The organism is Neobacillus drentensis (genome assembly GCF_021560175.1).
Lineage (GTDB): Bacteria > Bacillota > Bacilli > Bacillales > Cytobacillaceae > Neobacillus > Neobacillus drentensis_A.
Genome location: NZ_CP091110.1, coordinates 4277574 through 4332443 on the forward strand (window position 1 = coordinate 4277574; position 54870 = coordinate 4332443).

Consider the following 54870-nt stretch of genomic DNA (forward strand, 5'->3'; position numbering starts at 1 on the left):
CTGTTTAGCTGAACCTCTTTCGTCAGTAAGACGGTCTTTTAACGTGTATAGATCATCTAATGATTGGCCCGAAGAAGATTGGTTAACGAGAAACGCCTTAGCTAATGGTTTTTGGTCGATGCTTTTTGCTGGTTTTTCTACTGAATTTTCTACTAATCCACTTGATTTTAAAATCCAATCAATCGCATTAGTAACATACGTTCCACTTCCACCCGAAAAGCCTTGAATGGTGTTGTCAATAACTCTAGGTGAACCGAAATTTTTAAATGAACCTTGACCACCTGTTAACTTATTAATACCCTTGCCAGCTAGTTTAGCCACTTCTGATGTATTAATATCATATTGATCTGGGTAATTTAGGTTCTCTTCTCTTTTAGGAATAATCGGCCCTTGTCTAAAGAAAGAGTAATTCGCCATCCCTTCGATCATCGGTGCAATACCTGTCAACATAACTGGGATAGAAGCTTGAGAAAGTCCTTGTTTGAGAAATCCATCAAAAGCGTTTTTATCGTGTTTAAATGCAAAATCGATAGCTCTTTCAAAGGTGTTAGAGAAAGCGAAAGCTAAGTCAAACGGTTTGGGAACACGGGCAATTTGATTAGTACCCGGAATAGGCAATAACCAAAAAGTATCCTTTAACCATTGAGGGGCATCGTCAATAATTCCTTTTTGTTTCTCATTAGCGAATTGACTTTGTGCATACTTTGCCGCAAGTGTAGGAAGTGTGACCGCTACAACCGCTTTTCCTGAAAATTTAGCCGGATTCTGTTTAAATGCCCTCAATAGCTTACTTTTACCCTGGATATTCGCATTCAAAAAGGCTACAACTTTATTAGCTTCACGAATACTAGTTCCAGCACGGCCAAAGTCCATAATATCTCTTGCTCTGTATGCCGCTTCTTGTGGACTTGCCCCTGAACGTGTAGCAGCTCTAAACTCTCCGACTTTCGTGGCTGTTTCACTCGTATCTGCTAACTTTCTAAGAATATTTACGGGATTCTTATAACGTTTTAACAATGAAGTATATGTCTTTGGATCCAAAACATCAACATAGTTAGCATTTACTTCGGTTAAGGCTTTCTTTAATGTTTCTTGGTGAAGTTTTCGGTCCATTGATACGATATTACCATAACCGCCATTTTCTTTAATGAATTGTTTGTAAAGATCCCCGGCTGTTTTAAATTCCTTATTCCCTATTTTGACAGTTCTACCTTTCCAAATAGATTGCCACAATCCCACAGGAAAATCAACCAAAGGATTAAAACCTGACTCTGATACTACAAAGGCATTCGGTACGTCACGCATTGGGTTTCTTAAGCTAAATTCAGGTGTTAACGTAGCTCCGGCCCGTAATAAAGAAGCTGGTTTTTGAAGTATCTTTATCAGTGTATTCGATGATTCTTTGTCTAAATTCATCAAAGTTTTATACACTTCGGGAGGTACTTCGTATTTAACCTTTTTACCTTCTTCCATGACACTAACTACATTTAATCGGCTTGTATCGTCTTTGTTGTCTAGCTTGCGAATAAACGCACCATCTGTGTCTTTTTCAGCCAGTTTTCCAATTTGTGAAGCGACTCTGTTTCTATCCACTGTATTAGTAGCTTTGAAAATGTTTTTAACGACGCTTTCCAATGGATCGATAACCTGACGATTAGAACCTTCAAGTTTTTTAATCGGGCTTGAAGCATTGGCCAAGGCTTTGCTGATTCCATTTGAAAAATCGATTTTATCATCATCAAAGGAACGGAACAAAGAAACATAGTTAGGCCATTTTTCTTTCATCCCTTGTAATTGTGCATCGCTAATAATGCCGCCCTGTTTAAGTGTATCTAAGACATTGTTATTAACGGTTAGCAGTTTCTTTCTTGCCGCTTCCATTTGAGGTGAGCCAAGTTGTGAAATTGTATCTTCAATCTCCGCATTGGTAAAGCCTGAATTGATCCCCTTTGCGTTAACATCCTTCGCATGGACAGCTAAAGCGTAATCGCCTAAGTCCTTTGAATCAATTCCGTGCGCTTGTAAATCTTTGAAAAGTGGCTGCAATTCTTCCTGAACAAGCAAATGTGCTTTTTCTGGACTTCCCTTAAACAATCTCGCTTGCTTATATAAACTATTCTCCGCACTATCGACTTTTCCTGTTATGTTTTTTTCTAAATGTTCTAAAGGTGCCATATCATCAACAAATTGCGTGCGAAGATTAGATAAGAAATTAGACTTTTCTTTCACTGGTTCCCGGTTTACTTTGCCACGGAAAGAGCTAAGATCCCCGCTCGTTTGCCTTTGGGAGTCTAACAATTCTCTCGCTACCGGGGCAAGATTCGGTTCTTTCTCTGAACCGCTTGTAATGGGTTCATAGTCTCTGCCTGCTTTTAGTGTACCAGGGGAGATGTTTTCACTTTTTTTTAATGCTGCCGCCCTATCTTCTTGTAATCCATCTAAGATTGGCTTAAAGACCGCTTCCTGTTCGGGATTCTGCTGCATTAAAGCTGTAATTTCATTAATTTGGTCGTCAATCGCTTGAACCTCTTCCGGCTGCCATGCTGGGAGACTTCCTAATTCATCTTGAAAGCCCTCTTTTACATGTTGCTCAGCCAATTGCATTAATTCTTGGTTGTTTGGTTTTCGTCCATATTGTTTATAAAAATCTTGGTACCATTGAGGATTACGACTAACACTAAATGAGCCGTTCACTTCTCTAAAGTTCCCTAACCCTGTTCCTGTTGTACCATAATCTACACCTTTACCCATAGAGTTTTTAAGATATTCATATTGCGCTTGAACGGCATTTTGAAACTCTTGACTCATTGGGGCAGCGTTTAACTCGCTTGGTGCTGTTGGTAATTGTACAGGATTAATTGATAATGGACTTTGTTCGGCTTGCCTAAAGTTATTTAATCCCGGTTGTAGCGTGGAAGCAGGATTATTTCTTAATTGCAAGTCATTTAGTAAGTTGCCATACAGTTTATTAGAGTTATGTTCAATCGATGGTAAAGGTTTGGGTATCATATCGGTTCTTGCAGCATTAGAAACTGTGTTTAATACTTCGCCCGATGTTGGCACCATTCTTCTCATAGCTGTTTCAGAAGCTAATTGAAGGCCCTTAGTCGCTCCTTTTGCCACTCCTGGACCAACAAGGTTAAGAGGATCTAAAGCAATCTCTGAACCCATTCCAGGTAATTCTGTGCCTACTTGCGTTGCGACTTTCTCTTTTACTGGCTTAGGCAAGAAAGGAGTAATAAGCTTTGTCGGACCTGCAGCCATCGCAATTTTACCAATTGAATTAGCAATCTTTTTATCTTTTGAATCGGTTGTAGGATCAAAACCTAATGATTTATTTAATTCTGTGCCGGATGTGTCTTTCTTTCCGGTAAAGCCATCTTTCGCACCTTGCCAAAAAGAGCCGCCTTCTATTTTTTCTTTAATTCCAGTACGAACGGCATCACCTGGACGATCAATGATTTCAAGAGCTTTTCCTAATCCATTAGGTTTCCCGTCACCATCGGTATCTTTTCCTGTGACGAAGTTTTTCAAGTCGGACCATACAGAATCTTTATTCTTAGTTGTTTTCTTTTTTGCACCAGCAAGAGGAATAATCGAAGTGGGATTCATATAGTCATATTCTTTAGTGTTTTGATTATTTTTCTTGCTCTTTTGGTTATATTCCCTTTTAGAACGTGAATCCCCTTTAGTGCCTGCGTTATACATAGCATCGATAAATTCATCAACGGTATATCCTTGACTTTTAATATATTCTTGCTTTTGGGGATCGTTTCGTATCTCTTCTTCCGTCCGATACATGCCTTTTTTACGCAATTCATCAGAGTTTGTTGGGTCATTCCAAAAAGAAACTGCATCGGAATAGGTTTTCTTAGATGATTTCTTTTTTTGTTCACTTACATAATCATCATAAGAAGCTTTAGCAATTTTTGCTTGAGCCTTTAGCTGCCCCATCTTACGAGCATTAGCAAGCCCCGATTCATAAGAACCGGAGCCAAATCTACTCTCAAATATGCTTTTATACTTATTTTCATCAAAGGCCATCTTTGCACCGCCTTAATAAAGTAAAAAGAAGCAGATTAACTGCTCCTTTCGTCAATTTTATTTAATTTTGCTTTTTCACCACGATATTTAATTGCCGCTTCGTTATATGCTTCTGCAGCTTCTTCTTCGGTGTTAAATATCCCTAGATACATATTAACCTTATTCACCCTAATGTGACATTGCCAATCGTCATATTTAGACCGATAAGAGACGCCTACATATTTTGATTTTCCATTTTTGTTCCGTCTGTCAGGGAATCTTTTACTCTCCCATTCAGGATCAAAAGGAACATCATTTAAAACTGCAAATTCACCATGATAACTTTTTGCTTTTTCATTATAAGCTATCGCTGCAGCTTCCTCTGTTTCATAATACCCTAAGTTTGTTCTCACTCCATCTATTCTAATAGATGATAACCAGGCACTTGTTTTTTTAATCCAACATACACCCTTATATATCGATGATGTTTCTTTACCTGTTTTTCTTTTATTAAATTGATTCTGTCTAGGTGTCGCTATTCTTAGATTGCTTTTTTGATTATCTAACTTATCCCCGTTTATATGGTCCACTATCATTCCATCAGGAGCGTTCATTATTTCTCTATGAAGATACATGGTGCCTTTTTCTCCATTCCGATATACATGACCTTTACCATTGGAATAGTATTTGTAGTTACCATACTTTTCGAAGTCTTCATCATCCACAACTGTTATACTGCCGTCATAAAGTTTTATTTCTTTCAACTTTATCATCTCCTTATATACAGTATAACAGATATTTGGAATAAAAACCAGTGAAAACTAGAAGATATTTAGAACAAACTTACTAAGCAATGATACTCCTGTTAACAACGGTAAAAGGTACCAATGGTTCTTATTCCAGAAGTTCAATGCGTTTTGAGGACTGCCGTAGCGATCCTTCACATATTGATACATCATGATTAATTGGTTAACCGGGTCATTATAATCTAAGCCTGTTTTCTTTTCGTAATTGTTTCTAGTGGATGTTAAGAATTGCCCGTAACCATAAGCCGTACTGGTTGGATTTTTTGCATATGGATTATAAGATGATTCCCTTCGCACAATCTCACTCAAAAGAGGTGCCCATTCTGCCGGGACACCTCTTTTTATAGCTGTTTGCATATGAGTTTGGAATGATGCCGGGCCGCTTACTTTTGCTGTTCCGCCACCTGTTGTGGTGGCATTACCCCCCGTGTAGGCATTCACCTCTGCTTGTGATTGTGCTGTTGATGCTGCTGTACTGTATTGAAGTTCGTACATTCTCCAAGCTGCATCTTCACCGTACTGTTGTTTAGCCCATTCAAGTTGGGCTTTTTCAGCTGCGCTCATGTTGTTATAGGTGTATTCTCTCCAAGCTTTTTCTTGTGCATTGTTCTTTGCATCTAACAAAGCTTGGGAGCGTTGCGCTTCAATTTGAGCTAAGGCCGCTTGTTGTTTCGCTGGATTGTTCACATCATTGATTTGGTCATTGATGTTTCGGATCGCTGATTGTTCTTGCAAATTCAAGGCATTTATAGCGCCTTGTCTGTCTGAATTGGCAGAAGCTTGAGCTGTGACGTTCTCCCCGGAAGCATTTAACCCATTAGCCGCCATTAATTCTCGCAACTTCTGAACATTTTGAGCCGCTACCACATCTGCTTGATTCCTTTGTCCCTGATAAGAAACGGCAGTATCTTTTTTCTGACCATTTAACTTAGCTACTGCTGCTTGTTGATCTGCTTTCATTTGTGCCAATGTAGCTGTTTTTTGTTGGTCATAAACCTTATTTGTATTAGCTGTTAATTGGGTAAGATAATTATTCGTTAATGTTGATAAATTAGGCGAAGCTGTTGTTGTTGGCTTCGTCGTTGTCGTTGTAGGCTTTGTGTTATAGCTGGTTGTTGGTGTTGTCACATATCTGCTTGAAACAACTCTCGAACTAGGCTTAACTGTTGTTGTCGCTGGCTTTTTTGGCTTTTTTGCTGCTACTTTCGCAGGAGCCGGCTTATATGCCGGCATGGAAGGTGGGATATACTTCTCACCGTTACTTCCTAATAACACCATAAGAATCCCTCCTTTGGTTTTTGATTACTTCCATCTTCCAATGGCTAATAAACTCTTATAAACAGTCGTTGCGCCAAGTGTAGTAGGATTGGTGCCTAATACACCTTGCTCTACAGAACAGCTCGTAATGGATGGCTTATACGCTTTATGTTGTTCAATTCCGGCTGTTGGAATATCGCCCGAACAGTGAACAGAAATAATAGAGCCAGTAACAAAACTGTAAGGGAAATTCCAGGTAGTGGCTGTGAAATAATACGTTGAGCCTGCAACACTCACAGTACTCCACGGGATATCATTCGCTAAAAACGTCACATTAAACCATTGAATGAGTGTTCCGTCTGCAAGCTTGACATAACTTCCGTTTTCGTTCGACCCCGTTGTAGCTGTTAGATCTCCAAGTTTAGTTCCTATACTTGCAAGGATCGTCTGTATGTCGGTGCCATTAACTCCGGTAACAGTTGACACCCCAATGTTTTTTGCTCCGCTATCGCCTGCTGTTGTCTTTTTAAGGGCATCAATCAAAGCATTAAAACTGTTTCTTAACTCTTCCGGTGCTGCATCGAATTGAGCTTTCAAGGCTGATGGAGTTAAGGACGGTTTATCCGCTAAATCGGACACCCTTTTACTAAAACTATCTAATTTTTCAAATGCCATTTAGATCCCCTCGCTATCGTATAAAATTGAGAATTTGGTATTTAAGGACTAAAGATAATACCGTTAAACTCTCATTCATTTGGTCATTTGCAACCGATAATTGAAAATGAGTAACTCTTTTTGCTTTCAACTTCTTTTTTAATTCCTTTGGAAACGGGGAAAACTGGAATGTAAAGTTATTGAAATCTACATTTCCAAAGTCGAACAAGTTAAAAATCACAAAGCTTTCATCATAGGCCTGGGTATATAAAGAAAAGTCGGCAAAGTCGATGGAATTAAAATCAAATACTTTGGTCCTGACATCCCTTCCTCCGCCTTGACTTTTGTCTGTTTCATAGGAGAAACGAACGCTTGTGGCCCCGGCTGGTTTTAAGCCAATATACAGACTATCCACCGTTTTGTAGTGTTCTTCGGTTCCAAAGGTTAACGGTTTAGATTTCCAATAAGCATTAATAGCCGCTCCATCATCGTTATAAGAATTGCCAGTTTCATTTTCTTTATGGAATCGGTACACTAGCCCATCCTTTGAACTGCCGAAATATAAAAAGCCATCCTTCTCTAAGAAGCATGACGACGGAATATTATCGTAAATGTACCATTTGCCGTATGGTGTAATGTCTGTCTTTTGAGCATAATCCAGAATATAAACCATACCATTCATGGCTAACCAATATTTTTTATCATAATCTATCGAAACGGCCTGATCTAAGCCGGATTCAAGTAATAATTTTCTGTCCACGGTCAAGGAAATATGTGTGACGTTCCTTTCATCCCGTATATTGGAAGCAGTAAGCATGTAAACCCCATCTTTAGAAAGGAATACAGGGTTGTTCTCGATGATTTGGATACTTTGGGTAGCAATCGTTCCCACTTCATCGTTAATCGGCTTAGAAGGGAAACTGACGGTTCCTGTATCACTGGATGAATAGGTGATTTGATGAATACCGCCTTCCCGATGGACGACTAAATAATCATATTGTTTCGAGAACCCCCGAACTCGTTCAGGGTATTTATAGAATCCATTCTCCGGCCAGTAGGAAGGATCATATAAACCACTTCTAAACGCATATTCCGGCATGTTGGGATTACCTGATAGGAAGATTCTTGTATCATTGGCACCGCCAAAAGCCACGGAAAATGTACAATTCTTTATCTTTTCGGGAAAGCCGGATACAGTTTTCCCTGCTTGGATAATGACGTTATTTGTTCCTTTTGCTGGTGCTGTCGTAAAGGTAACTTTTCCATTTAGTCGGTCTACGGTAAAGCCTGAACCTTCTGCCATTATGGAAGTGCCGATGGTTGCTGTAACAGGTGTAGAATCCAGATTGTTTAAAGACAATTTATAGACTGTTGCTGTACCATCACCACTAAAGCTATCTTTAAAAAGATTGCCTATTAAGTTGAAATCCTCATAGGCTGTACCACCGCCAGCCGGATCTTTAGACATTTGAATGGTCGGAACATAGGCCGTGTGCGTTCTTACTTGAATACCGTCATATACCAGGAAGTTAGCACCATCTAAAATGTAACAGGTGTAATTCATGCTAAAGAAGTGTACGTTTGCATCTGCTAACCCTGTATAAACCAGTACAGGTTGATTGTTTCCCGATTGTTTGTATAGCTTTGTCGTGTGAGCGATTAGAAACTCTGTTGTGCTATTTGATTTTTTATACTCATAAATGCCATTAATCTTACCAGGGCCTAACGTATCTGAATACACTCTCTCGTACCCTGTACGTTTATTAAGTGATCCTCGCTCGTCTATGTTCATATTGAGCATATCAGGGCTTTGGTGATCGTCTATTTGGGTAGATGTGCCGGATACATCAATTCCCCGGAATGGTTCTAATCGCAAAAGAGAAGGTGTGACAGCGTTAAAACTCATTTGCGCCATGTAAACCCTCCTTTCTTCGTCTTTTGTTCCAATCGTTCATTAAGTTACTGTAATAGTTTTAACTACACCAGCACTATTTTTAAACTTTAATGCGTTGTCAGCACTATCAATAAATAAAGAATTGTTTCCAACATTAGCACCGTCAATAACACCCGGATAAACAGAACCATCAATTCTCGGAACATTTAACAACCTACTATGAATCGCTTTTCCGAAGTTAGGATTCAAAATTACAATGCTTGAACCGCTATTGGTTGTAGTAGAAGTAAGCGAATAAGTAGTTGATGCGTTAGGCGAACTATCTTGACAGTTGGAAAGTAAAATTTTATTTGAATTTTGAATATCCATAAATGATGGATAAAACGTGCTAGCCCCTGTATTATTGGCATGAGAGCGAAAACTCATTACATCAATCCCGGTTGCATTGAGAATTAAAATTCCTTCTCTAACATTACTTTCCGCACCGCATGAATAAAGTCCAACTTGATTAGCATTTTGTAAAACATACCCATAAAGATTGTTATAGTCTGATGCACAAGAGTGTAAACTACAATAAGTACCTTCAATGTTATATCCATATTGAGTACAATAGTTCGCATAACAGTTATATAAACTAACGGATGTACTAGCAGTACCAATGAAAAACCCTGTTCCTGCACCGGTTACCAAAACATTTTTCCAAAATGATGTGATAAGACTCGAAACAACCCCAATACCATAACCCGTTGTTTTTGTATTAAGGATAATATTCTCTATATTAATCCTACGACAATAACCAACCATTTGAATATCGTTTCCGCTGCCTGTAGTAGTGCCATACATATAAAAATCTTTTAAGGTTATATCACTAGCACCATTCATGTAGAAACATGAGTCTGTTCCGGTAATGGCTTTAAAATCTAAAATAGTAGGGTATCCATTTGTTGGGTTTTTACCTACACCTAAAACAGTTATTCCATCATATAGGGTAATCGTTGAAGTAAAAACATAACGCTTATTACCCGGAAAAAAGATGATACCACCAGTGTTTTTAATCGAATCGAAAATAGCTTGAACATTTGCCATATTTTCCGGTTGTCCGTTCCCATTTAACGCAGCTAGTGGGGCTGGTGGATATAACACATTGATAAAATGACCATTCATTCGATTAGAAATTTGTGTCACATTTATATTTGTTGTGTTTAAATCTGTTTGACTCGCCTTATCCGCCAAAGACAAATCAACTGCATCTAAACGATCCTGCAAGGAAGGTAATCCCCCACGGGCGTTATCTATTTCAATATTGAGCGAATCGACCGCCTTTTGATTAGCCATTTCGTTATTTCCATCTGGGCCGCCAATAATCAATTTTCCTGTGTCTTCTGTCCATTTCACTTGTCCGTTTTCCAGTAAATCCACTCGTTCTTCTGGACCTCTAGGAAGTTTTAACCCCATTAAAACTCACCACCATCAAAGTCGATTTCGTTAAAATCAATGTCTTTATTTGTGTTTGTCGTTGTTGTAGTGGTTTGTTCACTCGCTACAATGCCATAGACATCTTGAATCTTGGTAATAACCGCCTTTTTCCTTCGTTTTAGCTCGTCATAACGGTTATTGAAATAAGCTGCTCTGTTTTGGTCCTCATTCAGAAGTAAATGAGCCGCTAGTCCATACGGTAAGACGGTTAATCCCGTGCGATCATCCACCAATAACACGCTTGTTTTGTCGGTAATCACCGCAGGAGCAACCGAAGCTGGCAATATTTCCGCTTGTAAGAGCGTTAGAATAGGCCATGATTTCTGTTTATATTCATCGGGATAGCCTGTATAGGTTCCATCCTCACTTTCTTCATCCATGAGATTCATGGCTGTAGCAAATACGTCTTGGGCTGTAATCATCCGATCACCTCCATAAAAAATAGGACCGTTCCCGGCCCTGTTAGATATTAATTGCTTGTGACATTAAATCATGGCATTTAGCACTCGGATGTGTACCGTCTACCGTTGGGATATAGAATACCTGATAAGTAGAAGTGGCATCCGGTGTTACTGTCCAGTTAGCGCTCATGTTTAAAGTGGTTGCGTTGGTATGCCATGAAACGGTCCTTTGCTGTCCTGCGCCTGTTCCACCTGTAATTTTAACAATCGCATTATTAGATAAAACATTAGCCGTAATAACAGAGGATAAGTTTGTATCTGTGATACTTCCAGCCGCTGCGCTTTGCACCGTTCCGCTGAAAAGAGGATTTGAAAACTCGATCCATTTCCCATTATTCTCTACCATAGCAGCCGAATCCAGCACTTTCAGCAGATCTCCACCGCTTTGAGCTACCGCACCATTCGATGATGTATCTCTTAACCACGCATTAATTGCAAGCCTTACATTTTCCTGGGCTGAAATGGTTTGGTTGGCTAATGTCAACCAGTTATCAGTTGATGTTGTTCTTGGTGTGAGGGTTGTTTGGTAAACATCCAATCCTTTAGCAGCGAAATACTTCCAGATTTTCAGCAAATTCGCTTGTGTGGCCGCTATGGTCGAACCGCCTAAAACATCGTTAATGCCATAATCACAAATAACCCCCGTGTGATTCTTAATTAATGGTGTTCTTAAGTGTAAATATTGCAGAAATGAAGTTGTTGTTTCTCCACCTAACGCAATTTTGGTATACCCGATCTTGTCGTTAAATAACCTTCTTGCCACAAATCCGCTGTTTCCGGTTAATTGTGGAATGTCTCCACTTCCATCCATAATGCTATCCCCGGCTAAAATATAGGATTTTAGACTATTTTTCACTTTTCCGTATACCGTAGTAGGTGTGTAGGCCGATTGTGAACCGCCTGAAATGTTCGCCACGGTTCCACTGTCTGTTAAGTCTGCCCCGGTTGAAAAACCTTCAATAAAGCTCCCAATCTGCTGCAATGAAATCGTTGTTGGCAAATATCCGCTTGCTCCGGCATCGGCATAGGTTCTTACACACACTGTATCACTAGGAGAAATGAGACAGCCGATAGGATCACTATGTACCGCTCCCCCTCCTTCAATGGTTACATTACGCTTTGCATTGAAAAATACAGGTATTAAAGTACCGTTGATTTCAAGCGAAGCCTTAACTGTTATAGAGTTGGTATTGGCAGCAAGTGTATTTCCATTCAATCGATACAGGTTTGTAAAGACTAATATCAAGTCTTGACAATCGTATTTAGGGAATATCCGCACTCTTGATGTGGTGGTTTGATTCGTGTTGCTTCTTCCTGTTGACCCTTGAGATACGCTTAAATCTCTGAAGCCAATGGGAGAAATAACCCCTTGCTTGACTACATTAGTGAGTATGTCAGGATCTTGGTAAGAAATTTCGGTACCTTTTTCTTTCGCCCTCACTTCAAAGGTATGTGTTCCTGTTGTCGCTTGAAGAGTAAACGAGCTAACATCTTGATTGACTGTCACGCTCTGCCCTGGTGTCAATGTTCCAGACTGTGAACCAATCGTATAGGTGAGGTTTGCGTTACCTTGGTTCCTCAAATAAACCTGTTCTTGCACTTTCGGGAAGGTTACTGTTTTTAAAGCAGTCGTAACAGCATCCGAATAATTAGTGACAACATCCCAATCAGTTTTCCCCATGATTATCCCCCTTTCATAAAAAAAGAGGGAAGCAAAGCATGAGCCCCACTTCCCCTTCCAATTACTTCTCTTTAAATCCTTGTGAACGGAAGGCCTCTGCTTGAATGTCATCACGGGCAATTAGCTCATGTTGTACACCTTCAACCTCGATCACAAATACTTTCGGATACTCTTTTACTTCTTCTTTCTTGGCCATGCTATTTCACCTCATTAAGCGATTTTATGAACATAGATTGCATTTGCTTTGTTGTTTAGTACGAACGCATCGTAACGCAGACGACCTTCTACTAACCAGCCATTGATGCCAGGAGGGTTGTCGTGTGTTTTGTAGTCCTGCAACTTCTTCGGTGCTACTGTAGCGATCTGATGAGTTAACAAGAAAGCTGTGTTAGCAGGAAGATACGTGGACGGAATTTTAACAATCTTCACACCATCGATTTCCCCAACTTGGCCTTTGATTAACATATTTTGAGCGATTTCAGTCGCTTTTGTGAAAGTAGGATCTAGTTTGATAAAGTTATAGAAAGCTGGTGTAACGAAAGCTACACGGCCAGCAACCGGAACTTTTTTCTCGTCTAATACTGCGCCAGCATCTAGGAACTTAGCGTAAGCATTAGAAGCTGTGATTGCTACTGTAGCTGTGTTTCCTGCTGCAATACCAGCTGCTGACATAGCCGCTAAACGGTAGATGTCGATTTCCGGTGTGATCACTTCATCGATTTGACGAGCAAGCGCCTTGCCTGCTTCCATAACCATTTGTGTATCTTGGTTGTTTTTGCGATCAATAGTGAAAGTGAATGAACGGTCACGACTTAACACCATTGTTTGTGTCGTGTTGTCAAGTTCTGCCGCTGTACCATAACGAGAGTTACCTGTAGTGGTATAGTTGCCCATTGGTGCTGTAGCAACACTGTAAACAGTTACAGAGTTTACTCCATCCCAATCGTAGTTCTGATTAATAACGGATTCTGTGAAAGATTGTAATTTAAAGCGCTCGTCTACTTTAGAGCTGTATTTGGATGCTAAGTTTACTGCCATGGTTTATCACTCCTATTTTTTAAATGGAATCAAACCCTGCTAAGAATGGATCTTCGCTCGCTATCTCGTTGCCGCCATGCGCTGTTACACTGCCGACAGGAGCTTTTGAAGCGTTCGCCTTATTCTGTTTGAGGGCTGTTAATTGACTTCGTAATTGTTGGTTTTCGTGTGACATGTACGCAAATTTCAATGGTACTCCTTGATTGACAGCTTCCCATACATTGTCGGGAATCTGATCGTTTGCTGGTACATATTCACGACCATTCGCTTGACGGAAGTAATCGAAGAACTCGGCAAAATCTGCGTTTTTCTTCTCTTCTTCGGCTTTAGCTTTCTGTTCCGCTTCATACTGTTCACGGAATTTCTTATTCTCGAGCATTTCTTGGGCTAGTTCTTCACTAATGCTTTGTGATACTAATTCATCTATTCTTGCTTGTTCTTTTTGTTGTCTCACGGCTTCGATGTACTCATCAGGAGTCATGCCGTAGTCTTTGGCTATGTCTTCGATAAAACTTAATCTTGGGTCCGTTTCAAGAGCCTGCAGTTTCTCTTGAACCTTGTCATAGTTCATTCCTTTTTGAGCCAGTTCTCTAGCACGGTCTGCATCCAGTTCCATTTCTTCGCTGTTGTATTTGATTTTCAACTTGAAGTTTGGATCAGGTACCCCGGTTTCTTCAACTTCTGGCTCTTCAAATGTTTCTTGTGGTTCGAATGTCTCTACTTCGGTTTGTTCGGTCGGTGTGGTATCCTCTACCGTTTCCACCTCTGTTGGCATTTCGAATCCTTCTGGTAAAATCATATCTTCATTCATTTGTTATTCTCCTTCCGTGTATGGTTGCACGTTGAGCAGTTTAATGTCTTGCTTAGGACAAAATAAAAACACCTACATCATTGGAGGTGTTTGTTGTGGCTGTTGTGATTGTTGTTGAAGCTGCGCTAATATCTGTTGCTGGACCTCTGGTGGGGCCGCATAGAATTTTTGCTGTTCTTCTGGTGTTAATTGAGCTATTGCCATTTGTGGATCTGCTGCCATTTGTTCTTGTTGGGCCATTTGCTCTTTAATTTTGCTGATTAATTCCTGTTTTTGTGGGATGTATTCATCTGGCACACGCTCTAAGTAGTCGATGAAATCTATTTTTTCTCTATCTAGCAAGCTATCAAGCGTTTGTAAGCTCGCAATCTCTGACCAGTAAGAGCTTTCGCCCACATCAGCCCGAACATTGAGCCATTGGCTTTTAAATTTCTTGAAATCGTATGTCACAAGCTGTTTCTGTCCACTAATATCCACGACTAGAGGCCGTTCACCGTAGTAAGTACCCATCATGTCAAACAAGATTCTTCCAATATCCTCTATCCATTCATATAAATTGGCCTTTGGATTTTCGAGAGGAATAGCACTCGACTTCTGGACCGCAATAATAGCTGATGTATTCTTTGGATTCTCGATTGCACCCATGGCAACGTCACTAATACCCATGGTTTCCTTGGTATATTGCATGGCTAATTCGATGGATTGGATAATCTGATTGCTCATGTTACTTGGGTTGAGATATCCGGCTATGTTTGAGATGTTTGCGCCTGGATCTAATCCGCTTACTCCAATAGCTGAACCAATTTCGTTATCCCATATATCGATAATATCAGCGTTATAGACCGCTTTAGGAAAGGATGTCATCATTAGATGATACATAATCATAGCAAAGCTTCTGTTAATGTAAATTTGATTCGGCAATAAGCCTGTAGCAAGCGCCCTGCCGTGATAGGTGTTCTTTTGTCGCTCCCAGTTGCCCCATGCTACCGGGTAATATTGCAGCCCTGTGTCAATGTCCTTGTAGATATAGGCATTTTCTACACTCTTGGAAGCTGTGATGGTATAGCTTTCTTCTACAGTAGGATTGCCAAACTGACCCTGCGACTGTTTCTTAATCTTCTTTTTGCGATAGACAATGATATATTGTGCTTTGCCGTATTCATCGGCATCCACTTCAAGCTTTCCGTTATCGCTTGCTTGCTCGTTGTAGTTCTTATCAGCTTGAATGGAGTTAATCTCTTGCTCATTCTGCTTGCGAAGTTTCGCTTCTTCCTGTAGGTTCTTCACCATGTCACGGCCTGCAATAATCACATAAGGTTGAGCATCCATTTTGGGATTGTTGGCATTACCTAGAAAGACATTGGTTCCGTCAACTAGTTCTAAGGCTATTTCTCCCTCAATCGGGTACATGCTGCCGTATGGCTTTTGGTGGATATCCCAATAGAGATGAGCGCAATAATCGCCCGTGTTGGCTCCATCGGTGAGCGCATCTTTAATAAGAAAATCCATCTTAAACTTCTCAAACAGATTGCTTACCATTGAGTTAGCAATATCGGCTGGTGTTGGTTCATCCTCTACCTGTTTATCGCCATTATCCGCATTGAGCAACGGTTCAAAGTGTAGCTTTGTCTTTGAACTGATTAATTGAGCCACCATAAACTGTACTACTCGCTTAATAATATTGAATACAGGCTTAGGCATGTTGTCTGCATCCAGGTTTCTCCACTGATTACCAGCGTAAAACTCTAAATTCGCATCCACGGTATCGTAATAACTTGGAACTAAGTTGTTGTTATATTTTTTTCCCGATTCAAACAATTTCCAATCGGGAGTCTTCTCATTACCATTCAAAGATGTCACCTCCAACAAAAAAGACCCCCGTTTAGGAGGTCTTCCAGTATTCTTCTTCTGCTTTTCGTCTTGCATTTGCCGCTTCTTCAAGAGTTAAGAAACAACCAAGGTGTATATGTTTACCATTCACAGCAATTCTCGCTTGGTATTTATTCAATTTCTTATTGAAGTAGACACCACTCACACCAGTTTTATTTGTTTTATATACCCTTGTGTTTCTAGATTGAACTTCTTTTGTAGCCCATCGACAATTAGAAGGTTCGTAATTACCATTTACATCAATTCTATCAATAGAATGTTTATCTGTTGGTCTTTCTCCCATATCCTCAAGAAACTTTTCAAAGGAGGTTCGCCAATTATCACAAACTTTTATATTACGTCCTCCGTAATCGGGAAAGGACTTATCATTTATATTTTCACATCTTGATATCATATGAACCCATATTTCATATTCACGTGTTCTTTTGCCTATCCTATCGTTACCGTGTTTTAACAATCGCTCAGCCGCCACTTCTTTATGTAAACAACCGCATGATTGAGTCTTTCCAGATGTTAAGTTAAAACTCACGATAGTTTTTTCGTTCCCACAATCACATTGACAATCCCAATATACTTTGTAGCGTTTGTCAGTGTGTGAAAATCTAATAACCGTCAACCTTCCAAACCTTTGACCTGTTAAGTCGATTCGTTTTGTCATATATAACACTCTCCACAGTGTATTCTCCAATATAACGAGGTGGGAAGTGAATTGGAGTTTTCACGTTCGGGAGCTACCCTATCCCACTACTTAATTATACCACAAATGGTTAGAATTTTCCTGTTGTGTATCCAATTATCAAGAAGATTGTAGCGAAAATAACGGCTAAGAAGACCTTGTATGAATTGCTATACAATTATTGCACCTTCTTCCGCTGTAAGGCTTTGTCTACATCATAGTTCATCATGTTCATAAAGCCTTTACGCATTTCTTTTGCCTTGCGTACCTCTTCAAGATCAGGAGGTTTGCTTGTTTGTTTGTTGCCTTGTTTGTATCCGATAAAATAAAAGGATAAAAGCGCAATAAAAAAGACTACCGCTGTCAGTAGCCCGTAAATGAATTCCATATAATCACCACTTTGTAAAATGTGATACTTTCGGCTTGCCGCCTGTCATTTGTTTAACCGCTTTAGCGTGTTTCTCGGCTGTCGTTAAGTTATTTGGATCGTGTTCCGGTGGTATCTCTGCATTATGATAAATGAATCGATTTAAAGCTTGTGACATAGCATCTACCTGGTCGTCATGTTTTCCATTCGGGAAGCTGGCTGCTTCTTCTACGAAATCATGTACCCATTCGGCTTGTCGTGGTAAGAATACATTACCAGCTTCAATGTAAGGAGATACCGCATTTACCCTCGCTACCTTGCCGCCTTGAGGATTCACTTTAATAAATCCACCTATCTCTCTGTTTAACATGGAGATAATAGCCGGACCATTTGCTTTATCCTCTACATACTTCCCAGCTATGCCAGGATGTTTCTTTAGCATGTTTCGGATGGCTTGCAACGTTGCCGGGAAGTTGAGTCTTGCTTTTAAGTTGTCAATCAAATAGATGTCAGCCTTTGTCTTGCCCCATACTTGAATGGCTACAAAGTCGTTGTCTGCTTCATCTTTAAAGGCAGCATCCACGGATAGGATTCTCTTCTGCATAGTCGGCAGTACATCATAGTATTGCCACCAATCACGCTTAAGAATGTTACCCTCTTGGCTTGTTGGTCTGCCCTGGTAAAGAGCATTGAAGCTGGAAGGATATTTTTTTCTCTCTGCTATGAATGAATAGCCGTATCTTTCGGGCCATAATGGTTCCCCTGGGCTTCTACCCATAATGTCGTTTTCTTCTGCTTCTAATGGAAAGTTGTATACTTGCCAGTTTAACGGCTCACCATATTCTCTATTGAGTAAACGGCCTTGTAAATCATCTTCATGCCATCTTGTCAGTATGAGAATCACAATGGCCCCAGGATGCAAACGAGTAGAAAAAGAGTCTATCCATTCATCCCATATCTTTCCCCTGTGCGTTTCGCTGTTCGCTTCTTCCCTGTTCTTGATTGGATCATCTATAATCATTAAGTCCGCACCTTGACCCGTGATACCAGCTAACACACCTCGGCTAATCATGCCGCCTATGTTGTTATCCAATGCCCATTCGTCATGTGCTGAACTGTCTTTTGCTATTTCAATGTTGAATAACTCTTTGCCGTATTGCCTTATCTTCTCTTTGTTCTTCTTCCCAAACTTCCGGGCAAAGGTATCATTATATGATATCTCGATTACTCGGTCCTCTGTAAATTGACCAAGATAATAAGAGGGCAACGTTTCTGTTATGGTCATGGACTTACTATGTCGGGGAGGCATGTTTAGAGCAATATACTGATTTTCGGTAGGAATAAGCCCTTCCCTCATTTGTTTCTTCTTATCTATTGCCTGTTGAATCACTCCGGCAATAAATTCAGTGTGAGGAGCTGTCTTATATCTTCCTTCATGTGTATAAACTACATAATCAATATAGCTTTTACGGGCCAATTCCCTTTTAATATCATTCAGCCTTAGAGAGGATAGATTCAATTTGCTTCAACTCCTCGACTGAAAGCTTGCTTAGGTCATGGCTTGTTTTGAATGGTTTATCATCTTTATTGCCTATATCTAATTTATCGTTAAATAAACCTAAATGACGGCCTATATCATTCAGAGCTTTCATTTTGTCGTGTAATTTAAATTTTAGAGCACCATCTTTTAAACTAACTTCACTAATTACAGCTCCATCAACAGTTTCGCTATCCTTTAACGTAACAACATGAGCATAGTCAATTATTCTTTCGCCTTTGTCGTTATATCCTACAGTTGTTAAGCTTGTTTCAAACGACAAATAATCTTTTATATCTGCAAATCCAACCTTCGCTAACTCTTGCAATACTCTATCTTGAGTAATTTCCGTTCTCTTTGACCGTTCGTCCATAGCTTTCTGGATAGCTTCTGCAATGTGAGGTTTTGTTAGGTTCTCATACCCTATTTCTTTGGCGGTAGCTTCACTATATCCAGCACGAATAGCCGCTTGAGTGGAGTTCAAGTCTATTAGGTACTCTTTTATAAACGCTTGTTGTTTTGCTGTTAGCTTCACTTCATTCACCTTCCCCCTTTATTGCTTTTCTATATACAAACGACTTGCATCGTTTACATTCTTTAACGCAGGTAAAGCCTAAGATAGAAACTTTCTTGTTTTCCCATTTATGCCCGAACAATCGGCATATTGGATACATCAATACGTTTCTATTCTCATATATATAAGCTCTGTAAGCCATACCCTTTCCCTCATTTCCTCTCCACAAGATACCGTAATACCTCATGGACAATTAATGATAAGCAACAGCCCCCACCTTTGGCCTTTTAAGGTTGCTTAATTTACCCGCCCGAAGGCACGCCAAAAGAAAAAGACGATACCGCATCCCCCAACGCAGTACCGCCTTAATGTGTGTGATAAAAATAGATGTAGCTTATACTTACTAAGGCTCTAGCTAAGCCTGGGAATACTAACAAAAATCGTGTCAGGGTATTTTCCGATACCCTATAAATCCATTCTAAACTAATTATTTTAAATACTCAAAAAGTGTTACATGTGTGTAAAGTGTGTAATGTGTTCCTTCGCTATTTTCTCGTATAGCGTCATTACCTATTTTTGAATGACAAGATAATTAGCATTGAAATAAACCATAATGCTGTAACAATTGCCACTAATAAAAGTAGTGGGTAACTTACTATCCTCCATACTTTTTGCCAAAATGTATCAGCAGTAAATCCTTCAAACTTTAATAAACTAACGATTATATCCAACCAACTTATTCCCATTATCTCGTCCTTTCTTAATACGTTATATATTTCAATTATTCACTAATCTTATTTACAATGTTATCCCTCAACAGATGTACCTGTTTCCGGCTGATCCGTAAATGGTGCGCTATGGCTGATATATCCATCCCATCTAACAAACAATCCAGCACAACTTTTTCTTTCTCATCCGTAATTTTGTCCATCTTCTCATTAATGAAGTTTACTTTATTGATGTATTCCACTAGCCTTTCAGACTTCTTAGAGCGCCTGATAACTTCATTTTCAATCGCTTTCCCTACAATACCCACCGCATGTGGTAAAGTCGCTTCTATGCCATATACAGCCGTTCCACGAAAGTCTGTTTTCATAAGCTCTTTGTCAATCCTTTGTATTTCTCGAAGCATCCAGAAGTAATCTTTCAAGATGCCGTATATCTGAAACTTGTTATAGGTCATTTATCTATACCCCCATAAATTCATTTCTCCAGGAGTCTAATTCCTTTTGTTGATCTTCAATGGTTTTGATAAGCCACTTTACATCTTCCAGTAAGGCACCGCTTAAAGGTTGTGTTTGCTCGAGAGCCTGTTTTATTAACGCTAACCGTTCATTATTCATCGAATACCACTCCTACTTGATCCGTCTTCAATATCAATCTTGATCTGGTATTTCAAAGCATTGATTTCCTCTTTTGTACTTTCAAACGCATTGGACCATCTTTTCATATCACCATAGGCATCGGCTTCTTCTACCCTTAAATAAACAACTGCTAACTCTGCTTCGGCTGCCTTATTCTTTTCTGCTTTGATGTAAGCTTCTGCATGTAGCCGTTTCCTTGCTGCGTAAAGCATTTTGTACTTACCAGAAAACTCTGCCGCTAACTTGCCGATTAATACAAGTTGTTTAGAGAGTATTTCAATTCGCTGAACTCTGCTTTCTTCTGGAATAGCCTTTAGTTGTTTATTGTATTTGATTAGTTCCTGTAAATAATCGTCTGTCCAATCCTTTTTAGGTTCATTCGTCATACTGTCCACGCCCGTCCTTAAATCCTTTTTCGTACTGTCTCGCTGAAAATATCGCACAGGTGCTAAATCCAATCATTCCGCTAATTAGACAAGCAACTATTATCATTTATTCACCTTCTCAACCTCAATAATGTTCTCGTACATTGAGAAAAAAGGAACCCTTAACCCATACGTTTTAATCTTATAAGTTTTATTGACTTTGATTTGAGAGTACATATCTGATGAGTTGAATTTAAATCTTAACAAAGAATCTGTATCTTTAAATACTCTTGTTGTGCCTTCTTTATCCTCTGTAAATATTAAGTACTTCGACTCTTCTTTAGTGTTTTTTACAGTTTTATCTGTTACTTTGACCGTATATTCATGGGTGTTTGTTTGTAAAAAGATTCCCCAATCAAGCAATAGAACAAAGATACTGACAAACCCAATTATTTGCTTCATTTCTTCATCAACTCCATGAATTTATCTAAAGTCATGCACACCAACCATTGTTTGTTGTCTGTTCTCAACGCTACTGCATCCGGCTTTTCTCTTTCATCCTCTATCCATTCGTACAGCTGTTTAAAGCCACTTTTCCGCCTCTTTACTTCCCATTCCATACCTAAACCTATTACATCATTTCGATATCCTTCTTGCGCCCCTGACAACGGCACACGATGACCACCTATTAACTTAGCAAACTCTCTTTCGGCTCTCTGCCCTTTGTCTCTACTCGCTTTACCGCCCATTGGTTTTTACCTCGTATATTTTAAGTAGTTCTTCATAGGTTAACGATTGAAGATAGTCAAAAGAATAATTGGTTGTCATTTCTAACAAGGCTCTTAGTTCGTCACTTGTCATCACGGTTCACGCTTCTTTCTTTGTCAAAGCCCTCTGGATATCGTTTCATTAGCTTAGTCACGTTCATTTCTGCGATCTGCTGCAAGGTGAATCCAGCTAAGTGTGATAAGTTAGAGATATACCACAAGCAATCCCCTAACTCTTTGGCTAGTTCGTGACGATTCATTTCGTGGCCGTGAAAGATTCCCTTTTTGATGTGATCGGCAACCTCTCCGGCTTCACCATTTAGCCCTAAAGCGTAATTAGCGAACGCTTGTACTTGCCCTAAATCTTCGTTATGTGTTCGTAATGCGTGTTGTTGGTAATCGTTTAAATTCATTGAATCCCTCTCCTATTTATACCGCCAATCATGGACGATACACTTTTTATATTGATTCCGGTTTCTTCTGCTATGGACCAGGTATCCCACCCGAAGTTGTACAGCTCCATTATTTTCGGTTTGCTCTGTTCCCTTTGGCGAAGCTCCCTCAATGCTGCGTTTAGGTAACATTGAGGTGCTTCTTCATGTAAAAGTATGGTCATTAGTTGTTTTTTACTGGCTTGTTCCCACTGCATCAGAAAGGTAAATCATCATCCTGAATATTAATCGCTCCATAACCATTAAAAGGATCTTCTGTTACCCTTGTTTGTGGCTGTGGTGCTGGCTTATCCTGCTTCTTGCTGCCGATAAAAGTAATGTTGTCTACTACTACATCAAAAGTGTAGATTCTCTTTCCGTCTTTTTCATAGCTGCCTATTTGAATACGGCCCTCAATCCCTACTTGATCCCCTTTGGTTAAGTGGTTCGCCATCAGTTCGGCTGTTTTTTGGAAGGCAACAAGGTTAATAAAATCCGCTTCATCCTTTTTAAACTTACGATTAACCGCAATACTGTTTTTATAAATGGCTGTTCCTGACTCGCTATATTTTAAATCTCCTTCTTTTGTTAAACGTCCGATAAGTGTTGTTATATTCATTTGATTACCTCCTAATTTAGATACCACAGAACCCTTCATATTCATTGAAAAAATCATCGATGGTTATTTGATCTTCTTGCAAATCAACTTCTCTTAAAGGCTTCCTGGACTTGTGTAAGAATAACTGATCTTTATATTTCAAGCCGCTTCTGATTTTTTCATCAAGAATACATGCTTTTTCAAATTCTTCCGGTTCTTCTTTCTTAATTTCTAGCCAGTACATGTTGTCGTGGAAAGGGCAAATTACACATGATGATTTTTTAGGAGTAAACCCTAATACTCTTTCCACATAAGCGATACAGTTAGAACGGTCCATATCTAATACTTCTACAAATGGATGTTCTGCCACTGTATATTTAGGGTTGAAAATTGGCTTTACTCTTTGGATTTCATCAACCGTTATCCCTTTCCACATATGGACCACTTCTTGTACTCGCTGTCTTGGCTTATACCCTAACAGCTCTCTGACTTTTCTATTGACGACTTGGATCTTATAGTCATTAGTACACTGTCTTTTCCCAATGCCATCTAAGTACTCTTTTCCTGTTCCATCTGTTGTGTGATAAGGCAGGCTTGCCACTCGTTCCCCTGTCTCTGTAGCTCTCATAACATCGTTATAAATATTTCGTTCTTTCGCTATGATAATTTCCCTACCATACTTCTCTTTGATGTAATTATTTAGCTTTTCTACTTGCCAATGGACCCATTTAGGCTCGTTGCCTGTATCTGAAAAGATGATGTAATCGGGAATTACTTTATTAATCATTCCTTCTAAGGACATTAGAGTTAAGGCTAATGATTGTGTTCCTCCACCCATACTTAGTACGTGTATGTGTTTTTTGCCATCCTCGTACTCTTGTTTAATCATCATGTTCCCCTTTCTGTTCTCATGCTGTTTGACATACAATATATATTGGATCTCTTTATGCTTTTTCTTCTTTTTTCATAAATCGTTCAAATGCTTCATCTGTTGTATTTGGGATTAATCCTTCTTTGAACAATGTATATTTATCGGCCCAGAACCATTTTCCATAAAGAGCTTCTCGATCTTCTCTTAATTGGTCCGCATAACTTTTTAATTTGTGTGCCAATCCATGACACCTACTACATAAAGGTGCTAAGTTTCTCCATTGACCGCTTCCCATCTGCGATCTAAAAACGATGTGATGGGCTTCTATTGGAGTATAGCCGCAATTCAGGCAATAGCCCCCAAACTCTTTTATCATGCGTTTATAGGCCTCTTCTGTGATCCTGGTGCGCTCTTTCTTAGTCGGGATGATTCTGCCCCGGTACAGATTAGGATTTTTCTTTTTCTTAGGCCGCTTCTCTTTATACTTTGGTCGATCCTTCGGCCTAGATGTTGGTTTTGGTGCCGGATTCCAGCCTAAATCCATATAGAAAGCAACTCCCTCATAGCTTTATTTTCACGTTCATAAAGCGCAAGAGTCTTTCCAAGGTCCTCAACTCGTTTTTTTAAATTCTCATTATCGTAAGAGCTTTGATATTGCTTATTCGCTAAGATGTTATATTCTTTTTGAAGCTGATTATATTTAACTTCTAAACTATCACCTGTCGGAATACGCTCAATCTCAAATCCCATTACTTTCCACTCCTAGCATCCTCATATTTTTTAAGCAACTTTTCTATAACCTCTATTGACGGTTTCGGGTTTAGCTGCTGCATTAATTCCGCTAAATTTGTTTTGTACTGGCGATATTGCTCGTCATAGATTACTTTTTCACCCATTGGATTCCAGCTCCTTTAGCTTCTTTAAGTAAAATTCCGCTTTCTCTAGGCTCTTGACTCCGCCTTTTTTGTCGTAACGATCCACATACTTGATAATGTTGATACGGTAAAATCCTTTTAACTCTTCCTTGCTGTAATGCAGCTTGGAAAACCCGATTACATCAATACCGCCCTTGTGATAATGACTAGGCTTGTTTATTTCATCTTCAAATTCTAATACTGGCAATTCCCATTCGTCCGTTGTCATTATTTCACCTCTAAGATTTTTATCTCGTTTTCCATTTCCGCTAATCTGCCGTACTTATAGCCTTCAATCAATACATGCTTTTCATGGTCAGATAACTTTCTATTCCATTGTGTTTCCATTTCTAAAATGATTTCGTTGTAAAAAATCCGATCATATTCAAATGGTGTTCTTACCATATGCACCATCCCTTTCTAGGCTTTATCTTTCCGTTCATTACTCGGTCCAATGATAAGAGCAAACAAGAAAATTCCGTCCGTTCTAAGGTTTCCGCTATCTCACTTAAAGGAATATCCCTATCCCATAACTCCTCAAATTCCCTTACTTCTCTAAGACTCCAAATAAATTCCGCATCTTCAACCTCTTCCAATGCCACATAAATGTATTTCCTGCGATATTTTAACAGCCGTTTTTCCGTGATCCGAATGTCTTTTTCTTCGACTTCATCCAAGATTCCAACCATATCTTTTATTCACCCAATCTATATAAAGCTTGAATTCCCGTTCTTCCGCTTCTCTCATGGCTTGTGAGTCTTCACAGGAGCAAGGATTAACCCTTACCCCTATAGACTCTTCTGTGTAATAGACACCTGTTCCAGCGCATTTAGGACACATTTTATATCCTCCGTTTGACGTACTTTGTTCGTATTATCCATTAACACTTTTCAAATAAAAATTTAAAGATTTAGGCGAGTATAAAACTTTAAGCAACTTATCGTTTTTATCGTAAACCTCGATATGTTCTTCAAAATCTAACATTTTTAAATTATTTTTATGACAAAGTTCTAAATTCTCTTGGTTAATTTTAAAAATTTCCACTTGCTTTTTCAGCCATTCATTGCCCATAATAAAACTCCCTTTATTGCGTAATATCAGTAAATATGACTGTTATCTTATAGGGTAAATCCTCCACATTCTCGCTACAGGGTCATAGATAGCAAAGCGATCATCCTGTACAATCAAGGTCTTCTTTGCCATCTGCTGCCCCTCATAGCTCCCATTACCTTAAACCCAGCAAAAATGATTACTACATATAGAGTAGGATTAGCACAACGAATAAAGGTGTAAAGGTAGGGATGTTTGAAAGCCCACGACAATAAGATTAAACTTTCTCTTTCGCTTCCAGTAAACCAATTCACCTGTACCACTCCTTAAGTAATCCTTTTGTTTTTTCGGTAATCATCCGTAAACAAGTCTATAAACCTTGTATTCTCATATAGCCTTGAGAAAGTACGTTGTCCGACAACATCACCTAAAGTCGCATCATCTAAGTTTGTGGTCCATATATTTTTAAGCCCCATACGAGCATCTATAATTTCGTTCCATGTTCTGACTGACCAACTAACATCATTTAGCTTTGTGGTTTCGACTCCCATATCATCAATAACCAATAAGTCTAATTGCTTCATTTCATCAAAGAGCCGTTCGGTAGATCCCGTGTTGTAAGTAGCCTTAATCTTGTTGAATAACTCTACAGCTGGGATATATCCTACTTTGAAGCCCCTTGCCTTTAAGGTCCTGGCAATCGCTTTAGAAAGATGTGTTTTTCCTGTTCCCGGATTGCCCATAATCAAAAGATTGTATTCTTTTAGCGAATTTTGGCTAAATAATTGTGTGTATGCAATTGCATTATCTTTCGCCTTTTGTGTTATACTGTTGGTAACATTATAATTTTTAAATCCTGAATTATCTTTGTCGTTCATGTACCACCAATTAGATATGAGTTGGCCGACTCTTTTTTCTTCTAATTCAATGGTTACTTGGCGACTTAATTCTTCTGTTCCGCAGCTGTTACAAATCGTAGCAGCTGTTATTTGTTTTTTCTCTCCGTCTAACTCATATTGCCAGCCGTCTATTGTTTTTTCTTTACACTGGCTACATTCAAATTTCATTAATTGGACACTTTGCGCTATGTCCTTTAATTCTGGATGCATTCGGAATAAAATGTTTTTCATGCGATCAGGTCCGAATAATCCTCCTAATGTCTTCCCTATAGCTAAAATGGTAATTCCTCCTCCCATAAACTCATTCTTTCTTGTTCTTCTGTTGTTAAAGGTTTAATAACTTCTTGTCTCTTTTTACTTTCCTCGCCCTGGTTGAAAATTGATTTCTTTTGTTCTTTAGAGTTTTTACGTTCCCAAGCAAGTATAGTAAGGTAATCATTTTTGTAACTCACACCTTTAGAGCCTTTATACAGATTCAGATTTACAATACGTTCATTTGCCCCTGTCTCTCCGAATTGTTCAACAAGTTTTTCATATTCTTCTTGAGCCATAGAAACATAATCAGCGTATTTATTTTTATTTACTTTAATTTCTTTTTCTTTCTTTTCCTTTACTTTCTTTTCCTTTCCTTGCATACCATCTGCATTACTTGTGCTATGCATTTGCATAACATTTGTATCTTTTTCTTGTTTTGACCATCTTTTTTCAGCTGCTTTTTTACGTTTTTGAGATATTTCCTCTCTCATGGCCATTCTTCGTAACAAGGAATTACTCCAAAACTTCACACCATCAGTATCGAATAACTCAAATTCTTCAATACAATCATGCACAAACTTTTCAGCTGCATCCCTTGTGCAATGCATTTGCATAGCTAGAGCATTAAATGTGTATTTACCTTGCTTATCAAGTGCATAGTCTGATTGTTCCCTAAGCATTTCAACCAGTATCCAATACCATCCATAACCTTCGGCACCATAGACCGACATTAAAGCTGAAATTTTTGGATCTTGACGAGCGTTAGCATCGTGAGAAAAGTAGTACGCTTCTTTGCTCATGTTATCCCTTCTTTACAAAGTCAATCGCACGCCCAATAATTTCGTAAGCTGCTTCGTTTTCTGTAGATTGATAAACTTCATATAAAGAATCAAGTAAAGCTTTCTTTTCTAAATCACTTTTGTATTCGTTAATAAATAACCCGTTTTCAGTAGCAAGCATTTCAACCGGTGTTCCAGCTTTCCAGCCATTCACCTTTCTAACCTCTGCTGGAATAACTACCCGGCCTAAATCATCAATGTGTCTTACAATCCCTAATGCTTTCATTTTGTTTCCTCCTTTTTAGATGTAAAATCTCCTAAAATCACCGCAAATGCTGAAGCTGCCAAACAAAGAAAACAAGTAGCCAATAGATTCATATACTCCTACTCCTTTTCTGCAATTAATTCTTCTACTCTACAATTCAATTTTTCGCACAGAATCCCAATGGTATCGAAATACAAAGATTTTTTCTTTCCGGTTAGGATCTGTCGGATAGTTGTACGAGATAAGCCAGTTAATTCGTGTAATTCTTCAATTCTACGAATATTGTTTCTAGCCATCATTTCCAAAAGCTTTACCTCTATTTCCAAAATTTCACCTCCCTTACCTATATTATACACTCAATTGTGGTACAAGTAAACACAATTGTGTTTAAAGATTCGAATAAATGTTCTTGAATATTCTTGTCGAACAAAAAGTACTTGAAATGTCAATAAAAATAATATAGACTTTTAGTGAACACAATAGTAACTAAAATGAATACGTTCCGATAGGAGATGAACACGATGAAAGTCAAAAATAACCTTCGAGTACTTATGGCTAAACATTATTTATCTATTCAAGAAGTTCACGAAAAAACTGGACTAAGCCGAACCACCATTTCCAAGCTGTATAATGAATCATCTGCTAAGATCGGCTTAGATACCATCGCTGCTCTTTGTGATTTGTTCAACTGTAAGGTTAGCGATCTTCTTTACCTGGAAGATGCCGAGTCATAATTTTTGCCACCTTGTAATACTGTAATAACGTAATACGAAATCATTTAAAAAAAGGAGCGAACACAAATGGCCCATGTAAGACATGATTCTAAAAAGTTATCGACTACTATTTCTTTGGAAGAGCAAATGTTTTCCCTTATTGATGATTACAGGTTTGAAAAGAGAAAAGATAATCGTTCCGCTGCAATCGCTGATCTTATTCTAAAAGGCTTAAAATATGAAGCTATACTACAAAAGAAACGTGAGAAGGTGTCCGTTTGAATCGGTACATCTTCTTTTTTTTATTCTTCATGTGTAGCATAATAAAGTAACTCGCTGATGCTGGCCCAGATGTTGAGGTATTCGTATTTTTCCATGTGATCCACCTCCTTAAAGTCACAATTTGTTCGTAGTGCGCACCTTCTAAGGCTTTCTTGATAAATAATTGAATTTCATACAATGCAGTTATGGGAATATAATCAACATCTTCAACTTCGTAATTTCTTTGAATGTGCTTCAAAACGTTTTCGTATCGCTCATTTGTTTCAATATGCCATCCAAGAGAACCTTCTAATTCCTTAATGACGTTTTCTTGTTGTTTAACTTTGATTCGTAATCCTTCCAATTGCTGACACTTATTACACATCATATCTTCATCTTTAGATTCTGCAAAAATCATATTATGGCAGTTAATACATTCAACTGTATGCCAACCCATTTAATCATTCCTTTCAACACTATTTACGTCTTAATTTCGGATTTAATCTCGCCCTTACTTCAATAGTTTCTAGTGTAGTTGACACTGGCAAATAATAACCACCTTGGTTTTCCCAATTATGTGCTGTTCTCCCATGCGTGATTATCGGAACCAATCCTTGTCCGTGTCTGAACTCAACATAACTAGAATGTGCTTTTGAGGTGAAAAATGTATCTTCTTTCGCTTTTGTTCCTTGCATTTTCTCAACTCCCTTTTAGTACGCAATTTAGGTCAATTGCGCCCTTTATTTTTCTTATCCCACTCCACTAACTTATCAACAACCTTATTCAATTGGCCCATTTCTACCTTACTAAGAATATCTGCAGCAAGATCAACATTTATAATGGTTTTGGTAGCAGTACATGTAACGGCTCTTTTCTTGTTACTCAATTACGCACCTCTCTTTGGCTCGGTTGCAGCTTGTTCGGGAGTCATCCCCATTCTAAGCCGCTTATTAAAGCCCTCTCTGGATAATCCGATTTCCCGGCATTTATGGTAATACTTTTTATATAAACCCTTATACGGCCTTACGGGATCTGTTATAGCACGTTCTTCGCTCCATCCTTTTTGAAGACGATTTCGCACGTATTGTCTAGGTATTCCATTTTGTTCAGCTACCTTCCACTGAGCATCCGTCAACATGGGTTTTCCTCCTCTGCTTAATGATTAGGTCATCGTCTGTTAATTCCTCCACCTTCACAGCAACCAACCATTCATTAGGGTTTTTGGATTTAGCTACCTTGTCATATCGTGACTTATGAGACAGTTCCCTTAATGACTTTTCCCGGATGTTAAACCTCCAGGAAAGCTCCCAAACAGGACCATGAGCTAAAAATTCATCCCCTCTGTAGACAGCAAAGTAATTATTTGTCCATTGACCCTTTGCCACTTTCGATAACCTCCTAATCTATCACTTTTTAAACCTTGTCAGGCTTGCTATTCTTGTCCTTCCTTTCAAGCTTCGCAATCCAGCACGAAGCTGTTCCTTTACTCACTGATTCATAACGACTTCTACGGTAATTGTAAGATCCTCTTTGAACGGTGTCGGTGCTGTGGTATGCAGGTCCATAGACTATAGTGAAACCACGTTGGAGAAGGTCCTCGATAGCCTTCTCCATTTCGTGGCGATGCTTACGGGTTACAGTGGTCATCATGCGCTTTTACTCTCCGTTTTAGCTTGTAGAATATCAATAGCTTTTTTAGCTTCACTCATAGTCCAATTTTCCATATCGTTATCAGCACCAACTTTACCCTTGAGATTTTGATATAGCGTGTCAAAACTCCACTTTTCCGTTACTTTTTTATTGAGTAGGTTTGTAATAAGGTTGAGCTGTTTATCACTGGCAAGCTTCGGCTGTTCTTTGGCATCTAATTCAGCAGAAGAAATCTTGTCAGGATCTTCACCTGTAGGAATAGCAAAGGTGCGTAATAGGAGATACTTATAGGAATAAGTCATAGCCTTCCCTACACCCTTATCTTGGCTGTCTGTGCCTGTTCCGCTTGAGACGATAGTTTCATACTGCCCTGTGTCTATATCGACTATTTTGTACTTTGTATTGACTGTGGAGAGGTTTCCTTCTTTATGGTGTTCCTGTTCTACTGGCATGATTACTAAGCCATATTTCAAAAGAGCTGCACGGACGGTTGATGTTACCTTTTCTTCTGATATGGCTTTATATTTGGTGTTATTAAAACTAATAAGGTCGTCTTTATTGAGGTATTCAATATCTTTCATAACCGCATGGATCTTCTGGAATAGGTTTAACGGTTTCACTTCTTCTTTAACTTCAACTTGTTCAGTCATATTCCAACACCTCTTCATGTGTAATAAGGTTTTCTTCATATAAGCGCATAGCCATTTCTTTGCTGATCTCTTTGAATCCACCTAAAAACGGAAGATAATATTTGTCACCTAACGTAACTATGGTCATGTCCATCCTCCTATGGTAAAATGTCTGTAGAATTGTTTTAAAAGGGGCCGAGCTAGATTGCAGTCTATTCGGCCTGTTCTAATGACTCGATGTAATGACTCATTTCCGAAATAGCTTCACGGTGTTTTTCGTTTTTTTCTTTCAATAAAGCGTTTGATTCTTCATTTAACTTAATCTTCTGGCAATTTTCTTCAAGCTGGCGCATGTGGTATTTAAGACTTTTTCGTAATTCATCTAATACATGTTGCATTTTGATCACCGCTTTTCTTTTGGTTCATAATTTGTTCGCATTACGAATTACGATACTGTTCCCAATCTCTAATAGCAGCTAACATATTTTCTTGTGTTTCAACCTCATAAACCATTTGAGAAAACCAATAAATAAACTGCCTTAACTCATGTTCATCCATATCTAATAAACGCCTTTGTAATTCCTTCATTTTTAATTCCTCCAATTTCGCAATATAAGTCTAAGCCGTTTTAAATTCAAAACCATTAGCTTTTAAATACTCTTCAAGATTTTCCTTTAACACGATATCACCATCAAATTCCACTACCTCGTCACCAGGATCAATGTCAAAGCCGAACCAATCTTTTTTAGTTTCCATATCCTCTCTACCTCCTAAGTAGCCTTTTTTGTTGTATTCAGTAATCGTTGGATGTTCAAGACACATGCTCTTCACTCTCCATTCCATCAAGGTTTACATCATTTAACATAAAGCCAACAAATTGAGGAAAATGTTTTTCAAGCACTTCTTGTGAAGCGATACAAAAAATTTTGATTCCATCTTTTGAAACCGATAACTCATATGGATACTTGTCATCATCCCGTAATTCGATGTGCAAATCATTTTGACCGACTAATTCAAGGTGTCTTACATGGACTCTATCTTCCCAAGCATCCAGCCCGATAACTCCTGATTCCAATAACTCACTACGCAATGAGATAAATTCCTTGATTTTTTCAATGTTCATATTAACTCGCTCCTTTTATTTGATTTAGTATTTAGCTTGATCCCACATAAATTTGTAATTTGACAACACTTGCTTTTCTGCTTTTAATTGCTCATTCTCTTTTAACAATTGTTCAGCTAACCTAATCGCTTCTAATGCTACATCTGCCATTTGGTCTGCATCTAAAGACAAATCTGCTTGTTTGTCTTTTAACCTTTCGATCTTCTCGAGCATTTCTAACTCGCTCCTTTTTTAATTTGTTTTTGTGAAAGGATCTTCGCCAGGTAGGTAAAGACCTTCTTTTCGGTTTCGGCTGATGGTTTGTTCACTATGATTACTTTCATAAAGCTGTACCTCTTTCCACCAAGTTATTTAATTCATATCTAATGATTTTTTCTTTTTGCTCTTCATCGATAAAACCTAAGTTTACATATTTTTCTGACCTGTCTTTTAAAAACTCCATATATGCCACGGCAATTTTAGCGTAAGGACCAGGATATGTTATAAGGTGTTCATAAATAACTAAATTTCGTTGTCTTAAGTACTCTTCGTTTGCTTCCTTTCCATTTTCAGGAGCATAATAATGACAGTCAGCGCATAATGTAATTAGATTTTTCATGGTTGAATTACCACCATTGACAAGAGCCAACATATGATGAACTTCCAAATTTTCCTCACTGCCACATAGTCGGCACATATAACCATCCCGAGCAAGAACCCTAGATCTTAGTTTATTGCCCTCTTTTCTTTCTTCTGAAATCACTCTACTCATGACACTTGCCCTTGCTTTTCGATCCACTCAAAAAACGCATCCCGATTGACTCGTTTTAATTTACCGATTCGCACAGTAGGAAAGTCGTTCTGATCCATCAACGCATATGCGACTCTTTTCCCAATTCCCAAAATCTCCATAATATCTGTTACTGTTAGCACTAATGGATAATCCTCTTTACGTTTCACCCGGTTCTTCCTCCTTTTTGTTTGACCTATAGGGAAAATTCTAATCGAAAAAAATATCCTCTACTCTGGCCCGTAAAGCCCTCGCTATGCGAATAGCAAGCTTTACATTAATGTTTACTCTCTCGTTTTCGAGCTTACTTAGGTACGTTACGCTTATTTTAAGTCTCTTCGCCAACTCCGCTTGTGTCATTTCGAGTTCTAGTCTTCGCTGCTGGATTCGGTTTGGCAATTTATCACCTCCCAAGATGTTTCCCTATTGGGCAACACCTCTTAATCCTTATTATACTCAACTTTCCCCATAGGTCAATAAGTTTCTTTTGGTTTTTTCTAATTATTTTTGGGAGTTGATAAAAGCACACAGGAAATAGATAATAGTTGTTGAATGTTCCCTTTTGGGCAACATATTTTTGGGTGGTGATACTATTGAAGAACATTGGTAAGAGAATTAGGAGAATAAGGGAAGAAAGGAAAATGACATTAGAGGATCTTGCAAAGAAACTAGATAAGTCTACCAGTTACTTATCTAAATGGGAAAATGGCAAGAAACCAATCAATTTAGAAAATCTACATAAGATAGCCGAAGCTCTCGATGTAGATGTCACTGAATTATTCCCTAATAAGGAAAAAACTGAAAATCCTTTTACTGGGGATGATGATTGGTTATTTGTTGTAAATGAATTAAAGGAGAAAGGCTTTACAGCTAGCGAGGTTTACTTGAGACTAGCTAGAGAAGCTATTGAAAAAGACAAAAAAGGAAATTGAATGATACTAAAAAGCCACAAAAGAATATAATTCGACAAAATTAGAACCTTTTTGTCGAATTTGTGCAATAGAAAAAGTGTTTCCCTCCGAGGAAAAATAGACTATAATTAGTCCTATAAAAGAACAGTTGTTCGCGTTTTTGTTCTTACTTTTTGAAGAGGGAAGGCAATAATATATGAGGAAAGTCCTAAAAATAGACGAGTTACCCGAAGGCTTCTTTTATTTTACTGACACGCACATCGTAGAAGGTACAGGAAAATTAAAAGAAAAGGAGCAGGAACATGAAAGGGTATATCCGCAAAAGAGGAAACAAGTGGTCTTACACTGTAGATATTGGGAAAGATCCACGATCAGGGAAACGAAAACAAAAGACTCAATCGGGCTTTAAAACAAAAAAAGAAGCTCAAGCTGCACTAGCTGAACTCGTTAACAACGTGGAAAAAGGTCATTATGTTGAACCGACTAAAAAGAAATTCAAAGATTTCACTTTGGACTATTTAGAGAATGTTTATAAAAACAGAGTGAAAAAATCCTCATATGACACCGCCCGAAACATCATCATGACTCATGTTATACCATGGTTCGGGAATGTAGATTTAAACGATATTGACCAGTTTTTAGTCCATGATTTTTATAACGAAAAAATGGAAGCAGGTTTCTCATCTGCTTATATCCAAAAAATGCACGAAATGGTTCGGATGATATTAAAAGTAGCGTATAAGTGGGAAGTAATTCAAAAAAACATTGCCAGCATGATAGAGGCACCACGCTTAATAAGAAAAGAAATGGGTGTCTGGACCATCAAGCAAGTCAATGAATTTTTAAAATTCACCAAGCATTCCAGGTACCATCCGATTTTTTTCTTGGCCGCCTACACAGGCATGCGTAAAGGTGAAATACTTGGATTAACATGGGATGATATTGATTTTGAAGAAAAAACGATCACAATCAATAAAACACTGTATAAAACAACAAGGGATGGATTTCTGCTGCAAGAACCAAAGACAGCGAACTCCATCCGAACAATCTATATTGATGATGATATTATAAGAGTGCTCAAAAAGCAAAGAGTTAAACAGAATTTAGAGAAATTAAAGTTTGGTGGAGCATATAAAGAGCACGTAATGGTATTTGCTCAAGAAACTGGCGATTATGTAAATCCAACTGGTGTCAACGGACTGTTTGCTAGGTTTGTCAAACAAGCCGGATTACCTAGAATTAGGTTTCATGATCTTCGCCATACGCATGCTACCATTCTTTTGCTTATGGGAGTGAACCCAAAAATAGTCGCCGAACGATTGGGCCACTCCTCAGTCCAGATTACACTCGACACATATTCCCATGTTCTGCCTAGCATGAAGAAAGATCTAAGTGAGCAATTTTCAAAAGCGATGAAAAGTGGGCAAAATGTGGTCAATCACGATTAATATCTCGTAAGAACCCTATAGTTTAAGCATTCCTCCGAACCCTTTGACTAACGAGGATACTTGAGTTACTGCATTCATCATTTGCCCAGCCGTATTGACCATTTTATTAATGTCCACTGATCCATCTTGTGATTTGAAGGAATTAATTAACGATTGCATTCCACCTGGTTGTTTTGGCATAAAACTGTTTTTAGGATAGGGATTCATTATTGGATAACCATTCATGGGCATATATGGCTGTTGAACCATTTCATCCTTGGGCTGCAAAGGGTTGTGGAATAAAAATTGATTATCCTTTTGCTTATATTGAGCTTGATGATTCATATTTTGCTGTCCAAAGCCCGTTTGATAGGTTTGACCATATGGCTGCATGGACTGAGGGTAATAAGGGTTGGGCGGGTAATAGGGCAACATATTATAGTTGTGTGGTTGAGTCTGATATGGACTCGACGGCTGATTTCTGTTCGGATAATCTTGAGGGTTCATTTGTTGGAGTGTCATTGGTCCTTGGTGCATCATTTGCCCCGAGTATCCATGATGAACAAAATGATTTGGTTTTGATTTACCAAACATGGGCAAACATCTCCTCTTTATTATTCTCTATTACACATTATGAAGATTAGAGATGAATGGTGATTGTAAGTGTTAGTTTGTCAATGTCAAATTCACGAGAATTTTGTCTAAAGTTTAAATATTTTAAAAACTAGGAATCCTATGTTTTCATGATACGATTAACAAAAGGGTGAAGGAGGAGCTATTTATGGACATTCACGAATTAAAAAGCAAATTTATTCAAAGTCGGGATTACAACACAGATGACGTTAATGCCTTATTGGATTTTGCAAAGAAAGTGTATATTCATAATGAAATTAGTATAAAAGAATATCGCGTTCTTGTCCGCGAGCTTGAGAACCAAGGTGCGGTAATACCTGAAACTAATCATGAAGACTCCCTCATCGAACATTCATAAAATAATGGGCAGCTGTATACTTTAGCGCCATTCCTCTTCTGTTATTTACTAGCAGCAGATAAGGAAATTTAACCATTCTATCTTAAAAGAGATGCATTTTACCTGCATCTCTTTTTATTTTTGACCTCTTTTATTACTTCAGCTAGAACAAATTCCACCGACCGTTGGGTATTTAAAAACCTTGATTTACTTGTCTCTGGAAAAAAAGACTGAACAGAGATCTGATCAATATGGGAAGAAGTTGTATCAATTTGTGTTAAATGGAGGTGTAAAGTATTAGCTGTAGGGAGCCATTTCTTCATTGCCCTATTCCATTTATCATTTATCTCCTTTACTTCATCTGCAAATGGTTTAATTTCACTATAAAAATCATGTGTTAGTCCTGTCTCTCTGCCTTCATGATAGTTCTTTAGAAATAGCTCATTATAATGGAACAGTTTTTCCGTTAATTCAAGAATCTCATCTGTCATGTTCTCTTTCTCCTCTTTTAATGTACAAAATAAAAAAGTAGCAAGGGTAGTGATGCTACTTTTAACTATATTATTATTTTAGCTCTACTTAAAAACCTAATTCAAGCTTTAAGGATGCAGGGACTGCAGCAAGGTTAGTGTTAAGTATGTCTTCATGAGACATCGGATTCATATTTGCTGATCTACCCTCGATATCTGAAAGATGGTGAAGTGTTACCGTTAATTTTTCTTTTTCATCATTTGTTATTTGAAGGCGTTGGTCGGAGAAAGAGGCTTCTAGAACAGACTCCAATTCTTCTAATTGATCATATATTTCAGTTAGCATCGTCAGCATTCTTTCTTTTTCGGACATTGGTATAGTCATTTACAAATCCCTCCTCACGAGTATCTATAACGTAATATTCTCCTTCCTCTTCCAGCCTCCTTCAAGCTTGACAAAACTAGAAGCATTTCGGCAAAGAAAGTGTTAAAACATCATGAATGATAATCTTTTTCGACATAATCATAAGTTCGCATGAAAAATTGCTGAACCGCACATGCTAGTAATGGAGGTGTTTTTAATGGCGAAAAAAAATAATCCAACAAGCAAGCAATCAAAAGCTGTCACAGAGCAAAAAACAGGCTATGGGGATAAAAAGCTTGAAGGACCAAATCGTCCTGCTGAGTAATTTCAAAAGCGGAAGCGACTTGACCAGGGGAGACAGGCATAAGACGAGCCGGCGAGAAGGCTGCCCTTTAGCCTTCTTGACGGATTGGCTTATGACCCCGAGCCCCTAGTCGCTGGAGCTGGCCGAGACTTTTTTAAAAGTGATTTCATATCGTTTAAAGTAAAAAGCAAGGCAGCGTCCTTGCTTTTTTTATTTCCACTTTTTCAGCTTAAGTGTTTTATGAAAGGAAAGTAATAAATGAAGCTGATTTGATTTATTAAAGTACCAGTCCGTAAGATGGATAGTATGATGATGACGGACTGGTAAATGCAGCCAGGCCGGAGAAATGAGTCGCTGTTTGCTCCAATCCTGATATTTATGTTGATGATGCTCAATAACTGGAAAAGTTGTTCTAAGCAGCGGTGTTTTCCTGCCTGTCTTTATTCTAAAATATTGCTCATAATCGTTTCTTGAACCCGTATGCGGATTCTTTTCGGCAAACTCAAAAAAATATGGAAACAGCCGCGGATGAAAAAGGATCCTAGCCAGCCTCTTCCCTAGATTAATTCGCTTTGATAAAGATTTAAAACCGTTTACACTGGCCCCATATACCTCTCCGCCACAAGTGGGAAATAGAACGCAGCTGAAGTGAAGCCAATCTTGAAAAGAAAAAAGGAAAGAATGGAAGATCTTATTCTTATATACGGGATGTTCAATCACTGGTGTTTGAATCACATTTTGTTCATTAATAATTAAAGACGTTGTTAATCTTTCTTTATCGTTTTCCTTCCAATAGCGTTCCCACTCCTTTTGAATAAATGCCGAAACATGGAAAAAGGGAAGTAAGTGAAACATAGGCCGATTCATTTTCGTCGAATATTGGTAAAGCAGAAGCTGGGGAAACACATCATGAAAAATAAGCCAATTGGCCCGCTCATAAGTCAAAAATAATTGTTTCCTCATTTTTGGTTCTAAAATTTCCGAGAAAATGTCACCTTCGAGATCACACATATTCCAGCCGCCATTTCGTGAAACCATACTTGCAAGAAAGGACCAAATAATATCCGGATGTTGTTTAAAATAGGAAAAATAGGCATCTGTTCGCGTAATATTATCAACATTTCTTTTTTTTGTTTCACTTACAATTTGACGGATGATTGATTGTTCCTGTATCGTAAGATGATTCATATCCATCTTCCTTATTTTTGATAGAGTTTTAATTTTGCGTTAAAATCTTTACTAAAATCGAATCATATCTGAGTTTGGCATTCACGGTACAATTATTATTAGCCTGTGTTAGCAAATTTAATTTATACACCCCAATATGAACAAAGATTTGGTATGATAAGGATTAGCTTGAGAGGTGTAAAACGATGAATCTTAACTATCCGAATGGAAAAAAGTATAAGCCAAAAGAACTTCCAAAAGACAATAAGGTGAAAAAAATAAAAAATGGATCTTATAGTAATCGGGGTATGACACTTGAGGAAGATTTAAATGAAACGAATGAGTATTACCGGGAAAGAAAAATTGCAGTGATACATAAAAAGCCTACTCCAGTTCAAATTGTTCAGGTGGATTATCCAAATAGAAGTGCTGCCGTAATAAAAGAGGCATACTTTAAACTAGCCTCGACAACAGATTATAATGGGGTATATAAAGGTAGATATATTGATTTTGAAGCAAAGGAAACGCAAAACCCCACCTCATTTCCATTAAAGAATTTCCATCAACACCAAATACAACATATGGAAGAGGTTATGGATCAAGGAGGAATTTGTTTTGTTATTCTCCGCTTCACAAAATTTGAACAGGTTTACCTGCTCGAAGCCCGACATTTACTACATTTTTGGGAGCGAATGATGAACGGAGGAAGAAAATCGATTACGAAAGAAGAGATTGAACAAAAGGGCTACCACATACCGCTTGGATTTCAACCTAGAATTGACTATATTAAGATAATAGAGCGACTATAGAAAACTTCAATTTTTTCATAGAGAGTAGAAAGGAAGGAAATCATTATGTCTGAACAATACAAATCAAGAGAGGAGCGCAGAAAGCAACTCCAATCCAAAGGCAAGAAAAGTAAACAAAAAAAACCACGCGGACTAGTTAAGAAGATTTTTTTAAGTCTTGTTGTCCTCGGAATAATTGGATTACTTGCCGGAGTGGGGACTTTCGCTTACTTCGTTAAGGATGCTCCTAAACTTGATCCGAAATTATTAAAAGATCCTATCCCTTCAAAAATTTTAGATAAAAATGATAAATTGATTACTGAAGTAGGTGCTGTAAATCGAGAATATGTAAATTATAAAGACATTCCTAAAATACTTGAAGATGCTGTGTTAGCGACAGAAGACTATCGTTTCTATAAGCACCATGGAATTGATCCAATTCGTCTCGGCGGCGCCGTTTTAGCCAACTTCCAGCATGGATTTGGTGCAGAAGGCGGAAGCACCATCACACAACAAGTAGTTAAAAATGCTTTCTTAACTCAAGAAAAGACGTTAAAAAGGAAGGTTCAAGAAGCATGGCTTGCCTATCAGCTTGAGCAGCAATATACAAAACACCAGATCTTTGAGATGTATGTAAATAAAGTGTATGTATCCGAAAACAGCCATGGTCTTGCTACTGCTGCCGAAATCTATTATGGCAAGGAATTAAAGGACCTTACTTTGGCCGAGGCTGCTCAAATTGCCGGGATGCCACAAAGTCCTAATACCTATAATCCGTTTAATCATTCCGATTTTGCAGAAAAAAGACGTAATATCGTTCTATCATTAATGTATAAGCATGGATATATATCAAAGCAGCAAATGGAAGAAGCTGAAAAGGTTTCTGTAGCAAAAGACGTGCTGCCACCTGAAAAACGTAAAGTTAATGATAATAATACTTATGACTCATTTGTGGATGCTGTCATTGATGAGGTTAAGGATACAACAGATTTTGATATTTTTACAGACGGTTTAACAATCTATACTACTCTTGATAAAGATGCGCAATTACATGTTAATGAAATCCTAAATACAAAGGATTCCGATATCATCCCTTACCCTGATGATAAACTTCAAGCTGGTATTGTGCTTCTTGATACAAAGACAGGAGAAATTCGGGCAATTGGGGGCGGAAGAAACCAACAAGTCCAACGCGGCTTTAATTATGCAATCGATACGAGACGCCAGCCTGGATCTACAATTAAACCCGTACTAGATTACGGCCCTGCAATTGAATATCTAAACTGGGGCACCTATGAAATGATTAACGATAAGCCGATTACTTATTCATCTGGTAAGAAATTTGGCAACTGGGATCAGAAGTATAAGGGTCCAATGACGATAAGAACGGCCCTGCAATTATCACGTAACAGTCCCGCTGTTCAAGCACTACAGCAAGTCGGGCTTGATAAAGCAAAAGACTTTGCCGTTAATCTTGGTATTCCTTTAAAAGAAATTTACGAATCCTATGCCATCGGCGGCTTTGAAACTGGGGTTTCCCCACTTCAAATGGCCGGAGCCTATGCTGCTTTCGGAAATAGTGGATTCTACACTAAACCACATTCAGTTAAGAAAATTAAGCTGCGAGACGGCACCATGATCGACACAGCCCCTAAACCAAAAGTAGTAATGAAGGATTCGACGGCCTTTATGGTTACCGATATGTTGAAGAGTGTACTGATTTCTCCTGGAACAGGTACACGGGCCAAAGTGCCAGGGCTTCCAATAGCAGGAAAGACAGGAACTACAAACTATACAGATCAAGAAATGGCTGAATGGAATATAAATAGCAGTTCTGTTCCAGATGCTTGGTTTACCGGCTATACGACCAATTATACAGCATCTATTTGGACAGGATATGAAAGCCGGAAAACTCCAATTACAGCTGAAGGCAGCAATCAAAGAATTGCTCAGCTGCTATTTAAGAATATAATGGCATATGTATCTAAGGACATTGACACTCCAGATTTTAAAATGCCGAATAGTGTCCAAAAGGTTCGAATTGAAAAAGGCACCATGCCTCCTGTATTGGCTAGTCAATATACACCTAGTAGTCAGGTATCAATTGAATACGCTGTTAAAGGGCATGCACCTAAAAGAGTATCTGAAAAATACAACAAACTTTCAGCACCTGTAAATGTTGTTGCTAAATATGATAATACAAGTGGAAATGTTGTCGTTTCATGGGATTATAACAATGCTGCTAACAAAGATATTCAATTTGATGTCACGGTTGACGGTACCCATTCGAATCATTCTGTTCAGTCTGGCAATAGCTTAACCTTTAAGGCTAACCCTGGAGAAAACTATACTATATCCATCTTTGCCTTTAGTGGATCTAATAAGAGTGATGTTGTTCATACTTCAATTGATATACCGCAAAATGAAGGACAGACTGACCAAGGAACGGGAACTACTCCCGGGACTGGTACTGAGAACAACAATGGTACTGGAAATGGAACTGGTACTGAAAACGGTAATGGGAACGGTAATGGGACTAATACCGAAAATGGCAATGGGACCGGAAATGGGACTGGTACTGAAAACGGTAATGGAACTGGAAACGGGAGTAATACTGGGAATACTGGAAATACCGGGAATACTGGAAATACCGGGAATACTGGAAATACCGGGAATACCGGGAATACCGGGAATACCGGAAATACCGGGAATAGTAATCAAGGAGGTACTACTCCTCCTGTTACAACCCCTGTAACTCCTCCTACGAATCAAAGTACAGGAAATCGTGGGGGAACGAATAGCCAGTAAGTTAAAAAAATCGTCTAGGTTACAGACCTAGACGATTTTTTTATAATATTGCTCTTTACAAATTGTTTTTCCTGCTCAAGCATTAATTCAGAAAGCTGTCGATACGAATGGTATAAACCGGGTCTGGAATTAATAAAATTGATCCTTTCTTCTAGATTAACCGGCTTAAATAAAAACTGGTCAAATCTAATTTCATTACTTGATAGAAAGGTTTCATGATTTGTTAGAAATAAAAATTGCAGGAAAAGGTTGATTCCCTTTTCCATCCATTCTTGTGTATTTTTTTGATCACGAACACGAAATAATGGGGAAAGTTGGCTTTGAATGAGCTCCCACTCAGCCAGTATTGCTGCTGCTGTTTCTTGACGACTATTCATACACCAGCCTTCCCTTTCATTCTCTTTTTACCTTCGCGACATAGCTCTAATAATGGACAGCTTGGACATTGTGGATTTTGTGCCTTGCAATGATAACGTCCAAAAAAGATTAATCGATGGTGTGTTAGGGACCATTCTTCCTTTGGAACCTTCTTCATTAACGTTTTCTCCACTTCGAGTACGGAATCCTTCCAACGGCAAATCCCAAGGCGTTTACTAACCCTTTCCACATGAGTATCTACTGCAATAGCTGGTATATTAAAAGCTACGGAAACGACAACATTGGCCGTTTTTCTGCCAACCCCCGCCAGTTTAGTCAACTCATCTCGATCTGTTGGAAGAATACCGTTATATTCATCTAATAACATTCGGCATAAACTCTGAATATTTTTTGCTTTATTACGATATAGGCCAATGGAGCGAATATCGTTTTGAAGTTCTTCGAGTGATACATTTAAGTAATCTTCTGGGGTTTTATATTTTTCAAATAATTGTTTAGTTACTTTATTTACAAGGGCATCCGTACATTGTGCTGACAATGAAACAGCAATAACCAGTTCAAATGGATTAGAGTGGTTCAACTCACAATGGGCATCTGGAAACAGATTCCCTATTTCATCTAAGCAATAACGGATTTGAGTATTATTCAGCATTAATCTCACCTGCTACTTATATAAAATGAAAGAAAACGAGAGCAGTTTCCCTCGTTCAATGGACTATTATTTTTGTTCTAACCAATTATAAAAAGGGACTGAAGGCTGATGGGCCTCTTTGTTAGTTTGTATCTTTTCCGTTTGTTTTTGCCGAAACTTACGACCATGATTTTTAGCCTGTTCAATGGTTTTAATCCCATTTTTCTTCCATTCAAAAAGGATTCGATCGATATAACGGAAGTTTAATTTTCCTGACATCACTGCCTCACGGAGCGCAGCTTTTATAATAATTGGGTCATGGTGATCATCATCCATCCACATCCCAAGCGATTCACACTCAAATGGAGAAAGAGGGCGGCCAAATTCTTTTTCGAAACAAGTATATACGTCAGTTTCTTCCGTTTTCTGTTCAGCTTGTCTTGTTACCTGGTTATTTAACAAAAACTGATCCACTAGTTTTTCCCACAATGGCTTTACAGAATATTTTTCAAAGCGGATGCCTTCATTACTATATTGATCAATTATTTCAATAAAGCCTCTTTGTATCAGCCTTCTTAGCATGTCATTACACTCAGCAATGGATACTGTCATTAAACCTGATAGCTCTTCTGGAGTAGGAAATTCATTTCCTTTTTCAATAAAAGTAATAATATTTAATAAAAGAACAAGTTCCGTCTCATTTAAGTTCAGATTTCGATATTCTGAAAACAGCAATGTAGGAATGGTAATATTCCCTTGCTGCATCCAAGCTACTATATTTGATTTCATGTTTCTACACCTCTTGATTAGTATAACATGAACCCACTTTTCGAGTAAGAGTATTAGGAAACCAACTTTGGAAAGAAAAACAAAAAGCCTGCAAATTGCAGACTTTTTAAATCACAATAATGATTTAGCTTTTAACCTTTGCTTTAACGAATTGATCCATTCGTTCCACAGCTTTTTCTAATAGTTCAAGTGATGTTGCATAGGATAGGCGGATATTATCTGGAGTTCCAAAACCTGAACCTGGAATGACTGCAACTTTAGCTTCAACGAGCAGGGCTTCAACGAAGTCATCAACGCTACTAAAGCCTGTCATCTCTGCTGCATTCTTTACATTTGGGTAAAGGTAAAAAGCACCCTGTGGCTTCACACAGGTAAATCCAGGGATTGCAACTAATTTATCATAGACAATCTCTAATCTATTCTCAAATGCCTGTCTCATTTCTTCTACGGGTTCCTGTGTACCATTGTAAGCTGCTATTGCTGCGTATTGGGCAGTTGTAGTCGGATTGGATGTACTATGACTGGCAAGATTGGTCATGGCCTCAACGATTTGTTTATTACCTGCAGCATAGCCAATTCTCCAGCCAGTCATTGAATGGGATTTGGATACCCCATTGATGACAATGGTTTGCTCCTTCAATTCAGGTGAAAGCTGAGCAATTGAAACATGTTTCGCACCGAAGTAGACAAGCTTCTCATAAATTTCATCAGAAACAATCAAAATATCTTTTGACAAACAAATTTTCCCTAATTCTAAAAGTTCTTGTTCAGTGTATAAAACCCCTGTCGGATTGCTTGGTGAATTGATAATCACGGCTTTTGTTTTATCCGAAATCGCTTCTTTTAATTGCTGAGGTGTAATCTTAAAATGATTTTGTTCAAGTCCTTCCACATAAACAGGCACACCACCTGCTAACTTTACTTGTTCAGGATAGCTAACCCAATAAGGTGTTGGAATGATTACTTCATCACCATCGTTTAGAATAACTTGGAATAATGTATATAAAACGTGCTTTGCCCCATTACCTACAATCACTTCATTAGGTTTGTAGCTTAATCCTTGGTCAGCCTCAAACTTATTAATAATTGCTTTTTTTAAGGCAGGCAGACCCGCAGAAGGAGTATATTTTGTATGTCCCTCGTTCATAGATTTTACAGCGGCATCTAATATGTGCTGGGGTGTATTAAAGTCAGGTTCCCCTGCCCCTAATCCAATAACATCTTCCCCTTTTTCTTTCAATTCCTTTGCTTTTGCAGTAATAGCTAACGTAGTAGATGGCGTAAGTGCCATTACCCGATTTGCAAGTTTAATTGCCATAACTCTTTCCTCCGATCTCCACTAGCTATAGATTTTCAATTTTTTTTAGCCATTCACCAGTTTCAAAGTGAACATAGTAATAATTTATTAAATTATTTTCAGAACGGTAGTAAATTTCCCATAATGGAATATTTTTTTCCATACCAAGCCGTACTGAAATAATCTTCTTAGGTTGTTTTTCCTGCAATAATTTTTGAATTGCTTCTTCTTTAGTGATTCCATCTTTCGCTTTTTTAATAATAACCTTTTTACTCTTTTCAGGAATCCAAACGATTACTTTACTGCCCTTTTTATTTTTCCCTTCAATCACATTAACTGTCTCAATGCCATTGTATATATGAAAGTCATCCACTTCACTCAACTGCACCTTATCTTTGGCAAGTGAAACAGCCTTTTTTTCAGCCGCTTTAACCGGTTGTACGGAAGAAAAATAGACTTTTAAAAACAATCCGATGATGACAATTAATACAATTACGGGAATGAGAATCCACTTTTTCATCATTCTTTCTCACTTCTTTTATGTACTTTGTATAGGTAAACCTCTTAATCAAGATTCTTTCTAAATTATTATAACAGGATAAATCAAGATGTGTTATCAATCTTCATCAAATTAGACAATTTTTTCAGTTTTCAATAAAAATATTCCTCATCCTTTAGTGGAATGGTAATAATCTCGTAATTTGATTCTGTAAATTTGATGGTGACAGTCCCATGTTTTTTTGTGAAATATACTTCAGACCAAATGCCTTGCAGGTCACGCAATAAATCTTGATCCAACTGATTTTCCTCTGCTCCAACAAGGATGGATATTTGTGGATTTAGAGATTGGATTAGCTGATCAGATAAGGAGTCCTCTGTAAGTCTATAAGGTATTTTAAAGACATGAACATCCTCTAAATGCTTCGCTAGAAATTTTTGTTCTGCCCGTTGACTAAAGGAAGTCATTAAAAATAAGTTATGTTTAAAAAAACGCAGCATCAAATCCAACCCTTCATGTTGTTCATTTCCTAGGAATTGAACATCAGCAAACATGTCAGGAAGGATTTCTTTCTTTGTACCTTCTTCCCAAACGGTAACAGGGATTTGATTGGACTTTTCTCTGGTTAAAAATGAAGAAACTTCAGGTGTGGTGACAATTTCTTTAATTTTATATTTGTTAATTAACTTATCGATTTTCTCTTTCGACGCCTTTTCACTATTATTCGTTAGAATTAATGTAGATAGCTTCTTAACATTATAAAGTGAAAGCCATCCTTCTAATTCAGAAATTTCCCCTTGTCCCCCGATATTTATTAAAATGTTTTCGTCATTTGGGCCTTGCACAAGCGTTGCTTCACCAGTAGCCAGGCCTAAAAAGGTGACTGCTGCTTGATGTTCCGTTAATTTGACATCAATTTTTTCAACCTCGGCAGGCAGAGAAGTTTCTGCCTTCACTGTCATGCTGCTTGGAATCAATAAAGCCAAAATCATAAGCAATATTCTCATACACATTCCTCCCAGATAATTATAGGATGTGTTATTTTCCAAATTTTATCATAACCATTTTTGGATAAACGATGCTAATTCCGTCATTTTTCCTTTTTTAACTGGGACTGGAGGGATTGATTTCAAAAAGGCCTTCCCGTACTGAGTGGTAATGATTCTTCTATCAAATACAATGATTACCCCGCGATCCGTTTCGGTCCTAATGAGCCGGCCAAAGCCTTGTTTAAAACGAAGAATGGCCTCCGGCAGTGAGTAATCTGAAAAAGCATTCCTTCCCTGCTGGACAATCAATTGACACTTAGCCTCTGTCAAAGGTTCATCTGGTGGACTAAATGGCAGTCTGACAATAACAAGGCAGGACAAGTCTTCACCTGGAATATCTACTCCTTCCCAAAAGCTGCTTGTTCCTAACAAGATAGCCTTTTCATAGCGCTGAAAATTTCTTGTCAATCGAGAACGGCTTCCACTTGAGATACCTTGAGCCATTAACACATATTCATTAAGAAAACCACTTTCTTTTATTAGTTCATAGGTTTTTTTGAGCATGTCAAATGCAGTAAATAGAATGAGCAGCCTGCCTTTTGTAGCCTCAGCAATGGTGATGATATGTTCGGTAATCGAAATGACATACTCCTCTAGTGAGACGGAGTTAATTTCCGGTAAATCATCAGGGATAAGAAGCTGAACCTGGTTTTTATATACAAATGGTGAGGGAATACTCACTTGGCCTGTAGCGTTTGCCTCAAGACCGAGTTCTCTCATGATATAATCAAAAGAATGATTAACCGATAAGGTTGCTGAAGTAAGGACTACCGCCTTCTTAGTTTGAAAGAACTTCTCTTTAAGGTGGACAGCTACAGTAGCTGGCTGAGCCAAAAAGGTTGTTATATTTTGTGGTGAACGGGTATCCATTTCAATCCATTTTACTTCCATTGAATCTTTAATAAAACAACTAATCAATATGGTTCGAAATTCATCAAGCTTAGCTATAAATCCAGACACATCCTCCACTTGATGAAGTTGAGGAATGGATAAAGTATTTTTCTCAGCTTTTAGCCAATTAAGCCGGCTGTCTATTTCATTAATTAGGTCCTTAAGTAAAAAAGACAACCTCTCGGCACTGTGGACAAGCGCCTTTCTTTCTCTGCCGCTATCAGTGGAGTTATATCGAACTTTTATCCGATTGATCCCTTTTTTATTTGCTGTCTTTGTTTTTGCATAAAGTGCCATTAATTTAAAAAACTCATCCAGCTCGTAATGTACATCTAATACTAATTGATTCAATTCAAAGGTAGTAACGAGTTTGGTTCCGGAAGCAGGAAGTCGTGATGTCAGTTGTTCCATGTCATAAAAAAGTTGTTTTTGCTCATAGGTACCAAATTGACTAAAGAGCAAACGGGCTGATAAATAATCCAATGTATAGCCAAAGTACCTGCTGGCTACTTTCTCCAAATGATGAGCTTCATCAATCACCACATATTCAGAAGCAGGTAAAATCGAACCCCCGCTTTTTATATCATTTAATAACAAGGAATGATTTGTGATGATGATATCCGCCGATTGGGCATTCCTTTTTGCCTTTTGATAAAAATCCCTGTCCTGCCATCCCTTATCCTCATATAGGCTCGTCTGTTCTTCCCTTATTTTATTCCAATAAAATTGGCCTCCACTCGATAGGTTCAATTCATCCCGATCACCTGTCATCGTTTCCGTTAACCACACTAGAATTTGCATTTTTGTTAAGGTAGTATCATAATTGTCGTTTTCATCCATCAATGTTTGGTGAAATTTTTCTAAATTTAAATAATGATTTCTGCCTTTTAATAGAACTGCTTCTATTTCAAACGGAAGAATGTTTGTAAGTAAGGGAATATCTTTATTTAAAAGTTGTTCTTGGAGTTGAATGGTATGGGTACTCACAATAATGGGCTGATTATTTTGCTTGGCAAAATAAGCTAAAGGCAAAAGATAACCAAGCGACTTACCCACGCCTGTTCCGGCCTCTATTAGCGTGTGCCTAGAAAGTTGAAGGGATTGATAGACCGTATCCATCATCTTGAATTGACCAGCACGCTTCACAAAAGACATTATGCTGTTTTGAATGAGCTCAACCTTTTCGTCATCACTTTCTGGATACTTAACTTTTTCCTTCTCTAAGATTTCGATTTCCTTTTCAATTGAGTCTTTCTTTAATGCAATATCGTTTATGATTTCAATTGAATCCAATAGGGCTGATTTTTCGAATGTATCCCCCATTTCTTCAAGGAACAATTGAAGATCACTTTTTAATCCTCCAGATAAATGGGTTAGCTGTTTTACTGTAATCGCCGGTAATAAAGAAAGCCGTCTCAACAGGATTAAAAAAAGCTCGGCTGTCACCAAGGCATCACTGTCTGCCTGATGTGGTCTGTCATGAGAAAGATTCTCTTTTTCTGCCAAATCTGAAAGCTTATAGCTGTCTGCCGTGGGATAAAGAATTCTAGCCATTTCCACGGTATCTAAAACGGACCCATAAAATCCTCCCGATCCTGCTTGAAGTAATTCTTCTTGAAGAAAGGAAAGATCAAACAAGACGTTATGAGCAACAAAATAGGCCCCTTCTAATAACGATTGAACCTTTTCGGTTATTTCGGTAAATAATGGTGCATCCTTGACCATTTCATTATTGATTCCAGTTAATTCTTCAATAAAGACTGGAATTGGTTTTTGTGGATTGATCAGCGACGAAAACTGTTCAGTGATTTTTCCGTTTTCTATCACCACAGCCGCAAACTGAATAATTTTATCACCCTTTTTTGGTGTATTACCCGTTGTCTCTAAATCAATCACAACAAATTTATTTAACATTTGTTACACCCCAAACCTTCGTTCATTAAACGGCAACATAACTTTTCCATAATGATTTAAATTCTACCACTGTCGACTGGATTTTTAAAATAATAAAAAAATCCCCAAAAAATGGGGACCTTACATAATGGTATGTGCGGGTTCTGCATGTAGAAGATCTTTAATCTGATTGTTCTCATCCATAATAGCTACTTTTGGTTTATGAGTTTTAACTTTTTCATCCGGTACCAATGCATATGAAATAATAATCACCGTATCACCCACTTGAACAAGCCGAGCAGCTGCGCCATTTAAACAAATGACCCCGCTGCCTCTTTTACCTGGAATAATATACGTTTCTAACCTAGCTCCATTATTATTGTTCACAATTTGTACTTTTTCATTTGCTGCCATTCCAACAGCATCAATGATATCTTCATCTATCGTAATACTGCCAACATAGTTTAAATTGGCTTCAGTTACCGTTGCACGATGGATTTTGCCATTCATCATAGTACGAAACAAGTTTATTCCTCCTCTTGTGAAGCTTTTCTAATCTATTTGAATCATGATATTGTCGATTAATCTTACCTTCGAAAATTTTACAGCAACAGCAATAATAAGGGAACCTTCTATTTTTTCCAATGGTTTTAAAAATGGATAAGAGAGAATTTCGACATAATCTATTTCCCCATTAGACTCACTTGTAATCAATTCTTTGATCATAGTAGTAAGAACAGCAGGATTTATCTCACCATCATCAATTGCTTTCTTTGCTGTTTGCAGACTTTTATAGATAATTGGAGCCTGCTCTCTCTCTTCCGCTAATAAGTTAACATTTCGTGAACTTTTTGCTAACCCGTCCTTTTCTCGGACAATGTCCACCGGAATTAAGTGAACGGGAAAATTAAAATCGGAAATTAATCCATCAATCACTGCCACTTGCTGAGCGTCCTTCTTACCAAAATAGGCTCGTGTAGGCATCATGATATGAAATAACTTGGTAATAACTGTGGCAACCCCGTCAAAATGACCTGGGCGTGACTTACCGCATAGTACATCGGTTCGTTCCTGAACCATTACTTTAACCGATGGCTCTCGAGGGTACATCTCCTCTACCGAAGGATAAAAGAGGTAATCTACTTTTTCACCTTCTGCTAAAGCACGGTCTCGGTCAAAATCGCGGGGATAGGTAGAAAAGTCCTCCTTTGGTCCAAATTGTAAAGGATTAACAAATATACTTACCACCACGACATCATTTTCTTTTCTTGCCTTAGAGATAAGCGTTAAATGACCCTCATGAAGAAAGCCCATGGTAGGAACAAAGCCGATCGACATTCCCAACTCTTTATGTTTCAGTATTTCATTCTGCATCTCATTTATGGTAGTTATGACTTTCATTTTTTTCCTCCATAAAGAACTTTCAGTTCCTCTTCCTTCATAGTAAAGGAGTGTTTATCTTCCGGGAATTGATTATTTTTCACTTCAGATGTATAGGCCTGAATCGATTCAATCATAAATGGGTTTACAGAATGGTATTGCTTCACGAATTTAGGCACCCTTTCAACACCATAGCCCAATACATCGTGATAAACCAAAACCTGTCCATCTACATTTACCCCTGCTCCAATTCCAATAACAGGGATGGAAATAGATTTAGCTATTTCCTCTGCCAGCTGTTTTGGCACACATTCAAGCACTACTGCAAAGGCTCCGGCTTCCGCAACTTTCTTAGCATCTTCTACTAATTTTCGGGCCGCTTGTGCATCTTTTCCCTGCACCTTATAACCGCCTAATACACCAACAGACTGAGGTGTTAAACCTAGATGCCCGCACACGGGAATACCCGCTTGTGTTAAAGCAGATATCTTTTCTATTACACCATCTGCCCCTTCCAGTTTAATGGCATGCGCTCCTGCTTCTTGCATCAGCCTTCCAGCATTGATGAGAGTGTCTCTAACAGAAAGATGGTAAGCTAAAAATGGCAGGTCTGTCACGATAAAGGTATCTTTTGCCCCTCGTTTTACTGCTTTGGTATGATGAATCATGTCTTCCATCGTCACAGGGATCGTTGAGTCATAACCTAGAACCACCATGCCAAGTGAATCTCCGACGAGAATCATGTCAACTCCGCCCTGTTCCGCTTGTTTCCCAGATGGATAATCATAGGCCGTAAGCATAACAATTTTTTCATTGTTTTCTTTCATTTTTAAAAAGTCAGTGGTTTGCTTCATCATTATTCCCTCCTTAAAGATTGGGAGAGGTGATAAAACGCCAATTAAGAGCAAATAAAAAAGATCCTTCTTAAGGCAGAGGATCTCAATCGTTACTCATGTGCATCTTCATCCCTCTGTCCCGGTCCGTTATACGGATCTAGGCAGAAACCTTTTTAATTGTAAGTTAGTATCCCTAAAAGGTGCAGTTCCGTGGAGATACTGCCCAAGGAAATTATAGCATTTTAACAGAAAAGCGCAAGAACCGTTTTGGTACTTGCGCTGACAAAAATATTTTATCATCTAATTTCAATATCTGCTGAATAAATATGGTGAATAAATCCGTTCTTATCCTCTAATTTTAAAACACCATCATCAGTTATTCCTAATGCCTTTCCCTCAATCACATTGGTTAGCGTTCTTGCCGTAAGGTTTTTACCTATGCTAATAGCATATCCTTCCCATAGAAGTTTAATAGGGAAAAATCCTTGCTCGAGGTAAAGCAAATATAATTTTTCAAAATGCTTAAAAACACTCTTGATCAATTCTGCCCGGGAAATAGGTGCGCCGTTTTCAATCAAAAGGGAGCTTGCCTTATTATGAAGCTCTGACGGAAAGTCTTCTTTTTTTTGGTTAACATTAATCCCCATTCCAATAATAACAGAATGGATTTGGTCTGCCTCCGCTTGAAGCTCTGTTAAGATACCTGTAATTTTTTTGCCATTCAGTAATATATCATTGGGCCACTTAATCAGAGGCTCCAGATTTGTGACTTCTTCAATTGCCTGTACGATCGCCACTGCAGTTAATAGTGTTAGCTGTGGGGCTTTGGTTAAAGGAATATTCGGCCTTAGAATTAAACTCATCCATATCCCGCTATACTTTGGTGAATGCCAGCTTCGGTTCATTCTTCCTTTACCGGACCGCTGCTCTTCGGCAATAACGACTGTGCCTTCTGGTACGCCTCCATTTGATAGGTTGTGGGCAATCTTTTGAGTAGATTCTACACTTTCTTCATAATGAATATTTTTCCCGATAAAGTTGGTTAAGAGGCCAAGTCGAATTTCATCAGCTGTTATTCGCTCTGGAGTTTTGACAATACGATACCCCTTATTTCTAACAGCTTCTAATATGAAGCCTTCTTTTCTTAATTCCTCCATATGCTTCCAAACAGCCGTTCTTGAACAGCCGATTAGCTCTGCTAAATGCTGACCAGAGAGAAAAGATTCGCCGGCATTTGTGAAGGCATCGAGCAGTTTCTTTCTTATTTCTGACTGCACCTGATCAGCCACTCCTTAATCTTTTCTTTGTCGTTTTGGATGTCACCCACTAATATGGCACACTCTACTTTTAAAAGGGTATCCCGTAACCAAGGTCCTCCCTCGGTTTGGAACCATTCCATGATATCTCTACCTGTTACATTTATGTCATTGCGCTCCTTGATTGGCAGCTCATCATAAATCCGTAACCACTTTAAAAGTGAATTATTCTCGGTTAGACTGTTAAGAACCCCATAAAGCTTTTCAGTCGAGCTCAAGGCAGCTCTGCCTGCTGAATATAGGTCATAAATAGTCCATTCCTGCTCCATCCTTTTTTCTAAGTAAGTCAAGATTTGTTGAATCTCTTTGATCTCTTTAACTGGAAGCTTCCATTCTCTTAAAAAGACCTCAATAGACTTATCTTTTAGATTTAAGGTAAAAAGCAGTAACGACCACATTTCAATTTTATTAAGCCCTTTAAATGAAAAGGAGATGAATCTTTCGAGCGAATTTTTATGGTTTTTTAGGCCTGGCAGATAGACATATAAATGAGAATCAAGCAAAAGCCTAATGGCCGTGTTACCATTTTCCCCCATAAGCAGTTTTTCAAACTCTGCTCTAATTCGTTCTACCGCTATGTTTTTTAATAATGGAACAAGCTTTGCTATTGCTTGAAGTGTTTCTTCCTCAATTGCAAACGAAAGCTGGCTGACGAATCGGACAGCCCTCATAATCCTTAAAGCATCTTCCTGGAAACGCTCATTAGCAGATCCGACAGTCTCGATAACCTTATTTCGAATAGCAGCTGATCCATTATATGGGTCAATAATCTTACCATTTCGATCCATGGCGATCGCATTCATGGTAAAATCACGGCGTTTGAGATCATCATTTAGATTTCGTATAAAGGAAACCTCTTTTGGTCTACGATAATCTTGGTACTCTCCCTCTGTCCTAAAGGTGGTAATCTCGTAGGATTTATCTTGGAAAAGGACCAGCACAGTTCCATGTTCAATCCCAATATCAACGGTCCTTGGAAAGATTTCTTTCACTTCATTGGGTGTGGCAGATGTAGCAATATCTACATCACTGATTGATCTGTTTAAAAGATAATCCCTTACAGATCCGCCTACAAAATAGGCCTGAAAACCTGAATTCTCAAGCTGTTTAATAATTGGAACGGCTGATAAAAAAGGTTCGTTCATCTCATTCACCTTAATTCAATAGCTTCGCGTATATCTGCTCATATTGTTCCACAATATGTTCTGCCTTAAATTTAGTTTTAACAGTTTTCAATGCCTCAAATGACATTTTTTGATGCAGGTCTGCATCGTTTAGAAGCGATACAGCTTTACGTGAAATATCCTCGATATCGCCAACCTCACTAATATACCCAGAAACACCCTGCTGAATAACTTCCGGAATACCGCCTACATTCGTGCCAATACAAGGTACACCGCACGCCATAGCCTCTAAGGCAACAAGACCAAAGCTCTCCTTTTCAGATAACAGAAGCATTAAATCACTAATAGAGTATAGCTCCTCTAAATTCTCTTGTTTTCCTAGGAAGATTACCTTTTCTTCAAGCGAGAGCTGTCTTACGAGTTTACATACGATAGTCATTTCGGGGCCATCACCAACTAGCAGTAGTTTCGCCGGCATGACCGCAGAAATTTTGGCAAAAGTTTTTATAATGTCCGTGACCCTCTTTACAGCGCGAAAGTTTGAGACATGGATAACCACCTTTTCCTCATCACTAATTTGTAATTGTGATTTCAAGGAGGTGTCAGCGGTTTTATGATAAATTCTTTCATCAATAAAATTGTATACTGTTTCTATTTGCTTATCAGGATTAATAAGTTCGTAAGTTTGATTCACTAATGCTGTTGAAACGGCCGTGACACTATCTGATTTCTCTATTCCGAATCTAATTGCATCGGTTAAGGATGGGTCATACCCTAAAACTGTAATATC

75 protein-coding genes (2 of these 75 running past the window's edge) are annotated in these 54870 nt (G+C 38.3%); 6 read left to right on the top strand and 69 right to left on the bottom strand.

Translation table 11 applies throughout. The annotated features are described in order from the left end of the window. From L1999_RS20125 to L1999_RS20290, 37 genes are all read right to left on the bottom strand, one after another. Nucleotides 1–4044, bottom strand: the 5' portion of a protein-coding gene (locus L1999_RS20125; RefSeq protein ID WP_235740191.1) for an LPD38 domain-containing protein. Its footprint begins 207 nt before the window's first position; only the first 4044 of its 4251 coding nucleotides appear in the window; its start codon is at nucleotides 4042–4044; its stop codon lies beyond the left edge, outside the window. A gap of 35 nt (nucleotides 4045–4079) precedes the next feature. Next, nucleotides 4080–4787, bottom strand: coding sequence for an HNH endonuclease (locus tag L1999_RS20130; RefSeq protein WP_235740192.1), 708 nt, complete (start codon nucleotides 4785–4787; stop codon nucleotides 4080–4082). A gap of 57 nt (nucleotides 4788–4844) precedes the next feature. Then, nucleotides 4845–6107, bottom strand: coding sequence for an aggregation-promoting factor C-terminal-like domain-containing protein (locus L1999_RS20135; RefSeq protein ID WP_235740193.1), 1263 nt, complete (start codon nucleotides 6105–6107; stop codon nucleotides 4845–4847). 24 nt (nucleotides 6108–6131) lie between these two features. Beyond that, nucleotides 6132–6761: a hypothetical protein gene (locus tag L1999_RS20140; protein WP_235740194.1), complete on the bottom strand. Its 630-nt coding sequence runs from the start codon at nucleotides 6759–6761 to the stop codon at nucleotides 6132–6134. A 13-nt stretch (nucleotides 6762–6774) separates the two neighbouring features. After that, complete coding sequence (locus tag L1999_RS20145; RefSeq protein ID WP_235740195.1) at nucleotides 6775–8655, bottom strand: DUF2460 domain-containing protein; 1881 nt, start codon at nucleotides 8653–8655, stop codon at nucleotides 6775–6777. Nucleotides 8656–8694: 39 nt separating this feature from the next. Beyond that, on the bottom strand, nucleotides 8695–10089 hold the full coding sequence (locus L1999_RS20150) for a hypothetical protein (protein WP_235740196.1): 1395 nt from the start codon (nucleotides 10087–10089) through the stop codon (nucleotides 8695–8697). Then, on the bottom strand, nucleotides 10089–10532 hold the full coding sequence (locus tag L1999_RS20155) for a hypothetical protein (RefSeq protein WP_235740197.1): 444 nt from the start codon (nucleotides 10530–10532) through the stop codon (nucleotides 10089–10091). Before L1999_RS20155 ends, L1999_RS20150 begins: the two co-directional genes overlap by 1 nt. Before the next feature lie 40 nt (nucleotides 10533–10572). Further along, nucleotides 10573–12252 (bottom strand): SGNH/GDSL hydrolase family protein, encoded by a 1680-nt coding sequence (locus tag L1999_RS20160; protein ID WP_235740198.1) that lies wholly within the window; start codon nucleotides 12250–12252, stop codon nucleotides 10573–10575. A 61-nt stretch (nucleotides 12253–12313) separates the two neighbouring features. Next, nucleotides 12314–12448, bottom strand: a complete 135-nt coding sequence (locus tag L1999_RS29690; protein ID WP_275677141.1) for a hypothetical protein — start codon at nucleotides 12446–12448, stop codon at nucleotides 12314–12316. 14 nt (nucleotides 12449–12462) lie between these two features. After that, entirely contained in the window at nucleotides 12463–13290 is an 828-nt protein-coding gene (locus L1999_RS20165) for a N4-gp56 family major capsid protein (protein ID WP_235740199.1), read from the bottom strand. 19 nt (nucleotides 13291–13309) lie between these two features. Then, the gene (locus L1999_RS20170; RefSeq protein WP_235740200.1) at nucleotides 13310–14101 is read right to left on the bottom strand and encodes a hypothetical protein; all 792 of its coding nucleotides are present in this window, start codon (nucleotides 14099–14101) and stop codon (nucleotides 13310–13312) included. Nucleotides 14102–14173: 72 nt separating this feature from the next. Further along, the gene (locus L1999_RS20175; protein WP_235740201.1) at nucleotides 14174–15802 is read right to left on the bottom strand and encodes a portal protein; all 1629 of its coding nucleotides are present in this window, start codon (nucleotides 15800–15802) and stop codon (nucleotides 14174–14176) included. 181 nt (nucleotides 15803–15983) lie between these two features. Next, nucleotides 15984–16649, bottom strand: coding sequence for an AP2 domain-containing protein (locus tag L1999_RS20180; protein WP_235740202.1), 666 nt, complete (start codon nucleotides 16647–16649; stop codon nucleotides 15984–15986). A 196-nt stretch (nucleotides 16650–16845) separates the two neighbouring features. Then, a complete protein-coding gene (locus tag L1999_RS20185) occupies nucleotides 16846–17055 on the bottom strand; it encodes a hypothetical protein (protein WP_235740203.1) in 210 nt (69 codons plus the stop codon). 4 nt (nucleotides 17056–17059) lie between these two features. After that, on the bottom strand, nucleotides 17060–18553 hold the full coding sequence (gene terL, locus L1999_RS20190; protein ID WP_235740204.1) for a phage terminase large subunit: 1494 nt from the start codon (nucleotides 18551–18553) through the stop codon (nucleotides 17060–17062). Continuing rightward, the gene (locus L1999_RS20195) at nucleotides 18525–19115 is read right to left on the bottom strand and encodes a terminase small subunit (protein WP_235740205.1); all 591 of its coding nucleotides are present in this window, start codon (nucleotides 19113–19115) and stop codon (nucleotides 18525–18527) included. Before L1999_RS20195 ends, terL begins: the two co-directional genes overlap by 29 nt. Then, nucleotides 19108–19332, bottom strand: coding sequence for a DUF1660 family phage protein (locus L1999_RS29905; protein WP_430539982.1), 225 nt, complete (start codon nucleotides 19330–19332; stop codon nucleotides 19108–19110). The genes L1999_RS20195 and L1999_RS29905 overlap by 8 nt, the downstream gene beginning before the upstream one ends. A 534-nt stretch (nucleotides 19333–19866) precedes the next feature. Beyond that, nucleotides 19867–20268 carry a DNA-binding response regulator gene (locus L1999_RS20200; protein WP_235740206.1) on the bottom strand — a complete coding sequence of 134 codons (402 nt, stop codon included), beginning with the start codon at nucleotides 20266–20268 and terminating at the stop codon, nucleotides 19867–19869. 4 nt (nucleotides 20269–20272) lie between these two features. Then, nucleotides 20273–20428: a hypothetical protein gene (locus L1999_RS20205; RefSeq protein WP_235740207.1), complete on the bottom strand. Its 156-nt coding sequence runs from the start codon at nucleotides 20426–20428 to the stop codon at nucleotides 20273–20275. Beyond that, nucleotides 20425–20835, bottom strand: a complete 411-nt coding sequence (locus tag L1999_RS20210; RefSeq protein WP_235740208.1) for a hypothetical protein — start codon at nucleotides 20833–20835, stop codon at nucleotides 20425–20427. Before L1999_RS20210 ends, L1999_RS20205 begins: the two co-directional genes overlap by 4 nt. Nucleotides 20836–20937: 102 nt before the next feature. After that, complete coding sequence (locus tag L1999_RS20215) at nucleotides 20938–21276, bottom strand: DUF1523 family protein (protein WP_235740209.1); 339 nt, start codon at nucleotides 21274–21276, stop codon at nucleotides 20938–20940. Then, nucleotides 21273–21563: a hypothetical protein gene (locus tag L1999_RS20220; protein WP_235740210.1), complete on the bottom strand. Its 291-nt coding sequence runs from the start codon at nucleotides 21561–21563 to the stop codon at nucleotides 21273–21275. Before L1999_RS20220 ends, L1999_RS20215 begins: the two co-directional genes overlap by 4 nt. Then, complete coding sequence (locus L1999_RS29695) at nucleotides 21553–21678, bottom strand: hypothetical protein (RefSeq protein ID WP_275677145.1); 126 nt, start codon at nucleotides 21676–21678, stop codon at nucleotides 21553–21555. Before L1999_RS29695 ends, L1999_RS20220 begins: the two co-directional genes overlap by 11 nt. Next, the gene (locus L1999_RS20225; RefSeq protein WP_235740211.1) at nucleotides 21665–21994 is read right to left on the bottom strand and encodes a nucleoside triphosphate pyrophosphohydrolase family protein; all 330 of its coding nucleotides are present in this window, start codon (nucleotides 21992–21994) and stop codon (nucleotides 21665–21667) included. Before L1999_RS20225 ends, L1999_RS29695 begins: the two co-directional genes overlap by 14 nt. Before the next feature lie 235 nt (nucleotides 21995–22229). Then, the gene (locus L1999_RS20230; protein WP_235740212.1) at nucleotides 22230–22631 is read right to left on the bottom strand and encodes a single-stranded DNA-binding protein; all 402 of its coding nucleotides are present in this window, start codon (nucleotides 22629–22631) and stop codon (nucleotides 22230–22232) included. A 16-nt stretch (nucleotides 22632–22647) separates the two neighbouring features. Beyond that, nucleotides 22648–23502 (bottom strand): adenine nucleotide alpha hydrolase family protein, encoded by an 855-nt coding sequence (locus L1999_RS20235; RefSeq protein ID WP_235740213.1) that lies wholly within the window; start codon nucleotides 23500–23502, stop codon nucleotides 22648–22650. Nucleotides 23503–23554: 52 nt separating this feature from the next. Next, nucleotides 23555–24025 carry an HNH endonuclease gene (locus L1999_RS20240; RefSeq protein WP_235740214.1) on the bottom strand — a complete coding sequence of 157 codons (471 nt, stop codon included), beginning with the start codon at nucleotides 24023–24025 and terminating at the stop codon, nucleotides 23555–23557. After that, nucleotides 24016–24231, bottom strand: a complete 216-nt coding sequence (locus tag L1999_RS20245; protein WP_235740215.1) for a hypothetical protein — start codon at nucleotides 24229–24231, stop codon at nucleotides 24016–24018. Before L1999_RS20245 ends, L1999_RS20240 begins: the two co-directional genes overlap by 10 nt. After that, nucleotides 24231–24377, bottom strand: coding sequence for a hypothetical protein (locus L1999_RS20250; protein WP_235740216.1), 147 nt, complete (start codon nucleotides 24375–24377; stop codon nucleotides 24231–24233). The genes L1999_RS20245 and L1999_RS20250 overlap by 1 nt, the downstream gene beginning before the upstream one ends. Continuing rightward, nucleotides 24370–24624, bottom strand: coding sequence for a DUF3310 domain-containing protein (locus L1999_RS20255; protein ID WP_235740217.1), 255 nt, complete (start codon nucleotides 24622–24624; stop codon nucleotides 24370–24372). Before L1999_RS20255 ends, L1999_RS20250 begins: the two co-directional genes overlap by 8 nt. Further along, entirely contained in the window at nucleotides 24624–24800 is a 177-nt protein-coding gene (locus L1999_RS20260) for a hypothetical protein (protein WP_235740218.1), read from the bottom strand. Before L1999_RS20260 ends, L1999_RS20255 begins: the two co-directional genes overlap by 1 nt. Beyond that, on the bottom strand, nucleotides 24794–25084 hold the full coding sequence (locus L1999_RS20265) for a hypothetical protein (protein ID WP_235740219.1): 291 nt from the start codon (nucleotides 25082–25084) through the stop codon (nucleotides 24794–24796). Before L1999_RS20265 ends, L1999_RS20260 begins: the two co-directional genes overlap by 7 nt. 184 nt (nucleotides 25085–25268) lie before the next feature. Then, a complete protein-coding gene (locus tag L1999_RS20270; RefSeq protein ID WP_235740220.1) occupies nucleotides 25269–25466 on the bottom strand; it encodes a hypothetical protein in 198 nt (65 codons plus the stop codon). 305 nt (nucleotides 25467–25771) lie between these two features. Then, nucleotides 25772–26641: an ATP-binding protein gene (locus L1999_RS20275; protein ID WP_235740221.1), complete on the bottom strand. Its 870-nt coding sequence runs from the start codon at nucleotides 26639–26641 to the stop codon at nucleotides 25772–25774. After that, nucleotides 26617–27399: a DUF4373 domain-containing protein gene (locus tag L1999_RS20280; protein WP_235740222.1), complete on the bottom strand. Its 783-nt coding sequence runs from the start codon at nucleotides 27397–27399 to the stop codon at nucleotides 26617–26619. Before L1999_RS20280 ends, L1999_RS20275 begins: the two co-directional genes overlap by 25 nt. A gap of 1 nt (nucleotide 27400) precedes the next feature. Next, nucleotides 27401–27664 (bottom strand): AbrB/MazE/SpoVT family DNA-binding domain-containing protein, encoded by a 264-nt coding sequence (locus L1999_RS20285; RefSeq protein ID WP_235740223.1) that lies wholly within the window; start codon nucleotides 27662–27664, stop codon nucleotides 27401–27403. Between the two features lie 98 nt (nucleotides 27665–27762). Next, complete coding sequence (locus L1999_RS20290; protein ID WP_235740224.1) at nucleotides 27763–27969, bottom strand: helix-turn-helix domain-containing protein; 207 nt, start codon at nucleotides 27967–27969, stop codon at nucleotides 27763–27765. A 195-nt stretch (nucleotides 27970–28164) separates the two neighbouring features. Between L1999_RS20290 and L1999_RS20295 the strand changes: the two genes are divergently transcribed. Continuing rightward, on the top strand, nucleotides 28165–28377 hold the full coding sequence (locus L1999_RS20295) for a helix-turn-helix domain-containing protein (protein ID WP_235740225.1): 213 nt from the start codon (nucleotides 28165–28167) through the stop codon (nucleotides 28375–28377). Nucleotides 28378–28600: 223 nt separating this feature from the next. On the opposite strand, the gene L1999_RS20300 is transcribed toward L1999_RS20295, so the two are convergent. The 15 genes from L1999_RS20300 to L1999_RS20365 all read right to left on the bottom strand — a co-directional run bounded on the left by L1999_RS20300 (nucleotide 28601) and on the right by L1999_RS20365 (nucleotide 33187). Beyond that, entirely contained in the window at nucleotides 28601–29074 is a 474-nt protein-coding gene (locus L1999_RS20300; RefSeq protein ID WP_235740226.1) for a hypothetical protein, read from the bottom strand. Nucleotides 29075–29093: 19 nt separating this feature from the next. Beyond that, nucleotides 29094–29312, bottom strand: coding sequence for a hypothetical protein (locus tag L1999_RS20305; RefSeq protein ID WP_235740227.1), 219 nt, complete (start codon nucleotides 29310–29312; stop codon nucleotides 29094–29096). A 32-nt stretch (nucleotides 29313–29344) separates the two neighbouring features. After that, nucleotides 29345–29503: a hypothetical protein gene (locus tag L1999_RS20310; protein WP_235740228.1), complete on the bottom strand. Its 159-nt coding sequence runs from the start codon at nucleotides 29501–29503 to the stop codon at nucleotides 29345–29347. After that, nucleotides 29504–29755, bottom strand: coding sequence for a hypothetical protein (locus tag L1999_RS20315; RefSeq protein WP_235740229.1), 252 nt, complete (start codon nucleotides 29753–29755; stop codon nucleotides 29504–29506). Next, nucleotides 29724–30002 carry a hypothetical protein gene (locus tag L1999_RS20320; protein ID WP_235740230.1) on the bottom strand — a complete coding sequence of 93 codons (279 nt, stop codon included), beginning with the start codon at nucleotides 30000–30002 and terminating at the stop codon, nucleotides 29724–29726. Before L1999_RS20320 ends, L1999_RS20315 begins: the two co-directional genes overlap by 32 nt. A gap of 261 nt (nucleotides 30003–30263) precedes the next feature. After that, nucleotides 30264–30917 (bottom strand): ERF family protein, encoded by a 654-nt coding sequence (locus L1999_RS20325; RefSeq protein WP_235740231.1) that lies wholly within the window; start codon nucleotides 30915–30917, stop codon nucleotides 30264–30266. Further along, nucleotides 30910–31044 (bottom strand): hypothetical protein, encoded by a 135-nt coding sequence (locus L1999_RS29700; RefSeq protein WP_275677146.1) that lies wholly within the window; start codon nucleotides 31042–31044, stop codon nucleotides 30910–30912. Before L1999_RS29700 ends, L1999_RS20325 begins: the two co-directional genes overlap by 8 nt. A gap of 64 nt (nucleotides 31045–31108) precedes the next feature. Continuing rightward, nucleotides 31109–31294, bottom strand: a complete 186-nt coding sequence (locus L1999_RS20330; protein ID WP_235740232.1) for a hypothetical protein — start codon at nucleotides 31292–31294, stop codon at nucleotides 31109–31111. A 40-nt stretch (nucleotides 31295–31334) separates the two neighbouring features. Further along, nucleotides 31335–31484 (bottom strand): hypothetical protein, encoded by a 150-nt coding sequence (locus tag L1999_RS20335; RefSeq protein WP_235740233.1) that lies wholly within the window; start codon nucleotides 31482–31484, stop codon nucleotides 31335–31337. A gap of 30 nt (nucleotides 31485–31514) precedes the next feature. Further along, nucleotides 31515–31652, bottom strand: coding sequence for a YqaI family protein (locus L1999_RS20340; RefSeq protein WP_235740234.1), 138 nt, complete (start codon nucleotides 31650–31652; stop codon nucleotides 31515–31517). 55 nt (nucleotides 31653–31707) lie between these two features. After that, on the bottom strand, nucleotides 31708–32019 hold the full coding sequence (locus tag L1999_RS20345; protein WP_235740235.1) for a hypothetical protein: 312 nt from the start codon (nucleotides 32017–32019) through the stop codon (nucleotides 31708–31710). 24 nt (nucleotides 32020–32043) lie between these two features. Beyond that, a complete protein-coding gene (locus L1999_RS20350) occupies nucleotides 32044–32232 on the bottom strand; it encodes a hypothetical protein (protein WP_235740236.1) in 189 nt (62 codons plus the stop codon). A 106-nt stretch (nucleotides 32233–32338) separates the two neighbouring features. Beyond that, entirely contained in the window at nucleotides 32339–32770 is a 432-nt protein-coding gene (locus L1999_RS20355) for an HNH endonuclease (RefSeq protein WP_235740237.1), read from the bottom strand. Next, the gene (locus L1999_RS20360; protein ID WP_235740238.1) at nucleotides 32767–32958 is read right to left on the bottom strand and encodes a helix-turn-helix domain-containing protein; all 192 of its coding nucleotides are present in this window, start codon (nucleotides 32956–32958) and stop codon (nucleotides 32767–32769) included. Before L1999_RS20360 ends, L1999_RS20355 begins: the two co-directional genes overlap by 4 nt. A gap of 40 nt (nucleotides 32959–32998) precedes the next feature. Further along, nucleotides 32999–33187 carry a helix-turn-helix transcriptional regulator gene (locus L1999_RS20365; protein WP_235740239.1) on the bottom strand — a complete coding sequence of 63 codons (189 nt, stop codon included), beginning with the start codon at nucleotides 33185–33187 and terminating at the stop codon, nucleotides 32999–33001. 194 nt (nucleotides 33188–33381) lie between these two features. Between L1999_RS20365 and L1999_RS20370 the strand changes: the two genes are divergently transcribed. Then, nucleotides 33382–33720 (top strand): helix-turn-helix domain-containing protein, encoded by a 339-nt coding sequence (locus L1999_RS20370; RefSeq protein WP_235740240.1) that lies wholly within the window; start codon nucleotides 33382–33384, stop codon nucleotides 33718–33720. 281 nt (nucleotides 33721–34001) lie between these two features. Then, nucleotides 34002–35147 carry a site-specific integrase gene (locus L1999_RS20375; protein WP_235740241.1) on the top strand — a complete coding sequence of 382 codons (1146 nt, stop codon included), beginning with the start codon at nucleotides 34002–34004 and terminating at the stop codon, nucleotides 35145–35147. Between the two features lie 15 nt (nucleotides 35148–35162). Here L1999_RS20375 and L1999_RS20380 read toward each other — a convergent pair whose 3' ends face one another. Continuing rightward, nucleotides 35163–35720: a YppG family protein gene (locus L1999_RS20380; RefSeq protein WP_235740242.1), complete on the bottom strand. Its 558-nt coding sequence runs from the start codon at nucleotides 35718–35720 to the stop codon at nucleotides 35163–35165. A 187-nt stretch (nucleotides 35721–35907) separates the two neighbouring features. Between L1999_RS20380 and L1999_RS20385 the strand changes: the two genes are divergently transcribed. Further along, nucleotides 35908–36117, top strand: a complete 210-nt coding sequence (locus L1999_RS20385) for a YppF family protein (protein WP_215043056.1) — start codon at nucleotides 35908–35910, stop codon at nucleotides 36115–36117. A 98-nt stretch (nucleotides 36118–36215) separates the two neighbouring features. Here L1999_RS20385 and L1999_RS20390 read toward each other — a convergent pair whose 3' ends face one another. The 3 genes from L1999_RS20390 to L1999_RS20400 all read right to left on the bottom strand — a co-directional run bounded on the left by L1999_RS20390 (nucleotide 36216) and on the right by L1999_RS20400 (nucleotide 38422). Then, a complete protein-coding gene (locus L1999_RS20390) occupies nucleotides 36216–36587 on the bottom strand; it encodes a DUF1798 family protein (protein ID WP_235740243.1) in 372 nt (123 codons plus the stop codon). Nucleotides 36588–36675: 88 nt separating this feature from the next. After that, on the bottom strand, nucleotides 36676–36951 hold the full coding sequence (locus tag L1999_RS20395) for a hypothetical protein (protein ID WP_235740244.1): 276 nt from the start codon (nucleotides 36949–36951) through the stop codon (nucleotides 36676–36678). 493 nt (nucleotides 36952–37444) lie between these two features. Then, a complete protein-coding gene (locus L1999_RS20400) occupies nucleotides 37445–38422 on the bottom strand; it encodes a DUF2515 domain-containing protein (RefSeq protein ID WP_235740245.1) in 978 nt (325 codons plus the stop codon). 185 nt (nucleotides 38423–38607) lie between these two features. Between L1999_RS20400 and recU the strand changes: the two genes are divergently transcribed. Continuing rightward, nucleotides 38608–39210 (top strand): Holliday junction resolvase RecU, encoded by a 603-nt coding sequence (recU, locus tag L1999_RS20405; RefSeq protein WP_235740246.1) that lies wholly within the window; start codon nucleotides 38608–38610, stop codon nucleotides 39208–39210. A 45-nt stretch (nucleotides 39211–39255) separates the two neighbouring features. Continuing rightward, the gene (locus L1999_RS20410) at nucleotides 39256–41997 is read left to right on the top strand and encodes a PBP1A family penicillin-binding protein (RefSeq protein ID WP_235740247.1); all 2742 of its coding nucleotides are present in this window, start codon (nucleotides 39256–39258) and stop codon (nucleotides 41995–41997) included. Nucleotides 41998–42011: 14 nt separating this feature from the next. Here L1999_RS20410 and L1999_RS20415 read toward each other — a convergent pair whose 3' ends face one another. The 13 genes from L1999_RS20415 to bshA form a co-directional block, all read right to left on the bottom strand. Then, entirely contained in the window at nucleotides 42012–42374 is a 363-nt protein-coding gene (locus tag L1999_RS20415; protein WP_235740248.1) for a YpoC family protein, read from the bottom strand. After that, nucleotides 42371–43027 (bottom strand): endonuclease III, encoded by a 657-nt coding sequence (gene nth, locus L1999_RS20420; RefSeq protein WP_235740249.1) that lies wholly within the window; start codon nucleotides 43025–43027, stop codon nucleotides 42371–42373. The genes L1999_RS20415 and nth overlap by 4 nt, the downstream gene beginning before the upstream one ends. Before the next feature lie 66 nt (nucleotides 43028–43093). Beyond that, entirely contained in the window at nucleotides 43094–43795 is a 702-nt protein-coding gene (locus L1999_RS20425) for a DnaD domain-containing protein (protein ID WP_235740250.1), read from the bottom strand. 124 nt (nucleotides 43796–43919) lie between these two features. Next, nucleotides 43920–45107 (bottom strand): pyridoxal phosphate-dependent aminotransferase, encoded by a 1188-nt coding sequence (locus L1999_RS20430; RefSeq protein ID WP_235744410.1) that lies wholly within the window; start codon nucleotides 45105–45107, stop codon nucleotides 43920–43922. A 31-nt stretch (nucleotides 45108–45138) separates the two neighbouring features. Further along, entirely contained in the window at nucleotides 45139–45615 is a 477-nt protein-coding gene (locus tag L1999_RS20435; protein WP_235740251.1) for a cell wall elongation regulator TseB-like domain-containing protein, read from the bottom strand. A 128-nt stretch (nucleotides 45616–45743) separates the two neighbouring features. After that, nucleotides 45744–46598, bottom strand: a complete 855-nt coding sequence (locus L1999_RS20440; protein ID WP_235740252.1) for a ComEC/Rec2 family competence protein — start codon at nucleotides 46596–46598, stop codon at nucleotides 45744–45746. Nucleotides 46599–46646: 48 nt separating this feature from the next. Further along, on the bottom strand, nucleotides 46647–49445 hold the full coding sequence (dinG, locus tag L1999_RS20445; protein ID WP_235740253.1) for an ATP-dependent DNA helicase DinG: 2799 nt from the start codon (nucleotides 49443–49445) through the stop codon (nucleotides 46647–46649). 120 nt (nucleotides 49446–49565) lie between these two features. Next, nucleotides 49566–49949, bottom strand: coding sequence for an aspartate 1-decarboxylase (gene panD / locus L1999_RS20450; protein WP_235740254.1), 384 nt, complete (start codon nucleotides 49947–49949; stop codon nucleotides 49566–49568). A 27-nt stretch (nucleotides 49950–49976) separates the two neighbouring features. Next, on the bottom strand, nucleotides 49977–50825 hold the full coding sequence (gene panC, locus L1999_RS20455) for a pantoate--beta-alanine ligase (protein WP_235740255.1): 849 nt from the start codon (nucleotides 50823–50825) through the stop codon (nucleotides 49977–49979). Continuing rightward, nucleotides 50822–51658, bottom strand: coding sequence for a 3-methyl-2-oxobutanoate hydroxymethyltransferase (gene panB, locus L1999_RS20460; RefSeq protein WP_235744411.1), 837 nt, complete (start codon nucleotides 51656–51658; stop codon nucleotides 50822–50824). The genes panC and panB overlap by 4 nt, the downstream gene beginning before the upstream one ends. 278 nt (nucleotides 51659–51936) lie before the next feature. Further along, the gene (locus tag L1999_RS20465) at nucleotides 51937–52917 is read right to left on the bottom strand and encodes a biotin--[acetyl-CoA-carboxylase] ligase (protein ID WP_235740256.1); all 981 of its coding nucleotides are present in this window, start codon (nucleotides 52915–52917) and stop codon (nucleotides 51937–51939) included. Beyond that, nucleotides 52902–54101 (bottom strand): CCA tRNA nucleotidyltransferase, encoded by a 1200-nt coding sequence (locus L1999_RS20470; protein WP_235740257.1) that lies wholly within the window; start codon nucleotides 54099–54101, stop codon nucleotides 52902–52904. The genes L1999_RS20465 and L1999_RS20470 overlap by 16 nt, the downstream gene beginning before the upstream one ends. 10 nt (nucleotides 54102–54111) lie before the next feature. Further along, on the bottom strand, nucleotides 54112–54870 hold the 3' portion of the coding sequence (gene bshA, locus L1999_RS20475; protein ID WP_235740258.1) for an N-acetyl-alpha-D-glucosaminyl L-malate synthase BshA. Its footprint extends 369 nt past the window's final position; 759 of the gene's 1128 nt are visible here — the last part of the coding sequence; its start codon lies off the right edge, out of view; it ends in the stop codon at nucleotides 54112–54114.

What these genes read in the sequence shown, in the direction of transcription:
- L1999_RS20425 (WP_235740250.1), bottom strand. Translation starts at nt 43,795, where the DNA reads ATGAAATCAAATATAGTAGCTTGGATGCAGCAAGGGAATATTACCATT.
- L1999_RS20200 (WP_235740206.1), bottom strand. Translation starts at nt 20,268, where the DNA reads ATGACCTATAACAAGTTTCAGATATACGGCATCTTGAAAGATTACTTC.
- L1999_RS20295 (WP_235740225.1), top strand. Translation starts at nt 28,165, where the DNA reads ATGAAAGTCAAAAATAACCTTCGAGTACTTATGGCTAAACATTATTTA.
- L1999_RS20380 (WP_235740242.1), bottom strand. Translation starts at nt 35,720, where the DNA reads ATGTTTGGTAAATCAAAACCAAATCATTTTGTTCATCATGGATACTCG.
- L1999_RS20135 (WP_235740193.1), bottom strand. Translation starts at nt 6,107, where the DNA reads ATGGTGTTATTAGGAAGTAACGGTGAGAAGTATATCCCACCTTCCATG.
- recU (WP_235740246.1), top strand. Translation starts at nt 38,608, where the DNA reads ATGAATCTTAACTATCCGAATGGAAAAAAGTATAAGCCAAAAGAACTT.
- L1999_RS20210 (WP_235740208.1), bottom strand. Translation starts at nt 20,835, where the DNA reads ATGACGAATGAACCTAAAAAGGATTGGACAGACGATTATTTACAGGAA.
- L1999_RS20435 (WP_235740251.1), bottom strand. Translation starts at nt 45,615, where the DNA reads ATGATGAAAAAGTGGATTCTCATTCCCGTAATTGTATTAATTGTCATC.
- L1999_RS20375 (WP_235740241.1), top strand. Translation starts at nt 34,002, where the DNA reads ATGAAAGGGTATATCCGCAAAAGAGGAAACAAGTGGTCTTACACTGTA.
- L1999_RS20270 (WP_235740220.1), bottom strand. Translation starts at nt 25,466, where the DNA reads ATGGGCAATGAATGGCTGAAAAAGCAAGTGGAAATTTTTAAAATTAAC.
- L1999_RS20245 (WP_235740215.1), bottom strand. Translation starts at nt 24,231, where the DNA reads ATGGGATTTGAGATTGAGCGTATTCCGACAGGTGATAGTTTAGAAGTT.
- L1999_RS20250 (WP_235740216.1), bottom strand. Translation starts at nt 24,377, where the DNA reads ATGGGTGAAAAAGTAATCTATGACGAGCAATATCGCCAGTACAAAACA.
- panB (WP_235744411.1), bottom strand. Translation starts at nt 51,658, where the DNA reads ATGAAGCAAACCACTGACTTTTTAAAAATGAAAGAAAACAATGAAAAA.
- L1999_RS20170 (WP_235740200.1), bottom strand. Translation starts at nt 14,101, where the DNA reads ATGAATGAAGATATGATTTTACCAGAAGGATTCGAAATGCCAACAGAG.
- L1999_RS20255 (WP_235740217.1), bottom strand. Translation starts at nt 24,624, where the DNA reads ATGACAACGGACGAATGGGAATTGCCAGTATTAGAATTTGAAGATGAA.
- L1999_RS20390 (WP_235740243.1), bottom strand. Translation starts at nt 36,587, where the DNA reads ATGACAGATGAGATTCTTGAATTAACGGAAAAACTGTTCCATTATAAT.
- L1999_RS20240 (WP_235740214.1), bottom strand. Translation starts at nt 24,025, where the DNA reads ATGGATTTAGGCTGGAATCCGGCACCAAAACCAACATCTAGGCCGAAG.
- L1999_RS20415 (WP_235740248.1), bottom strand. Translation starts at nt 42,374, where the DNA reads ATGAATAGTCGTCAAGAAACAGCAGCAGCAATACTGGCTGAGTGGGAG.
- nth (WP_235740249.1), bottom strand. Translation starts at nt 43,027, where the DNA reads ATGCTGAATAATACTCAAATCCGTTATTGCTTAGATGAAATAGGGAAT.
- L1999_RS20235 (WP_235740213.1), bottom strand. Translation starts at nt 23,502, where the DNA reads ATGATGATTAAACAAGAGTACGAGGATGGCAAAAAACACATACACGTA.
- L1999_RS20300 (WP_235740226.1), bottom strand. Translation starts at nt 29,074, where the DNA reads ATGGGTTGGCATACAGTTGAATGTATTAACTGCCATAATATGATTTTT.
- dinG (WP_235740253.1), bottom strand. Translation starts at nt 49,445, where the DNA reads ATGTTAAATAAATTTGTTGTGATTGATTTAGAGACAACGGGTAATACA.
- L1999_RS20225 (WP_235740211.1), bottom strand. Translation starts at nt 21,994, where the DNA reads ATGAATTTAAACGATTACCAACAACACGCATTACGAACACATAACGAA.
- L1999_RS20140 (WP_235740194.1), bottom strand. Translation starts at nt 6,761, where the DNA reads ATGGCATTTGAAAAATTAGATAGTTTTAGTAAAAGGGTGTCCGATTTA.
- L1999_RS20285 (WP_235740223.1), bottom strand. Translation starts at nt 27,664, where the DNA reads ATGAAAGCATTAGGGATTGTAAGACACATTGATGATTTAGGCCGGGTA.
- L1999_RS20335 (WP_235740233.1), bottom strand. Translation starts at nt 31,484, where the DNA reads ATGAAGGAATTACAAAGGCGTTTATTAGATATGGATGAACATGAGTTA.
- L1999_RS29690 (WP_275677141.1), bottom strand. Translation starts at nt 12,448, where the DNA reads ATGGCCAAGAAAGAAGAAGTAAAAGAGTATCCGAAAGTATTTGTGATC.
- L1999_RS20275 (WP_235740221.1), bottom strand. Translation starts at nt 26,641, where the DNA reads ATGGGAGGAGGAATTACCATTTTAGCTATAGGGAAGACATTAGGAGGA.
- L1999_RS20330 (WP_235740232.1), bottom strand. Translation starts at nt 31,294, where the DNA reads ATGCAACATGTATTAGATGAATTACGAAAAAGTCTTAAATACCACATG.
- L1999_RS20340 (WP_235740234.1), bottom strand. Translation starts at nt 31,652, where the DNA reads ATGGAAACTAAAAAAGATTGGTTCGGCTTTGACATTGATCCTGGTGAC.
- L1999_RS20385 (WP_215043056.1), top strand. Translation starts at nt 35,908, where the DNA reads ATGGACATTCACGAATTAAAAAGCAAATTTATTCAAAGTCGGGATTAC.
- L1999_RS20440 (WP_235740252.1), bottom strand. Translation starts at nt 46,598, where the DNA reads ATGAGAATATTGCTTATGATTTTGGCTTTATTGATTCCAAGCAGCATG.
- panC (WP_235740255.1), bottom strand. Translation starts at nt 50,825, where the DNA reads ATGAAAGTCATAACTACCATAAATGAGATGCAGAATGAAATACTGAAA.
- L1999_RS20350 (WP_235740236.1), bottom strand. Translation starts at nt 32,232, where the DNA reads ATGCTCGAGAAGATCGAAAGGTTAAAAGACAAACAAGCAGATTTGTCT.
- L1999_RS20315 (WP_235740229.1), bottom strand. Translation starts at nt 29,755, where the DNA reads ATGTTGACGGATGCTCAGTGGAAGGTAGCTGAACAAAATGGAATACCT.
- L1999_RS20305 (WP_235740227.1), bottom strand. Translation starts at nt 29,312, where the DNA reads ATGCAAGGAACAAAAGCGAAAGAAGATACATTTTTCACCTCAAAAGCA.
- L1999_RS20145 (WP_235740195.1), bottom strand. Translation starts at nt 8,655, where the DNA reads ATGGCGCAAATGAGTTTTAACGCTGTCACACCTTCTCTTTTGCGATTA.
- L1999_RS20205 (WP_235740207.1), bottom strand. Translation starts at nt 20,428, where the DNA reads ATGAATAATGAACGGTTAGCGTTAATAAAACAGGCTCTCGAGCAAACA.
- L1999_RS20150 (WP_235740196.1), bottom strand. Translation starts at nt 10,089, where the DNA reads ATGGGGTTAAAACTTCCTAGAGGTCCAGAAGAACGAGTGGATTTACTG.
- L1999_RS20185 (WP_235740203.1), bottom strand. Translation starts at nt 17,055, where the DNA reads ATGGAATTCATTTACGGGCTACTGACAGCGGTAGTCTTTTTTATTGCG.
- L1999_RS20165 (WP_235740199.1), bottom strand. Translation starts at nt 13,290, where the DNA reads ATGGCAGTAAACTTAGCATCCAAATACAGCTCTAAAGTAGACGAGCGC.
- L1999_RS20400 (WP_235740245.1), bottom strand. Translation starts at nt 38,422, where the DNA reads ATGAATCATCTTACGATACAGGAACAATCAATCATCCGTCAAATTGTA.
- L1999_RS20220 (WP_235740210.1), bottom strand. Translation starts at nt 21,563, where the DNA reads ATGGGCGGTAAAGCGAGTAGAGACAAAGGGCAGAGAGCCGAAAGAGAG.
- L1999_RS20265 (WP_235740219.1), bottom strand. Translation starts at nt 25,084, where the DNA reads ATGGTTGGAATCTTGGATGAAGTCGAAGAAAAAGACATTCGGATCACG.
- L1999_RS20470 (WP_235740257.1), bottom strand. Translation starts at nt 54,101, where the DNA reads ATGAACGAACCTTTTTTATCAGCCGTTCCAATTATTAAACAGCTTGAG.
- L1999_RS20230 (WP_235740212.1), bottom strand. Translation starts at nt 22,631, where the DNA reads ATGAATATAACAACACTTATCGGACGTTTAACAAAAGAAGGAGATTTA.
- L1999_RS29905 (WP_430539982.1), bottom strand. Translation starts at nt 19,332, where the DNA reads ATGAGGTATTACGGTATCTTGTGGAGAGGAAATGAGGGAAAGGGTATG.
- L1999_RS20355 (WP_235740237.1), bottom strand. Translation starts at nt 32,770, where the DNA reads ATGAGTAGAGTGATTTCAGAAGAAAGAAAAGAGGGCAATAAACTAAGA.
- L1999_RS20410 (WP_235740247.1), top strand. Translation starts at nt 39,256, where the DNA reads ATGTCTGAACAATACAAATCAAGAGAGGAGCGCAGAAAGCAACTCCAA.
- L1999_RS20180 (WP_235740202.1), bottom strand. Translation starts at nt 16,649, where the DNA reads ATGACAAAACGAATCGACTTAACAGGTCAAAGGTTTGGAAGGTTGACG.
- L1999_RS29700 (WP_275677146.1), bottom strand. Translation starts at nt 31,044, where the DNA reads ATGACCATAGTTACGTTAGGTGACAAATATTATCTTCCGTTTTTAGGT.
- L1999_RS20280 (WP_235740222.1), bottom strand. Translation starts at nt 27,399, where the DNA reads ATGAGCAAAGAAGCGTACTACTTTTCTCACGATGCTAACGCTCGTCAA.
- L1999_RS20260 (WP_235740218.1), bottom strand. Translation starts at nt 24,800, where the DNA reads ATGGTAAGAACACCATTTGAATATGATCGGATTTTTTACAACGAAATC.
- L1999_RS20155 (WP_235740197.1), bottom strand. Translation starts at nt 10,532, where the DNA reads ATGATTACAGCCCAAGACGTATTTGCTACAGCCATGAATCTCATGGAT.
- L1999_RS20215 (WP_235740209.1), bottom strand. Translation starts at nt 21,276, where the DNA reads ATGAAGCAAATAATTGGGTTTGTCAGTATCTTTGTTCTATTGCTTGAT.
- L1999_RS20175 (WP_235740201.1), bottom strand. Translation starts at nt 15,802, where the DNA reads ATGCCTAAGCCTGTATTCAATATTATTAAGCGAGTAGTACAGTTTATG.
- L1999_RS20345 (WP_235740235.1), bottom strand. Translation starts at nt 32,019, where the DNA reads ATGAACATTGAAAAAATCAAGGAATTTATCTCATTGCGTAGTGAGTTA.
- L1999_RS20325 (WP_235740231.1), bottom strand. Translation starts at nt 30,917, where the DNA reads ATGACTGAACAAGTTGAAGTTAAAGAAGAAGTGAAACCGTTAAACCTA.
- L1999_RS20395 (WP_235740244.1), bottom strand. Translation starts at nt 36,951, where the DNA reads ATGACTATACCAATGTCCGAAAAAGAAAGAATGCTGACGATGCTAACT.
- L1999_RS20160 (WP_235740198.1), bottom strand. Translation starts at nt 12,252, where the DNA reads ATGGGGAAAACTGATTGGGATGTTGTCACTAATTATTCGGATGCTGTT.